This is a genomic window from Mesorhizobium sp. CU3 (assembly GCF_006442965.1).
Lineage (GTDB): Bacteria > Pseudomonadota > Alphaproteobacteria > Rhizobiales > Rhizobiaceae > Mesorhizobium.
The window spans coordinates 279,395-337,065 of record NZ_VFWX01000003.1 but is presented as its reverse complement, the minus strand read 5'-3'; the positions used below and the strand labels follow the sequence as shown (position 1 = coordinate 337,065).

Here is a 57,671-nt window from a genome sequence, read left to right as displayed (position 1 = left end):
GCACGCCCTGCCAGCGCGTCCATAGGCCGGCAAAGAAGAACAGCGGCCGGTTTTCGCCGCGGGCAAACCAGAAGTTTCGTTGGATGCCTGTTTCTGGATCCTTATCGTTCGGCGTCGGCGACGGTTCGGCAAAGCTAGTGACTGGCACGACGCACCGGTTTTCGACGCCGACATATTGCTGCCAATGCCCATATTGCGGGTTGCGAATGTTGGTCGTGCCATAGTCGGCCTTGCCTTTCACGCGCTCGGCCGGCGTCGGCATGCCCCACAACAGCCTTGCAAGCTCACGCTGCCCGTCCGGCGCGTTGCGAACCACGACGCCCGGCATGTTCGGGTAGACATCAAGCGACGGCTCCAAATTACCGGAGATGTCACGCATCGCGCGCGTCAGATGGCGGATCGCCTCCTGGCTGGTGGTGATGTTGTAGAGGTTGCACATTTCAGTGCTGCTGTGCTTTCACCCGCGAAGCTTCGGTCAGATCGATCTCGGCCTGGTCGCGGATGGCCTCGGCAAGGGACAGTTGCAATTGCAAGTCTTCTGGGTAGACGGCCATCACCCAGTAGGTCATCAACTCCGCAATCGCCTTCTTCTGGCCAATGTCGGACAGGCCGCGTAACTGCTTTCCCATCTTGTGTGAGGCGCTATGGATAGCCGGCAGTTCGCGCCTGATGGCGTCGAAAATCTCAGGCTGCTCGGCTTCGGTGGCGCGCATCGGTTTCATCTCTCTGTCTCCGTTTTGCCAACAGTGAACAAAATAAGAACGAACGAGTCAAGCGCCCCTTGACCGAACAGGAATATGTTCCTCATTTTAGCATATGCCGGAACAACCCGAGAAGTGGCCGCGTGGTGCCGCCTGGACGCTTACGCACGCTCATGATGCGGGGCAGGTGGCAGGCATTCGCTGCGGCAAGTGCAACCTTCAGCGCTTCTACAAGCCGCTCGAACTCCGTGAGGTCATCGGCAACGTCACGATCGACGAGGTTCGGGAGAAAGTTCGCTGCCAGCAGTGCGGCAGCCGCGAGTGGATGGACGCTGAGCTATTTCATCCGACCGGAGAGCAGGCGCATACGATACGATACCGGCGCCTAGTGCAGATCCGCTGGGAGAAACGCGTCATTTGGCGAGACGAGTAGGCCAGCCCAAAATGACCAGAATGGCGGGTGCCGCTGTTGTTCGAGATCGATTTTCCCCATCAGTCTTCTTGGAAATCCAGCAATTTTTGAAATTCTTCGAAATGTCGAGGAAAGTTGCGAGCTAGGTAACGAACCAGCCGCGCGTTGTTCATTAGTCGGTCAAAGTACTTCGTGGCTGCGATCAGTCGAAGGACCCTAGCGCCGTGACAATTGACAGCGTCCAGATACCGTCGGCTGATTTGCGCAAGTCCGGTTTCCATTTCAACCAGTTGCGAGTTATCGATGCCGGCGTATCTCTTTCTTTGGGCATGGCGATTGGCGAGCTGCGATCGTGAGGTCAGGGCAACCAAGACTTTCGCGTTTTCAAATTGCACAGCATCCATCGCAATCATGAGTTGTGCGATTTCGACCTGTCTGACCGGGGCGACCTCCCGCAACAATCCAAGGATTCCCGGGGGGACGCCAAAATCCTTCAAGAGATCGAGAGCTTCGACGCAAATACCGAATACAAGTTGTTGCTCGGCATGTACTTCGAGGGCGGTCGGTCGCTCGTGCGCATCATCGACCGGACGACGGTCGGCTGACCGTTCTCTCGTCAAGGTCGACGGTATCGTTGCGAAACCTTCGGTGTGTAGCATGGTGCGAAAAGCAGGGTCGAACAGGACCTGGTGAAGTGCATCGGCAACGCTGTCCAGGCAGCTTTGCACTGCGTTCGCCCCTTCGACGAAACGCCTCATCGTTTCCTGCTGGCGCCTGTAAGTCCGCAACAGCCCAGGCCCTCGAAGAAGGTTTAGCGGCCCGTGCAAATCCTCCGTCAGGTGAGCGACATGCCTGTTGCTTCTAAGCGCCTGAGGAAGGTCGGCCGGCCTCATGCGCTTGTCAGAACCGGCTCTCGCCTAGCCATATCCAACAAAGGATCGAGCGAAGCGAAAAGGAAGGTATTCAAGCGCGCGCCGTTGTCAGCCTTCAACATGGGAAGAGCCCGGTGCGCTTCATGAGCCGATGCGATCAGGTAGTCTCGTACCGTGACATGATCGGTCTCCATCCTGATTAAAACAGACACATCAGGTCCGATGAGACGTCGTTGCCGGTATCGCCAGCGCGGGTATCCGGAAGGCATCATTCGACAGCGTGAAATACCTATCGCGACACTGAATTCTTCGTTGATGAACAGAAGCTTACTCTTTGAATCGTACCGAGCCGAGCCGCCCACCCGGTCGATTTCAACGATGAGATGTTCAATAATCTGCTGCCGGCGCTGATTGAGCAGTTTTCCGATATTAAAATCCCGAAGATTTTGCGTGCTGTCATAGCCGACGAGCTTATAGGCAGCCTTGATGCTTCCAAACCGATGCATGTAATTGCTGGCCGATCGACATCCGGGAGCCGCAGTGATGATCGCTCCGGACAACTTTCCTCGCTCTTCGAGAAGTTTGGAGAGATCGGCCAATAGCTTCTCGTCGGTGATCGGGCATGCGCGCGCTCGTCTGATCTGTTGCGCTCGATCAAACAGCGCACGACTGACCAGCGGCTCGAATACATTGTCGGCGCGGACAAAAGCGCTCGCGGGATTTTTAACAGGACGGTGCTGAAGCCTCGTGGAAACTCGGTTCCAGACGTTGTTGCCTATATATTTCTCGCTGGTCAGGATGGTGCGAACTGCCTCGGAGGTCCATGGCCGATCGAAGTCGGTAAGCAGGCCGCGCCAGTTTAAAGCAGAAGCAATTTCACGCTCTGTTTTCCCCTTTTTCACATACTGGTTGAATATCCGCCGGACGACTTTGATCTCGTCTGTCGGCCCGGGAACCAGGATGATGCGGTCGCTGGCAAGACTTTTGCGCTCATTGCGATGAAGGATCAATTTGGGTTTTCCGGATGCGTCGACAAGCAGGCGCCTGAAACCATAACCGGCATTGCCGCCGCCGCGGAAACCTAATCTCACCACGCGGCTTTGTCCGGCGAAGACCCTATTCGACAGCATCCGGCTCAACTCTGCGGCCATGCTGCGCTTGATTGCTTTCAGCACGTCGGACCCGATGCTGCCGTCGTTCACGAACAGCTCGGCGCAGAACTCGATCCGCACCCCGGCCGTTTGGCATCGATACTCGTAGGAGGCGCTTTCATCGGTGTTCTGGAAGCGCCCCCAGCGGCTCACGTCATAGACGACAACAGTTTCAAAATCGGCTCGCCGGCTTTCGACATCTTCCAACAGTCGCTGCAAGCCCGGGCGCCCCCCAAGGCTGAGGCCGCTTCGCCCGGGATCTTCATAGGTTGCCACGATGTCGTAACCCATGACTTCCGCATAGTCACGAATCGCGTCTCTTTGATTGTCGATGGAGTAGATTTGCCTCTCCGTCGACATGCGCAGGTATTGGGCAGCGCGAGCCCTTCGCCTTTCAAAATCGGGGGGTGTCGTTGCTCTGTCCATCGCCGCGCGCCATGGTGCTTAAGCCGAGCAATTGAAACCCGTACCGCCTGCAATTTGGTTAGGGAAACCTGTCCAGTTTGTTTCGAATGTGAGCCGCTGGCCGGGTGCCTCTTTCCGCTTTGGAAAGCATGCTCTTCAACGACCGCGAAACCGTGATTCACTTCGTGAGCCGGCGCGCCGCCGTTTAGCCGCAATGCAACAGCACTTGGGCGAAATCGCCCCTGTTTTCAATCTGTTGTCAGTTTCCGGGGCTTCAGAGGAGTTCTCGTGATGATCATCAAGAAGGCCATCCTGGCGGTGCTTATGACCGCCGCCCTTGCCGGCTGCGAGACGCAGACCGAAGGCCAGCAGCGGGCCACCACCGGCGCGCTGATCGGCGGCGCCGGCGGCGCGCTGGTCGGCCAGGCGATCGGTGGCAACACCAAGAGCACCGTCATCGGCGCCGCAAGCGGCGCGCTGCTCGGCGCCGTCGTCGGGTCGGCCACCACCCCGCAGCCTCGCGGCCAGCAGCTCTGCCGCTACCGGGACCGCTACAACGGCAGCATCTACACCGCGCCCTGCGACGACCGGTATTACAACGGCAATTATTGACCAGATAGGCGGCAGGCCGGAAGGGATGCTGTCCTTTCCGGCCCAGCCGGGCAAGAATTGAGCGCGTCATCTTTTCCGCGCGTCGCCGTGCTATATCTTCCTACGCGGCGGGCAGGAGGAGGTCGAGAATGACAAGCTTTGCCGGCGCGCCCAAAAGCAGCAAGCAAAGGGTGAAGCGGCTGATCGGTTACGACAACCGCAACTGGCTGCGCATCCGCCAGATCCGAAGCTTTCACAACGTTCCTCGAAGCGGCCAACCGCAAGTCGCGCGACGTGATCGAGATCTCGCCTGGCAGAAACCGCTACTGGCGGGCGATGTGCCCGCACTACCGGTCGGTCGACTTTCCGGAGTTCGACATCTGCCGGGACCGCACCGACGAGCAATATTCGATCGTGATTGCCGACCAGGTGCTGGAACATGTCCAGCGCCCGCAGGCGGCGGTCGCCAACATCCGCGCCATGACCAAGCCCGGCGGCTGGGCGATGGTGGCGACGCCCTTCCTGTTCAGGGTGCACGCCCGCCCGCACGACTACAACCGCTGGACGCCCGCGGGGCTGAAGCAGCTGATGGTCGATGGCGGTTTTGGCGCGGACGACGTGCGGGCCCCAGCACGGCACTGCGCTTCACGGTTATGCCCAGACTCTTGCCGGCGACCGTCACTGTATCCTCATAAACGCGCAGGACTTCGCCGGTCAGGTCGATCTTCTGGCCGCTGCTCGATATGGGCGCGCTGTCCCCGATCGAATGTGGTTGGCTCTATGAGGCGATCAGGACGCTCCTCCGATCGTCCGTCAGGCGTTTGCGCACGGTTACCGTGATCGCGACGGAATCGCCGACCTCAGTGCCCTGACCAATAGTCCAATCTCCCAAACTCCCGAAGGATGTGAGAGTCCACAGTCATTAGAATGCTCGAATGCTCTAACTTATCCGGGGTGCAATTGCCTTGCGACCGCCTCCGTACCCGCCGCACATTTCTGACTTGAGCTGGGAGGGTACGGGGTCCTGGTTGACGGGGGCCGTGCAGCTCTCATCACCGCTGCACGCATTGGGATCTAATGAAAGCTATCTGCTGCCACGAGTGCTGCGCCGCCTGCTGTGACGATCGTCACCGCCGCCCGCTCACGCCAGACCGCAGGGGTTAGACGCCTTATTCCGCATCACCAGCGGCCGGGTCAATTGAAGGTATACTTGAAAACGGAGTGAGAAAATTCATCCGTGACTCGGACCCAATAGCGATCATTGTGCCGGACTTTGACGGCTCTACCTTTTCCCTTCTCGGCAGCTTCCCAGGGTGAATTTGCGTTCGCGACATGATGAGATACGACCAAATCGTGGGACATAGCCTTAACCCTATATGGGTTCATGCAATCGCCTTCTCGATCGCGGATTGTGGTTCCCAATGCGGAGCTTAAGGACATGGACGCCCAGCATTACACTGACAACACTGAGCGGCTGGGCAACGGTTGCGCTTCAGGAGAGCAAAAGCTTCAGCCGCGCCAGCCTTGAGCGGGCAAGTCTCCGCGCAGAGTTCTGAAAAGTGTCAAGGCCGGCCTCGACCAGAAACCCCAACGTCATCAGATCCACAAGTAGAGCGTCCCCCGTTTCGACGGCGGCGCGCGAACAACCAGTTACCTCACGTAACAGATCGCGCGCCTCGCTCGCCGCGTCCGCGCCACCTACCTCGATTAAAGCTTCCAGCCGGTTGATGCACTCCAACTGCGACTCCCCCAGCAACAAGTAAGGAATACGCCCACGCTTCAGGAGGAACAGCTACAAATGTTAGTTGGCGTAAGGAGCAGCCAGGAACTCGCCGAGTGGATCAAGCGTCTCCGACCTGACTACCGCTGGCATGCGCAGCAATCGCTGGACGCCTTGCCAGCTTATCCCCAGGACCTGACCTGTCTCAAATCGGGATATGGGCACGGCGCAGAATTTGCAAGTGGCTGCGACGTAGCTGGGGCGGGCCGCACCATGCCCCTCCTATGCCCTACAGGGGGCGCCCACCGCTGCCGTGAATGGGGCGGTGGGCAACCTGACCTGCGGTATAGCCTGGCGGGCACCGGCCGACGCGAGCATAGGTCTTTTCAGGCACTCGATGAGCCGGCAAAAAGACGGACCGCATGGTACGCCCTAGTGAGTACGGTCTGATAGGCGAATCTAATCGTCTCCAAGATAGGCCTTTACCTCTACGCTCCCGGTATCCTTGGGCTGCCACCCGATTGACCACAGGCCGCTGTCGTCGAACATTTCCAAGATTCGCAGCAGATCGTCGTCGTTAGGATATTGCTTCTTCAAGAGATCGTTGACCGCTGCCACGCTGCCTTTGCGATAGGCCTGAATATAGATGTCGTTGCTCATTGCCTGCTCCCCGTTAGCCCGAAAGCCAGATAATGTCCCGAGCCAGGCGAAGGCTCGAGACACAACGCAGAAGTGACGGGCCGAGGCGAGGGGTTGAGGTCTCGTATCTCGGCCCTGACCATCGCCCAACCGGGGTAGGGAAAGGCGCGGCTTCGGGAAATCTAGAAGCGCCTCGGCCAGCCCATCAATTTGGACTGAATGCCCATCACCGTTGGGCCTTCAGATCTGACTGGCGCCCAGCAATGCTACGCTTGGTTTTGAAAAATGGCCGGCGCCATTTGGAGGTTGCCTGAATGTCAGCGCCGGCCAAGAGACAGGTGTGCGGCACAAGCCATAACTGAGTCTTTACGCAAGGTCACCGTTCGCGCGGCGATATGTCATTTCTTATTGCTGGCTGCTCGCGGCCCGGCAACATAGGAGTCGGCGTTCACCATTGCTTTTTGTGGGGAGCTACCCAGGGGTCCGATTGGAGATCACCACGGAAGACAGGGCCGTGGACATGATCGAAGAAGCCTATGACCTCGTTATCCGGGTCAAGCCGGAGGCGGATGCCGCCCTTATTGGGTGGGCGTTCCTCCGGGATCGGCTGGTGGTGGTGGCCAGTCCGCACCTGACACCCCAAGCCCAAGGGAAGTCTCGTTCCTGCGATCGTTCGAGGCTCGTTGAATGAGTCCGAAGCCTGGCAAGTCACGACCCTGTCTGGCAAGTCGACGATTACCGTCAAGCCAGTGCTCAGTCTGGCGTCGTTCGTCATGGTCCGGGATGCGGTCCGCATGGGCTCGGCGCCGCGCGCCTGCCTTTGTCATTTGCCAGCGGCGATTTAGCGGCCGGAACGCTGGTGCATTGGGGGGATGTGTCAGGGCCTGATACGGCGCTCTGGGCCCTTTATCCCTCGAGGCGTTTGCTCAGCCCCCGCATGTCAACGTTCCTCGGCTACTTGAAGGAAGCCTTTCCGCGGGGGACGGCTGATGAACTGGCAGCTTTTGTTGCGGACTGAATAGTTTGGCCATCCTTCCTATGGAGCCATCGTTGCAGCGAGCAAAACGGACAATAAAAAGCGGAGCGAGTGAGAAGGTGTCGGGCCATCAAAAAGGCAGCCGTCCGGGAGCGTGCCCCCAGGCGGCATTTGGTCAGTTTTGATCTCTATGCGTTTGCTCTGCGACTGCGCTTTCGCAGTTTTGGGAAGCACCACGGTCAGCGGCCGGCTCTGAAGCGAGCATCGACGTTGTCCTTCTCATCTTCAATCCGGCGCGCGAAAGCGGTCTTAATGGCTCCGAGAACTGCCGGTCCTCGTCTTCGGATGCAGAACGCTTTTCGCCCCGCAGCGTTAACAAACGGTCCTCGACCAAGATCTCGATGTCCTTTCCGTCCACGCCGACCACTTCGGCCGTGACCACGATCTGCCACTCGTTGCTGGAATTCTCGACGCTCGGCCATGTTCCCAGCGAAGGCGCCCTGCCAAAGGACGGGCGGCGCCGATCGAAACCGCGGAAAACGTCGTCGAACAGCCAGTTAAGTTCGCGACGCAGCGACAGCAAAGGGCCTCGCCCGGAGTGACGGAACAAGCTCGGGACGCAAGGACGCTCTTCCAGCGCCCAAGGGGTAAGATGACGTACACTCAACGTGGTTCTCCTTTCAACGGTCCATCTTGTTCTTCTCAGCCAATCTCGCCGGGCTCGATTGGGCGCTCGGCGAGCCCGCTCTCGTTCTTGACGTTAGCCGAGCTGTTTCTCGACCGTGGATCCGCTGGCCTTGGTCTGGACCCGGGCCCGCTTTGGGCTGAGCCGATCTCTATCCGGCGCGGCTTCATCTCCTCGGGAAGTTCGCGCCGAAGTGATGCTGAGTTCATCCTGGGTGAACCCCGCCACCGCCATGATGATGCGATTGGCATCCTCGCCGGTCCTGGCGGTGTCGTAAGGCGGCCAATTGTCGACGCCTGGCGTGCGGCTCGCGTTCTTGAGAAGATCGAAGACGCGATCGAAGCCTATGCGCGAGCGATAAGAGCGGTCAAAAGTCGAAGGCGGCTCTCATGGCCATACCTTCCTTGCTGGCGTCAAACTACTCGGCTTCTCGATCTACTGGCAATCGACGAGGATGAACTGTGGACGACTGCTGCGCCGGAATCGGCCGCCCATATGCTGACGACGAAGCGGTCAATGTGGCCAACGTGGTAAGCGGCCTCCACCAGCCTGCGTTGGCCGGCCGGGAGATTGTCACGTGGCGGCGCAAAAAATTTTCCAACGCCCTCTTGAACGAATTTTGGCCTGTTCCCAAATCGACTTGCGTCGAGGCTTTGGCTCGACAGAACCGAGCGTCGCGGCGACGCTGCGACGCTTCTTGTAACCCATGTTGCTTTTCGGAGGATATGGCTATGAGAAGCCCTGAATACGCTCCCCTTTTCCGGTCAACCGTCGGTTTTGACCGCTTGTTCGACATGCTGGAGAATAGCGTGCGGACGGACTGGCCGCCCTACAACATCGAGAAGAAGAGTGAGAACGAGTATCGCATCTCGATGGCAATCGCCGGGTTCGGTCCCGAGGAGGTCGAGCTCACCCAGCACGGCGCCGAACTGATCGTTACCGGGCAGAAGGCGCCGGAACAGGACGGAACGCAGATCCTTCACCGCGGGCTCGCGAATCGCAGCTTCAAGCAGGTGTTTCGCTTGGCGGACCATGTGAAGGTCGCGAATGCCATGTTGGAAAACGGCCTCCTCACGGTCGACTTGGCACGTGAGATCCCAGAAGAACTCAAGCCGCGGCGCATCACAATCACTTCGGCGTCGAACTCGCCCCGGATCGACGGCGAAGGGAACTCTGAGCCTATAAGCTTGGATACACAACCGCAAAGCAAAGCAGCTTGATCCACCCATATGACCAGTGCGATCGGCCTCCCGGCCCTGCCGGGAGGCCACCTATTTGCGAGAATGGAGAGGACCGAGTTCACTTCCTAGCTACCAAACGACGCCAGGCGCTTCGATGACCGTCAAGTCTCACCACCCTGTTGAAGTCCTGGCGGGTCCGGACGTGACGGCGTAGGATAGGCGTGGCCTGTCAGTTTCCTGGGTATCAGACCACCACACGGTGCTGCGCCTGCCCACATTGGTCCACCTTCCTGCGGCGGTGTTGCCAAAGCCAAGACAATCTGCACGGCCCCGGACCGCTCGATGCCGGCGACGATACGACGAAGGCGGTGTCGTTCAAGCGTCGGCGGTAGGTCTCTTCAGGAACGTGATGCGCCGCGGCCGTGGACCCGACGACGATGACCCGCGGCACAGTCCCCCATTGCGATGTTCGGCCGCGCGGGCGGGGGAGGTGCGACAGTTGTCTACGCGGAATCTATGCTGGCTTAACGATCCGCAAGATTGAAAGGCGCGCGCGCCTGGCGAGACGCCAGCGGATTTCTTGACGGGACGGTGGCCGGCTTGGCCGAGCCAGTGTTGCTGGGCGAAAAATGCAGTCTGCGTTAATCGTCAGACCGGTAGCACTGGCTGAATTGCGAATCTGCATTGCACGTTAAAAATCAACCAGCTACGGCGGAACCTGTATCATTTGATGTGAGTTATGACGTGTGACAGGGCACTTGGACAGCCATGGTCCGGAGCTCAAGGATCTGCTTTGGGTTGGAACAGCCCGTATGGGGCCTTATGGGGATGGACGAAGTTAGGCGGCTGAATCTGCTTCGGCAGTATGATCTACTGGACGCCTCCCGTGAGCAGGTATTCGATCACGTCGTGGCGGTCGCGGCACGTGTCGTCGCCGCCCCAATCTCCCTTGTCACGTTCGTCGGAGAGGATCGAGTGTGGATCAAAGCACGCCATGGTGTTCCTGATACGGAAGTTGGCAGGGTCCCTGGATTTTGTGTCTCGGCAGTGGAGCAGGATGATCCGTGGCTGGTCGAGGACGCCTTGGCGGATGCTCGATGTCGCGGCCATCCGTGGGTGACCGGTCACTTTCAGGCCCGTTCCTACGTGGGAATACCTCTCAAGGTTCCAGAGGGCATCTGCGTGGGCACGTTATGCGCTATCGATAGAATTCCAAGGCGGTTGAACGATGCGGACCTTCTGACGCTGAAAGAGTTGAGCGCGTTAGTCGTTGACAAAATTGTTGCTCGCACTGCTTCACGAGTAGCCTACCAAGAAAGGGAATTGGCGTGGGATGCCGCAGGTAAGCTGGCCAGTCGGAGCCGCTTGCTGAGCGCAATGGTCGAGGCGTCTCAGGATGCAATCATTACAACTGACCTACAGGGCAGAGTGACGTCATGGAATCCTGCGGCGGGGCGTCTGTATGGCTTCACCGAGGCTGAGATGCTCGGAGAAACTATACACCGTGTTATCCCGGAGGAGCGACGAGCCGAAGAGCAGTTCGTACTCGGCTCGATCCTCGAGGGCAGGAAAGTGGAACGCTACGAGACCATCAGGCAGCACAAAAGCCGACGCCTGCTACCTGTATCGCTGACCGTTTCTCCTATCCTGGACGATCAGGGGGCGATCGTCGGTGCTTCAAAAATCGTTCGTGACATCACAGGCGAAAGGAATAGTCAGGCTCAGATCAGGTCGCTTCTGCGGGAAGTCAACCACCGCGTCAAAAATCAGTACGCCGTGATTCTTTCGATGGTGCGCCTGACGAGCAGGACGACTAGCACGAAGCAAGAGTTTGAAAGCCGGGTGGGAGACCGTATCATGGCTCTCTCCCGATCCCACGATCTCCTCGTTGATGCCGATTGGCGCGGTTCAACAATTGCCGAGGTGATTGCCGCCCAAATCGAGCCATTTGAGAATAAGGGACGCGTTTCGTCGAGCGGGCCTTCTATCATGATCTCACCTAATGCTGCCTTGTATCTTGGCATGGCCCTTCATGAGCTGTCGGCCACTTCCGCTGAGCGCGGAGCGCTGACAGATGCATATGCCGATGGCGCGATTAGCGTTAGCTGGTCGATCGAGCCGCGGTCTGAAGGGAGCTGGCTTCGCCTCGTTTGGGACGAACACCCCTCAACCCTAGACCGAGTTGCCGAAGGCGGATTCAGCCGCGCAATGCTTCGCCGTATTGTGCCCGATGCCATGAGCGGTATGGGCTACATCCAACAAGCGGCGGGGCGGCGCGTCTGGACACTGGAGGCACCCCTAAGCGGCATTACTGGGGGGCAATGATCAAAAAATGCCCTGCTTAGGCGTTTTAGATCGCAATCGCGTTTTTGTGAGGCCTTCAGGCGGCCCTTGCCGTTGGTAATGAAGTCTTCCAACGGTTGGTGGCACATCCCCAGAGGCCTGTCCTTGATAGCAGAGGGCCATTGCGTGGCGCAGTGGTTCCGAACTGAGCGACCGGCTGGATTACGACGAGGATTGAGGAGTGCATACCGATGTGGCCCAACATCAGATGTGCGGGGGCTTCGATTTCCATCCGCATCGCGCAAGGCGCCGGCAGCTTTGGATGCGCCGGAGCGCCTCATCGGCAGCGGCCCCCCACCGGGCGAGGCCCACATGCTGCCGTGCCGGCCTGCCTCGACGCTCGTGACGGGTGGCGCAGCACACGACATGCGCAAAAAAGCTTCCCTAGGCTGCAACGTGGGCCGGGTTGATGCCGCCGGCTGTGCCGGCTCCGCGTAAGTCATGCGACGAATCGGCGATCGGTGCACTGGGGCCCGAGATGGACTTCAGTGGACAGCAATGACGCCGTCGACAAGGCGCCATTGCGAGGGTTGGATGAGGCGATGGTGAGCGATCCGCACAGAGTGAAGAGCGCCCTCCAATTCGCGCTCCCAGTAGCCGAGAAAGCCTATCAACTCCGGAAAGTGGGGCGCCAGGTCGTATTCCTGCCAGACATAGAGCTGAAGCAGGCTCGGGTGGTCGGGAAGATGGTAATGGATTTCGGCCGTGGTCAGGCCGTAGCCCCCCATCTGCAGGCGGAATTCCCTGCTAACCGCAGTGACCATATGCTTCTCCTTGGCTTGCGAAATCAAGCGTCCAGGCGGTCAGACGCATGGTTGGATGCGCTCTCTGTTGGAATCGGCCGGTGAGCGTCGTCCAGCCCGCGAAGAGCATCCATAATCTCATCGAAGGAGATCGACTGCTCGGCTCCTGGGGGTCGGCGCAGCGCCGGAACGGATTCCACCGCGCAGGCATCTGACGCCCAGGACGAGAGGATCGCGCGCTTCTCCTGAAAATCGAGCGTATCATCTTTGAGGACGTCATCTGGACGTTTGAAATGTCTCGCTGGCGACAACAAACGATCGAGCGCAAGGTCTGATGTTTCGGGAATAAGAGAAGGGATGATCGGCCTGGGATTTTGTCGGTCCATCGTGGTCCTCCGTCCTTCCAAAAAGCTCCTTTGTGCGGGCTCCAAATTCACGCTCTCGCCGCTGGCGAGGCTCCGGATAATCTTGTTCGTTCGTCTGGAAAATTCAAGCGGGAAATGCGCGGCTGCGTACCAATTAGCCGTATGTTTTCATGACGCTAGCACTCCATCAGCGCGAATACAAAAAAATCTGCCGGGCCACTTGAAACCGAAAAATCGCAAAACTAAGTCGATGTCCGCGCGATGCCCGCGAGGGGTCTAGCGCCCCACATTGGGCCGATATTGCCGGTCCGGTGTGGAGGAACCTCAACAATCTGTTTGTCCAGAAGGAGAACGATATGGCGTTCCGTCCATTGCATGACCGACTGCTGGTCCGCCGCATCGAGGTCGCTGAAAAAACGGCCGGCGGCATCATCATCCCCGACACCGCCAAGGAGAAGCCGCAAGAGGGCGAGATCATCGCTGTCGGGCCCGGCGCCCGCGACGAGAGCGGCAAGCTCATGCCCCTCGACGTCAAGGTCGGCGACCGCATCCTGTTCGGCAAGTGGTCGGGCACCGAGATCAAGCTGAACGGCGAGGATCTCCTCATCATGAAGGAAAGCGACGTGATGGGTGTGATCGAGAATGCCGCGACGTTGAAGAAAGCTGCCTGATCGAGGCGTCGATCGAACCCTCATCCAGTCAATGAAAACTGCCTATTGAAGGAGTGATCCAATGGCTGCAAAAGAAGTCAAATTTCATTCAGATGCCCGTGAGCGCATGCTGCGCGGCGTCAACATCCTAGCCGACGCGGTGAAAGTGACGCTCGGCCCCAAGGGCCGCAACGTCGTCATCGACAAGTCGTTCGGCGCCCCGCGCATCACCAAGGACGGTGTCACCGTCGCCAAGGAGATCGAGCTCGAGGACAAGTTCGAGAACATGGGCGCCCAGATGGTGCGCGAAGTCGCGTCCAAGACCAACGACCTTGCCGGTGACGGCACGACCACCGCGACCGTTCTCGCCCAGGCGATCGTTCGCGAAGGCGCCAAGGCTGTGGCCTCGGGCATCAATCCGATGGACCTTAAGCGCGGCATCGACAAGGCGGTGGATGCGATCGTTGCCGAACTCAAGACCAACGCTCGCAAGATCACGAGAAACGACGAGATCGCCCAGGTCGGCACCATCTCGGCCAATGGCGATGCCGAAATCGGCCGCTTCCTGGCCGAGGCGATGGAAAAGGTCGGCAATGAAGGCGTCATCACCGTCGAGGAAGCCAAGACCGCCGAGACCGAGCTGGAAGTCGTCGAAGGCATGCAGTTCGATCGCGGCTACCTGTCGCCCTACTTCGTCACCAACCAGGACAAGATGCGCGTCGAACTCGACGAGCCCTACGTGCTGATCCATGAGAAGAAGCTCGGCAATCTGCAGGCGCTGCTTCCCGTGCTCGAGGCCGTGGTCCAGTCCGGCAAGCCGCTGGTGATCATCGCGGAGGATGTCGAAGGCGAAGCTCTGGCGACCCTGGTCGTCAACAAGTTGCGCGGTGGGCTGAAGGTCGCCGCCGTCAAGGCTCCAGGCTTCGGTGATCGCCGCAAGGCCATGCTGGAGGACATCGCCATCCTGACCGGGGGCACGGCCATCAGCGAGGATCTCGGCATCAAGCTGGAGAATGTCACGCTTCAGATGCTTGGCCGCGCCAAGAAGGTCGCGATCGAGAAGGAGAACACCACGATCGTCGACGGCGCCGGCAGGAAGGATGAGATCCAGGGCCGCGTCGCGCAGATCAAGGCGCAGATCGAGGAGACGACCTCCGATTACGATCGCGAGAAGCTGCAGGAGCGGCTGGCCAAGCTCGCCGGGGGCGTCGCGGTGATCCGCGTCGGTGGTGCGACGGAAGTCGAGGTCAAGGAGAAGAAGGATCGGGTCGACGATGCGCTGCACGCGACGCGCGCCGCGGTCGAGGAGGGCATCCTTCCCGGCGGCGGTGTTGCCTTGCTGAGGGCGGCGAAGGCCCTCGACGCGGTAGCTGTCGACAACCCTGACCAAAGATACGGCGTCGACATCGTCCGCCGCGCGATCGAGGCTCCGGCCCGCCAGATCGCCGAGAATGCCGGATCTGAAGGCTCGATCATTGTCGGCAAACTGCGCGAGAAGACCGACTTCGCCTTTGGCTGGAACGCCCAGACCGGCGAATATGGCGACCTCTACAAGCAGGGTGTGATCGACCCCGCCAAGGTGGTGCGCACCGCGCTGCAGGATGCGGCTTCGGTCGCAGGACTGCTTGTCACCACCGAGGCGATGGTGGCCGAAAAGCCGAAGAAGGAAACAGGCCCGTCCATGCCGGCTGGCGCCGGCATGGACTTCTGAGACGCCAATGGACGCCCGCTCCCGGCAACGGGAGCGGGCCTTGCAAAACGAACAGGGGTGATCCTCATGAACATGACGAGCGAAGAGGGGACGGTTCCTTCGCCCACGCATACCGCGAAGGAATTTCTCGCCTACGAAACCGAATGCCGCGCCGCCCTGAAGCCGCTGCTGACCGACTTGCTGGAAAAGGCCGAGTCCGCGGGCTGGAACCGGAGGACGGTAGCTTCGACGCTGATGTTCTTGGCGGCGCAGCATGTGTCTGCGGCGTCGGAAACCCCGTAGGCGATGACCATGAAACGGGTCGGCGATATCGGCCTTGGCTATCCGGGTTGATAACGAAGACAAGTATGTGATCGGCTATTTGATCGATCACATCCAGCATCCAGACATCGCAAACGGGAGCGTTCGAGCGCAAATGGCGCTGGCTGCTCGGGGCTCGCGGCTGATCCTTGATGAACCCTTCGGTGGACGCCGCGGCCCGGGAAACGCGTCGCCGCGAATTCAGCTAGCGTCCACCATCCGGTCTTCAGTGCCGATCTTCGGCCCCGTCATCCATGATGGCGCCAATGGCACATCGTCAATGACTTCCACCCGGCGTGCCCACGTCGCAAAGGTCTTGTGCGCCGCCTCGACCGACTTGCGGCCGTCATACGCGGAGCAGCACGTTTCGCACGCTGCTGCGTGCAGAAGACCACGCCGTTCGACGGGCCATTCCTCCAGGAACTCGATGGCATCCATAACGCACTCGATCTTTCGAAGAACGTAACCCTCGTCCCTCACGAAAATCGGCTGCTTGAACGTTCCACTTTCCATAGCAACCTCCCTTCTGACCGCTAAACAGCAAATGTCTCGCTTGCGGCCGAGCGCCTGATCCAGATTGGCCGGCGCCTTCGGCACGGAGGAAAATATTGGAGGCGTCCATTTCCATTTCAAGAGAGCAAGCGAGCCAAGCTGCCGGCCCTTCGCGGTTGTCGTCGGCGCCTATTTCAACGATGTCCCGGCCTCTCCCACGGACTTCACAACAGGCCGACTGTCTGGCCAGGCCGAAGAGCATGCGGGAATGCCACGTCCTGCGCCCGGCATGTCACTTAAGTGCCTTTCCATGGAGCAGAGGCGACGAAAATAACGGCGATATCGCCCCAGTGAAGCCAACCTTGCCGCATGGCTGCATGGCATGTAACCGCGGATGGCCGGCTTTGCGTAGGAGCTATGGTTCAATTTGGCGTTGCCACGAGCAGTGAAAATGCCTGCAGGTGGGTCTTGACGGCGAAAATGGGCTCCCACATATATTTTCGCGGTCGCCTCAATTTGAAGCGACCATTCCTCAACTGTCTGAAATCGTTCGAAGAATTGGAGGTTAAGATGAGCGATAGGACATTCGACAGCCCCGTGTTCGTGAGAGTCGCGGAAGGCCTCGTTCAAGAAATATCATGTCTGGAGGATGCATTCGATTTTCTGGACAAATGGCCTCGCAACCGGCGCGGCGTGATCTATGAAACTGCCAAGCGAGCCTGCCGTCGAGCCTTCGATGGGCACATTCCGTCGACGATCGCACGTGACGCGCTCGAAGGGTTCGCCCGTTCCGCAAAGATACTCGAGGATGTCTCTACAACGGTGCCCTGGATGGTCGGCGCAAAGGCCGGTCACACCGGCGGAGTGGCCGCCTGATCGCTAGGAGAGGAGGAAAACGATGCTTTCCCAACCTTTCGAAAAGCCAGTCCGCGTATGGGTCGGACTTGGCTTCCCTCGGCAGTTGAACTCCGTGGTGGATGCCTACCAGTTCGTCACGGACTGGTGCGGGAACAGTCCCGAACAGAAGGCTGCGATCCGCGCCTGCAAAGCTGCATTGGCCGGTGAGATCGACCCCGAGACTGCCCGGGGCATTTTCGTTCAGTTCGCCAAGAGGAAAGACATTCTGGTCGAAGACGGAATGATGCCGATGCCGACATCTGCCGGGTGGCCATCTCATCTTTGATCTGTAAGCGTCCCATGGGCGGCGGTCATGTACTGCCGCCCAGTGAGGCAGGGTGGACCCTGGCGTATGTACGCGGGCACTGTCCCTTTGATCTCTATTAAGTTTCTCAATGCGGCCATTATCAAGATGGAACACGCCATTCTGACCGCCATGATTAAGGTCCGGACCGTCTAGGAGGCATCGGTTCTGGACGGCAGCTTCGCGCTCAATGCCGGCGTAGAGATGCGCTTAGCTCTGGCCCAACAGAAGACATTGCGGGCGACCAAATCAGACGTTTCAACTGCGCCGAGCCGGGTGTCTCGGTTTGAACTTAGAAGCGCTCGCGTGACGCTTGTCCCTGGCTCAATGCCTCTATGCGATCGTCGGCTTCAGCAGACGCCATCTCAATCAAATATGTCAGGAGTTTCTCGTCGGCGGCGTCGGTACGACGCGCGAGCTCACGGAGCATGGAGCGCGCGAAACTTAGATTTTCCAGCTTGCTTGGGATGTCCATAGCGAAGCAACCCAGAGGGTGAGTATACGCAAATACAATTTGCCTGCTGGTCGCAAGATTCGCAATGCGACCAAAGTCCCTATCACGCCGTTCAAGTGCTGTTTAAAGAGTCCACGCTTGCTGGGCTTCGGCGCGCAAGGGCTTCCATCTCCTCGCAAACATCTTCCATCGAACAGGGAGGTTGGGCGCGCCCGCGGCTTTGCGGCTTTCCGCACTGCTTCACAAAAAGGGGACGGTCGACGAGAGCAACTAGGAATCGTCTTCTTCAGAAGGACCAGCGTTGATTTGCCATCTGGCCTTCGCCGTGCTGGCGGCAATTTCTTTCCATCTCTTTCGGGCTTTGTTTTCTCACCCCGCGCCTTGCCGCATTTACCGGCTATGGCGGAGCGAGCGCGCTTCGTTCTTCCTGCACGTCGTCGGTTTGCTCGCCTGTCGCATGCGCATGATGCGGCCGGTGTTACCGATCAGATCGCCGGCCCGCTTTTGGCCTGTGGGTCAAATGGGCCTTGTCCGAAAAGTTCCGCATATTCATCTATGGCGAGAAACGCCCTGTGGACCTTTTCAGGGTCCAAGCGCTCGTCAACAACCAGATAGTGGAAATCCCTGAACAGACCAACAAGGCTGTGCGCCCCGCGCATGTGACGCTTGGCAACGATGCGATGACCTGCGGCACTCGCGTAGCCGATGACCCAGTCAACCTGGCCCTCGCCAATCATGCGGCCAATGGCGACATGGCCGCGCGCTGGCGTTTCGTCGTCCAAGCCGCTCCAAGCGATCAAGGCCTCGTTCGCCTTCATGAACTTCCCTGTGCCTTGCGGTAAGCGTAGGGCTTCAACGGTCGGGGTTCGAACTCGATCCCGCTGCGGCAAAATTTCTGAGGTATCGGCTCTCAACCGGGCAGATATTCGCGGCTCCAGCTCTCGCTGATTGCTCCTCCAGATAGCAGGACTTCGATCTGTGTCTCGCAGTAGCCAAGCGAAGTCAGCACGACGCGCGTCGAAGCGCCATATTTCTCTGCCGGCGGCAAGGCGTAGACCTTTCCGACCGCCGGGCGGATCGCGTACGGATCAAGCTGCGTCACGACATGTCCGCTCGGGTGATTGGAATAGACCGAGAACGAATAGCTGCCATTGGCTGTCCCCGGAGCGGTGTCCGCCAGGCGTGAATTTCCTGATCTTATGGTTTCGATGTTTTCGCAGATAGCTGCTCCTACATCGGCAGCCCTGAGACGGGCAAGCCATGTCTCGGCAGCGTCCTTTATGAACGCGCCGGTCAGGTAGTGTACACGGTCTTCCTTTGGCGCTTGAGCGATGCCCTCAAGCCCCTCCACTTCAGCCAGGCGCGGGATGTCCGCCTCCGAAGCACTCAGCAGAAGGCTTCCGCCGGCTGCTGAATTGTAGACATGGGTGAGGGCGTCATTGCCCTTGACCTGGGGCCCGGCAGCTTCGTTGAATGGCTGGCGACCGCGGTAGTCGTAACAGAACGGCATCTGCGCGAGACCGCTCAGTGCGGAAAGCGAGGTCCGCGCTCGCCCGACGCGCCCGGTGCTGGACTTCTGATAGAGGGCCGCCCCGATGGCGAGCGCTGCGCCGAACCCGCACATCACGTCGATGGTGCCGACATGGGCGTGTTCCTCAGGCGTTTCCATCGAGCCGCCAAATCGCAGCATGATGCCAGTGGCCGCCTGCACCAGGTCGTCATAACCGAGATAGTCGGTTCGTGGTCCACGGCGCACGCCGCCGAAGCAATCGAGCTGGCAAAAGATCGCGTCCGGATTGAGTGCCTTGAGACCGTCGACGTCGAGCCCCTTGTCCCTGACTTGCCGCTCGGTCGCATTCCAGACGATGACGTCGACTGACTTGATCAGCGCTTCGAAGACAGCGCGGCCGTCGGGCGAACCAATATCGGCAAGCACCGAGCGCTTTCCGCGCATGTGGGTCATTCCGAAAATGACTGTGTTCCAGCAATCATAAAGCGGCCGCGCCGGGTCGATCTTGATGACTTCCGCTCCGAAGCGGGCGAGATAGGAAGCCGAATGCGGGCCGGCAATGACATTGCAGAGATCGAGGACCCGCAGACCGTCTAGCCATCCTGCCTGTGCGCCGGCGGACGGAGCTGAACGCGGTTTTGCTGGAAACGCGGGCAACGCCGCGATCGCCTCGTCGAAGCCGACCCAACGCCGCGGCGTCGGGCTCAGCATGACCTCGCCGCTCTCTTCGAGCCAGGCCATCGGGCCAGGCTGGATCATGCGTCCGTAAACGGGATCGTCCACCTCGATCATCAGGCCGGCGCATTCGGCGTGATCGTCACTGATCCATTCTTGCAGCCAACGCTGCGGCGCGCCGGGAAACTGCCCTTTGCCAAAGATGCGCTCCCATTCCTTGGCGGTTCGGGTCAGGAAAACCGCCTTCATGCGTGCCGCGATCTTGTCGGCCCAGTATTTCGGCAACGGGTAGACGCCAAGCGAGACATCGGAAGTCCATTCACTGACCGGCAGGTAAGTGTCGAATTCTTCCCTCAATCCTTCCGCTACGAGTTCGTCATAGAGACCGAGGGTCTGCAGGCAGCGCTTGGCGTGATTTTTATGGCTCGGACAAACCACATAGAACTTGCGTCCATCCTTGCATTCGTAGCTGCGGTAGAACGGGTCGAGCAGTTCCTGCAAGGCCTCATAGGAGAGGTCCATCGGCAAGCCTTCGGCACGTCTGCGCTCGATCTCGCTTTCCCGCTGGGTCTTGTAGCGGAGCGGATAGCCATCGATCTTGATCGAGTTGTAGGCAAGTCCTTCCATGACCGCGCAGGCGAGCGGCACCTCGATCTGGTCGCCGGTTCCAGTTCGTTCGCGCGCCTGAAGCGCCAATACGATCGCTGACGCGGCGAGCATCGTGCCATAGGCGGAGGCCAGCGGAAGGGGCGAGAAGGAAGGATTGACGCCCATCAAGACACGGTTGAGCCCCATATCTGTGAAGACACCCGAGGACGCGGCGATGACGGATTCGAAAGCCCGCCACTCGCGACGCAGCTGATCGTTTGAAGCAAAGCCGGGGATCGAGACGGTGATCAGCTCTGGCCGCGCCTGGCGTAGGGCAGCGAAATCGACGCCAAGGCGGCTGAGTACGCCTGGACGAAAATTCTCTACAACGATGTCAGCTCGCTCGATCAGGGAGCGCGCTTGCGCTTGTCCTTCTGTCGTCTTCAAATCGATGGAGACGATGAGCTTGTTTCGGTTGAGCGTGGCGTTGGCGGGGCTGTCCCACAGAGGGCCCGATGGCGGATCGACATGCACGACCGTGGCGCCGAGATCGCCAAGGATCATCGCCACGGCCGGTCCGGCGATGTACTGGCCGAAGTCGACGACCTTGATGCCGCGAAGCGGAAGGGTCGAACGTTGCATCTGTTTCGCTTCGTCGATTGCTTGGGATAGGCCGGAAGTCGTTGTCATGCGTTCCCCTGCGCCTCCCGAAGGATCAGGCGCGCCGCCTTTTCGGCGATCATCAGGGTCGGGGCATTGGTGTTTCCGCTGGTAATGCTCGGCATGATGCCGGCGTCTACGACGCGTAGACATTGTATGCCCCTGACGCGCAACCGGCTGTCGACTACGGCCATCGCGTCGCCGTCATGCCCCATTTTGGTCGTGCCGACCGGATGGAAAATGGTGTTGGCGATATCGCCCGCAAGTTTTGCGAGCTCCGCGTCGCTCTGGAACCCGACGCCTGGCTTCCATTCGACGGGTTTGTATTTTGCAAGCGCAGGCTGCGCCATGACGGTGCGAATCTGCCGGATGCTTTGGGCGGCGATCGCGCGGTCTTCCGCCGTGCTGAGATAGTTCGGTGCGATCGCTGGCGCGTCACCGCCGCTTTTCGAGCGGATCCGCACGCTGCCACGGCTGGTCGGATTAAGATTGCAGACGCTTGCGGTGATTGCTGGCGCCGTGTGCAGAGGTTCGCCAAACGCGTCCAGGCTGAGCGGCTGCACATGATATTCCAAGTTCGCGTGCGGCTGGTCCTTGTCGGAGCGTGTGAAGGCGCCGAGTTGTGACGGTGACATGCTCATGGGCCCACTGCGGCGCAATGCATACTCAAGACCGATCATTGCCTTGCCGAAAAGGCTATTGGCCAGCGTGTTGAGGGTCTTTGCGCCACTGACCTTGAACACAGCCCGTATCTGCAGATGGTCTTGCAGGTTTTCGCCAACGCCCGGCAGGTCCTGCTCCACGGCGATTCCGTGCCGCTGCAGCAGCCCCGCCGGACCGATGCCTGACAATTGCAGGATCTGCGGCGAGCCGATAGCTCCGGCCGACAGGATGACCTCGGCATTGGCTCGCACAGTCATCTGCTTGCCGGCGCGCTTCAGGGTAACGCCGGCACAGCGCTTTCGCCCTTGCGGTCCGGGCTCGATAAGCAGCGTTTCAACCTGGGCTTCGGTCCAGATAGCGAGATTGGCCCGGTTGCGTACCGGACGCAGAAACGCCTTGGACGTATTCCACCGCCAGCCAGATTTCTGATTGACCTCGAAATACCCCACGCCTTCATTGTCGCCGCTGTTGAAATCGGTTGATCGTGGAATACCCGCCTCGACTGCCGCCTCCGCGAAGGCCTCCAGGATCTCCCAACGCAGGCGCTGCTTCTCTATGCGCCACTCCCCACCACGTCCGTGCATGTCGGAAAAGCGGCTGTTGCCACCCGTTCGTGGATCGGCGCCCGCATCGAGACGGTAGTGATCTTCATGAGCCTTGAAGTCCGGCAGGACATTCGCCCATGACCAGGCGTCGTCGCCGGTCTGCGCCGCCCAATTGGCATAGTCGCGGGCTTGACCGCGCATATAGATCATGCCGTTGATCGAGGAGCAGCCTCCGAGCGTCTTGCCGCGCGGGTAGCGCAAGGACCGTCCGTTCAATCCGGCCTCGGGCTCGGTGTTGTAGAGCCAATCCGTCCGCGGATTTCCAATACAGTAGAGATAGCCCACCGGGATGTGGATCCAGGGATAGTTGTCCCTCTTGCCAGCCTCCAGCAGAAGGACGCGCTTCGAGGGATCGCGGCTCAACCGGTTGGCGAGCAAGCAACCGGCAGAACCGGCACCGACGACCACATAGTCGAACGTATGATTGGTTTGCGAAGAAGGCCGAGAAGTCATCTACGAGCGGCCTCGATCTGGCAGCGACCGGATCGCATTTGTGGCGAAGCTTTATAAGGCCAGTTCGCTTGGAGCTTCACTGTCGCACTCCTCCTTGAGTCCGAACAACTGATAATCCCCCACCACGGCTAAAATCCAATGACAAATGGCCCCCATCATTATAAGCTGGATTAATATGCATCTACCGCTCGACTTGAGGACATTGAAGGCTTTTGTCACCGTTGCCCGCGAGGGAAACGTAACCCGTGCGGCCGACCAACTGCATCTCACGCAGCCGGCAATCAGTTTGCAGCTGAAACGATTGGCGCAGGACACCGGCGTCACACTTTTCCGCCGCACCGCAACCGGCTTGGAACTCACCCGGGACGGCGCCCTGCTTGCGGGGAAGGCAGAGCAGGTGCTCGCCTCGCTTTTGGATTTCAGCCAGACCGCCGGACACCTGACCACGCAGCTTCGCGGCAAACTGAGGATCGGCACAATCATCGACCCGGAATTCACCCGGCTGGGCGCCTTTCTTAAGGCACTGGTCGAGAGCGGGCCTGGAATTGAAACGGAGCTTCGCCACGGCATGAGCGGCGAGGTGCCAGAGATGCTGAAACGGGACGAGTTGGATGCCGGGTTCTTCCTTGGCGACATCAAGGATTTTGACGCCGGCGCCGGCCTCGCGGCTGGAGTTCAGGACCCGCTCTTTCATGTCAAGGATCTGGCGCGGCTGACCTACCGTGTTGTCGGGCCGCCGTCGCTTGGGGGAGTAATCCGTGGCCAGGATTGGGCCAGCCTTGCTACTTTGCCCTGGATCGGCACCCCTCATGCGTCAGTCCACAACCGGCTGCTGTCTCGACTGTTTGCCGAACTCGGCGTGAGGCAAAATGTGGTCGCATCTGTTGATCAGGAAGCCTCGATGCTTGCGATGGTGCGAACCGGCGTCGGCCTCAGCCTCTGCCGCGAATCCATTGCCCTGCATGAACAACAGGCCAATGGCCTCGTCATCGCCGATGTCAAAGTTGAAACAACGCTCAGTTTTGTTTGCCTGAGCGCGCGCACTCTCGATCCGAGCATCGCCCATGCCCTCGAGGCCATTCATCGGGTGTGGGGATAGCCGGCAACATAGTCAAGAAGCTGCTGCTGCGGACGCCTCTGCCGAGAGATTCAGTCGGTGTCCGATTTGGGGAGAGGCAGCGACAAGGCCAAGGGCGGCCTGAACGTCCTTTTCAAGGTCTCCGTAGCCTTGAGCTGCCATTCTGTTTCCGTTCCCCATGCCGGCAAAACAGACCAAATCGTCGAATTCAGCAAAATATCAGCAACCGTTCAGGACAAAGAGCCCGCGCCCAGTCAATTCTTGGGCCTGCAGCCTGGAGATGCGCTCTCACACGTCCTGGAGGTATCATGCATATCAAGGCAGAAGGGCCGTTTCCACCCGCTGAACTGGCACGAGAAGAGCTGCTTCGCTTCCTTTCCACGGGCTTCCCCGGCTCGGTTTTGGGCGAAAGCAATGAGATGCTTGCCTACCTCGAGACGACTGTGTCCAATGACAAGCCATCCGCCCCGGTCGCGTCACGTGGAAGGCTGTGGTTGCGACTTCCCTGCCTCTTTTCCACCTGGAAACCGTTTCCAGCTTGATTTTTAGCTCCAATGTCGCTCGGATGATCGCCGCGCAATCAGGCGCGTCGACGGGGCAGGGGCTTGGCGCTACAGATCGGAAGCGCAACTCTCGATCTCGACCGGGGTACGCTCCGGCGCAACGGCGAGATCGTGCCGATACGCCCCAAAACCTTGGAGTTGCTGACGTACCTGGCGCGAAATCCGGGTCGTGTGCTGAGCAAGGAAGAATTGCTTGAAGCCGTTTGGCGGGGGATCGTCGTTACAGAAGATTCGCTTACTCAGTCGATCCGCGACGCTCGCAAATCGATCGGCGATGAGGCTCAGGTTCTGATCCGAACGGTGCCACGTCGTGGCTATCTGCTCCAAGTGCCGCGGGTTGAGGCGCTGCAGCCGCCAACCCCGGCTGCCTTGCGCGCGGAGCCAATGGTGGCTGTACTGCCGTTTCGTGTCGAATCCGCCGATACGGCGGGTAAGGCACTTTTCGACGGTGCGGTTGAAGAGATCACGAACGCGCTCTCCTGTTTCAAGACAATCGCGGTGTTGGCGCGGCATTCCGCCTTCGCGCTGGCGCAACATTCGGGGGAAGAGCTTCGCGCCACCGCTCAGCGTCTTGGGATCGACTACATCGCCGAGGGCAGCGTCGAAAGCACGCAAGCCGAGTACGCGGCCCGCATAGAACTGTTCGAGACGAGTTCCGGGCGTCGAGCCTGGGGGCAGAGCTTTAGTTTCACCAAGGGCGATATCTTCAGCTTCCAGATGCTGGTGGCACAACGAATCTCAATGGCACTGCTCGCCAACATCGAAAGCGCCGTCATCCGGCGGGGCGCGGTGGCCGCACCAATGGCTAATATCGAAGCGTACCTTCACTTTCTACGCGGCAGAGAGTTGTTGCGCAGCTATGGCGAGGGCGTGAACTATGCCGCACGCGACCATTTCCTCAGAGCAATTGAGCTCGACCCTCTTTCTGGGCTCGCGCACGCCTATCTCGCCCTTGCGGATGTGATCATCGCTGGTTACGGAGATGCTCCGCGCGAGGTACTTGATCAGGCACGAGACCGTTCGCTGCATGCCATCGCGTTAAGCCCCGACGAGGCGCGGTGTCACCGTATTTTGGCGCTGACACTCCTTTATCGCGGGCGAGACCAATACGACTCCGCAGAGGAGCATTTCGCCCGCGCCCTCGACCTCAACCCGTATGATGCCGACACCCTTGCCCAGACTGGTTATTTCCGGGCTTTGCGCGGCGACGCCAAGGCGGGACTGGATTTGCTAGACAAGGCCATTCAGCTCAACCCCATCCATCCGAGTTGGTACTATCACGACCGCGGGGAAGCTCTGCTGATTGCCGGGCGCTACCGGGAAGCTGCCGCGTCTTTCGCACGTCTTCCACGAAAGAGCGCCTGGCAATGGGCCCGATTGGCCACATGCCATGCGGCGATGGGTGAGGGCGAGAAAGCGCTCGCCTGCGTCAAGGAGGGCCACGCGCTGTTGCCGGATCTCACGATAGCGCAGATCGTCGCTGAAAGCCGGATGGAGCGTGCGGAAGATCGAGACGTATTGCGCAGCGGACTTGTACTTGCCGGTTGGGATTCGGCGATATGCGCGCCTCGCTGACCATTGCGGCGCCGCGGATCAACAGCGGCCTATGCTTCCTGGTCATCGCGTGGAATTACCGCGCCTGCGCTTCGCAGACATTGTTCATGGCGGCCCGGGCGACCGTTGGCATATGAATGGTTCAGGTCCGGGAGAGATCCAGGAAAGATGAACAAGATTGGGCATGGATTCGAGCCGCCACGGTCAGCGGAAGGGAGTTGGTCGCCCGGCAGGTCGGGGCAGGGCTTCGAGCAACCTGTCCGGTTCTGCGCGAGCTTGTTTCGGGTGCTTGGCTGGCTCGACGCAGAGCGACTGCCGGGTGAGGGATCCGCAGGGTCGCGGCCAAACAGCGAGCTTGGTAATCCTGTTCCGCCACGCGATGCTCACGGATTTTTGGGAAGACGCGCGGCCCCCCGCGAGCGAGAGCTCCGCCCGGCCCGCATCTTCAACGCATTTCGAAACGCCGCTGCCCCCATCTCGCACCCGTGGCGCGAAGGGCCGTTGGAACTGATGACGACCCGGGCCTGAACGATTGTTAGCCCGAATTTCGCAGCCAATTCAGGCGGGGTGTAAGTGTCGTGCCATGTGTTGATTGGCTTGGTCAAAAAGGCGTCCTCTTCGCGAACCCGTGACGCGTGAAACGCAGTCACCTCGAAGAGGTTTCAAATGATCTTGAAATTCACCGCCTTTTTTGGCTCTGATAGGTCGCTCCGACCGCAACCTCGGAGCTCGGACCGGTCTGCAAAATCCTGTGTCACCATGATAAGCGGACCGGCCCGACTCGTTTGAAGTAAACAGGCGAGCGCGGGCCATCCGACATTGGCCAAGCGACGGGAGCAGGTCGCTCGCCAAGTACTGAGCGTTTCCGTGCGGGCATCGAAGATGAGAACCACTTGAGGGCCGCGCTTGAACGGGCACGAGAATCGCAGCCGGACACAGGTCAGCCCGGGAAGGCCGCAAGCCTTAGCCCATTTGGTACCCTCAATCAGCGCGCCCCGCGCTGCGCTGGGCACGAATACGCGATTTACTGACGACCTAGCCAGGAGGAAGGTAGCAAAAGCCAGGCCTCACAGGCGAGAGTAGGGTGGCGGGCGCTGGCTCTAGCTGTGATATACCTCGGACGAAGCAGCCTGGAAGCTGCATAAGACGCAACAGCAAGCTCTGCGTGGGTACGTCCTGGTGAGTACCGGGGGAATAATCCGCTAATCATCTCCAAGGCAGGCCTCAACCTCGACGCTTCCGTTATGCTTGGGCTGCCACCAGACCAGAGGCGCCGATCGAACGAAGCACCCTGCACATGCGATCGTCGTTCCGGCGGGCTTGGAATTAGCTGCGTCTCCCAGCCGGCTTCCTTACCGGCTTTCCTGCCGCCTTCCGCCCAAGCCCGCTCGCCTTCGCCAATTGCGACCGCGTCGCGGCATAGTTTGGCGCAACCATTGGATAGTCGCGTGCCAAGCCCCACTTCCCACGGTACTCTTCAGGCGTCAGGCCATAGTGCACATCCAAATGTCGCCGCAGCGATTTGAACTTCTTCCCATCCTCGAGACAAATAATGTAGTCGGGGAACACCGACCGCCTGGGGTTGACCGCGGGTTCCAACTTCGGCGTTTCGGGCTCGGCCGGCTTTCTGATGCCCGCAAGGGAAGAATGAATGGAGGCGATTAGGTCCGGGAGCCCGGCTGGGGGTAGGGGGTTGTTGCCTACGTAAGCGGAGACGATGTCTGCGGTTAGGCTGATTATCTTGGCGTGTTCGTGTGTCTCTTCCGGCAATTTCCGCACTCCCGTTTTCAACATACAATGTTCGTAGTGGGGGGAGGTGTTGAACGCAAGTGTCGTGGGGCCTAAGTTGCGCAGAGAAGGTGCACGTCTCGTTCACCGACCGTTCAAAATACAAGCAATCTCTAATTGATCTTTGTCACGAAGGATCGGACAAGCCTTGCTCGTTCGACAGGACTATCTTGGCTTCGGCTTAGGAACTTGCCCACTCGCGGCTTATTGTTGCCCGAATCCTTGTGCGGCGGCACAGTGCGGGCGCCCCACTCCCGACGGCTGAACTTGCCCGGCGGATGTACGGCGGCCCCTCCGCCAAGCGTGCGTGAGATATAGCGATATATGTGAGCTGAACTTGCGTAGAATTATCCTCGGGGCCGACTGCTGGAAGCGTGTGCTCTTGCGAGTGACGTTCACCTGCTCTGACGACCGGAACTGTCTAGCCTCCTTGCGGCAAGATACATCACCGCCGAAGAGGCACGGGTCCTATCCCACCCGGCCGTCTCGGCCTGATCTAGCAGACTGTCGATGTGAGCACCAATGCATCCATGCTCCACTCAGGCTTGAAGTTTGTACGGCGCCCTTCGCCGGGGGCTGTCGGTCCCGCATCCCGCCTGACGGCGGCGCTATGCTGATGCTCCTACGGCCGCCCTGTTGAACCGGTCTCAGGGCCACGAACCTGCTCCAGCACCGAACTGACTTGTTCCCGCTGAAGGACATTTCGGTGCTTGCGCCTTGTACGCCGTTTTCTCATTTGGTCGGGAGAGCGGGGGCTCTCCCGACGAAGAGTCAGAGGGAGGCGGCTTTTTTCGCGACGGGTTGAAAGCGGAAGGAGAGGCCTTCGGCGCCCGTCGCGGAGAACCGCGATGTCTGTCCGGACCAATCGAACCCATGCCGCCGCCGACCGGTCGAACCTCTACGACGAGATCACCGGCAAGATGATTGCCGAGCTGGAGGCGGGTCGTTTTCCATGGGTCCAGCCATGGGGGACTTCAGCGGCAAAAGCGTCGCTTTCCCTGCCAAAAAATGCCAGCACGCGCCGCGCATACAGCGGAATCAACGTGCTCATCCTCTGGGGTGCCGTGGTCGAAAACGGGTTCTCAGCACAGAGTTGGATAACCTATCGACAGGCTTTCGCGCTCGGCGGGAATGTCCGCAGAGGCGAGCATGGAACAACGGTCGTCTATGCCGATCGTTTTGTTCCGGGTCACGAGAAGAAGCGCGCTCGCGAGACGGGCGAGGACGCTCAAGCCATCCCATTTCTCAAGCGCTTCACCGTTTTCAACATCGAGCAATGTGAAGGGCTACCCGACGAAGTCGCAGCTCCGGCTCCGCTGGCGGTGGCAAGCCCGATCGAACCGCGGGTCGAGGCGCTGATCAAGGCCACCGGTATCGATTTCCGTATTGGCGGCGACAAGGCGTTCTATGTGCCTGCCCACGATTATATACAGGTGCCTCGTCCTCAAGCTTACTTCGAGCCGATCAATTGGCACCGGACAGCCTTGCATGAGCTCGGGCATGCCACCGGTCACAGTTCACGCCTGGATCGCAAATTCTCGGGCTCTACCGGCTCCAGAAAGTATGCGTTCGAAGAACTTGTGGCAGAGATCAACGCGGCCTTCTGCTGCGCGGCCATGGGCATCGTGCCCACGGTTCGGCATGCGGACTACATCGGCTCATGGCTGGAGGTTCTGCGCGAGGACAATCGTGCCATCGTTCGTGCCGCCAGCCAGGCCAGCAGGGCGGCGGATTGGCTTCTTGGCCACCTGCCGGATGAGGTCGAAGCATCCATCGAGTTGAGCGCGGGCAACGATAGAAGGGCTGCATAACCTTCGTTGGCCGGAACAGCACAAGCGCCGCCCGTCGAACACGGACCGGCTGCCTTGAATTCGCAGGGCGCATTAGAATTTGCGCATGGCGCCCTGCCGATGGGTGAGGCGTCAAGCGCCAGCCGCTCTTCCGCGATCGCCTTTTATCGATTCATGTTGAGACAGCCTCACGGCCGCGGGCTTTTCCAGGTTGCGCGCGATGCCGGCTCGGTTGGCGATCAACGGCGTTGCGGATCGTGCTGGCAGGAGAGGGAGAGGGGTTGGAGGGGGTTCGTGACGGGTTCAAGGCCGAGAGAGAGGCTCTCGGCGCCCGTCGCGGAGAAACCCAGATGGCCAACGCCGTTCAGAAGATCACCCTGTCGCCGTCGCGCGACATTCCTTTCAACAAGCTGGTGCTTGCGCAAACCAATGTCAGACGGATCAAAGCCGGCGTGTCGATCGAAGACCTGGCTGCCTCTATCGCCCGGCGCGGTCTCATCCAGAGCATCCATGTTCGTCCCGTGTTGGATGCCGATGGCGGCGAGACCGGCATGTTCGAGGTCCCCGCCGGAGGACGCCGCTATCGCGCGCTCGAGATGCTTGTGAACCAGAAACGTCTCGCCAAGACCGCGTCCGTTCCCTGTGTCGTCGGCAACCCCTTGGGACCGATCCTCGCGCAGGAAATTTCCCTCGCCGAGAACATCGAACACGCTCCGCTTCATCCTCTCGACCAATATCGCGCGTTCAAGGAAATGCTCGACGAAGGCATGTCCGAGGAGGAGATCGCAGCCGCGTTCTTCATCTCGACCAGCGCAGTGAAACAGCGCCTCAAGCTCACCGCGGTTTCGCCTGCGCTTCTTGAGATTTACGCCGATGACGGCATGACGATCGCCCAACTGGAGGCATTCTCAGTCAGCAACGATCACACCCGGCAGGAACAGGTATGGGAGGCGATCAAGAACAACTGGTCGAAAGAGCCATACCAGATCCGCCGCATGCTGACCGAGAACACGGTGCGCGCCTCCGACAAGCGGGCCGTGTTCGTCGATCTGGAGCGCTATGAGGCGGCAGGCGGTGAAGTGCTGCGCGATCTGTTCCAATCGGATGATGGCGGGTGGCTGCAGGACGTTGCGCTGCTTGAACGGCTGGTCACCGAGAAGCTGCAGACGATCGCTGACGAAATTGCCAACGAAGGCTGGAAGTGGATCGAAGTCGCGGTGAGCTTCCCTTATGGCGCGACAAACGGCCTGCGCGAGCTTGAGGGCACGAAGATAGACCTCACCAGCGACGAGCAGGTAACGCTCGATGCGCTGCGCGAAGAGTTCGACAAGCTTCAGGCGCAGTACGAGGAGGCGGACGAGTTGCCCGATGAGGTCGATCAGCGGTTTGGCGAGATCGAAACCGCGATCAAGTCGCTTGAGGCGCGTCCCGTTCGCTTCGATCCCGCCGAAATCGCGCGAGCGGGCGTCTTCGTCAGCATCGATACAGACGGAACGCTTCTCGTCGAACGCGGCTACGTCAAGCCGGAGGACGAAGCGCCCATGACGCCCGAGGGTGGCAACCATCCCGGCGTCGACGGGTCCGATGTCGACGCGGCGGCTTCGGTTCAGCGGGCCGTCATCACCATCGGTGGCCAGCCGGCGGACCCCGAGGAGGAAGAGGAGGATGGCAACAAGCCATTGCCGGATCGCCTGATCATGGAGTTGACCGCGGATCGCACACTGGCTTTGCGCGACAAGCTCGCGAACGATCCGGCAACTGCCTTTCTGGCTGTGCTTCACAAATTCGTTCGTGACGCCTTCTCTCGCTACAGCGCGCAAGGCGTGGCGATGGAAGTCTTTGTCCGCGGCACGGTCTTTCCGGTCCAGTCCGAAGGGCTTCGGGACACGACATATGCACGCTCGATCAAGGCCCGCCACGAGGCCTGGGAAAAGCGTCTTCCAAGTGATGTCGTCGGCCTATGGGACGCACTTTCCGCACTGACGGGTATCGAGCAGGCGGAGCTCTTCGCCCATTGCGCATCCTTCGGCGTGAACGCCCTTTACGAAAGGGCCGATCGCTATGGTAACGGCGCCATCTCAACGCACGGCGTCCAGCAGCGCCTTACGGATGCCGATCACCTTGCCCGGGCAGTTGGGCTCGACATGATTGACGCCGGATGGCGACCCACCGTCCGCAACTATCTCGGGCGTGTCACCAAGGCGCGTATCCTCGAAGCCGTTCGCGAGGGTGCGGGCGAGGCCGCCTCCCAGCTCATCGATCATCTCAAGAAGGGCGACATGGCGAAGGAGGCCGAACGCCTGCTCGCAGATAGTGGCTGGTTGCCCGAGCCTCTGCGGCTTGTCGACATTGATGTCGAAGCGGTCGACACCAAAGCTGGCGACGAAGAGGAGGTTCTGCCCGAGTTCCTGGCAGGTGGCGGCGACGTCGCATTGGTCGACCAGCAAGAAAAACAGCTGGACGCCGCCGAATAGGCCGTTCTCCTTCAGCACCGCCGCCCGGCTCTCCCAAGAGGGCCGGGCGTTTTTACTTGGGTGAGAGCGAGTGTCCGGACGGGTCGGGTTGAGCCCGTGCGGTCAGAGAGAGCGCCGATGGGCTTTCCCGGTTCCGCTCTCCAGAGGATCTCCGATGAACTTCCTGTCTCCGACATCAGCCAGCAACCCGGTCCCTCCCGACGCTGCGCCCGTCGATCGAGCCGCATCAGTCTACGCGGCGGCCCTGCGTCTGCTTCCCCACCTCGAATGCGGCCGGCCCGTCGATGCCGCCGTCCTGCGGGCTGCAATGGAAGCCGCATTCGGGGCGTCCGACACGACCGGCGCCTGGGACTGGAAGACGGCCTATGACGCCTGCGAGGCTGCGACCGTCCTGTTCCTGCGCAAATACGGCAGGTCGCTTCTGCGCAAAACCGGTTCCATGGCGTCCGCGTTGCCGTTTTTCAGCCGGATTGCGAACCTTCTGCCCACACATACCCGCCGCTCCGAGGAAACTCAGGCGCTGCAGCAATTCTCGACGCCTATCCCGCTGGGTCTGGCAGCCGTCTCGGCGGCCGCCATAACGGCGTCCGACCGAGTGCTCGAACCCTCCGCCGGTACCGGGCTGCTTGCCATCCTCGCCGAAATCGCAGGCGGTTCGCTTGTCTTGAACGAGCTTGCGGAGATGCGGGCCGGGGTGCTGTCCAATCTCTTTCCGGCCCTTACGGTCACGCGGTTCGACGCGGCCCAGATCGACGATCATCTCGATCCCGCCAGCCTGCCCACCGTCGTGCTGATGAACCCGCCCTTCTCGGTCCTCGCCAATGTGCATGGCCGCGTTGCGGATGCTGCCTATCGCCATGTCGGCACTCGCCCGGCTTGTCGACGGGGGCCGGCTGGTCACCATCACCGGTGCGAGTCTCGGGCCGGACATGCCGGCCTGGCGCGATGCGTTTGCACGACTCCAGGAGCATGCCCGCGTCGTTTTCACCGCCACTATCAATGGCGCCGTCTACGCCAGGCATGGCACGACGATCGAGACCCGGCTGACCGTCATCGACAAGACGTCGGCTGGCGATAATTCTTTCATTCCGGCCTCGCCCGGCTTTGCGCCCGATGTCGCTACGCTGCTCCAATGGGTCGAGGAACACGTGCCGGCCCGGCGGCCGGTCGCCGAGGCGGTCCGCGTGGTTCCCGCGATTGTCGCGCCCCGCACTGTCCGCGGTTATCTCGCCCGCCCTGTCGCGGGCCCAGGTCACCGGCTGTCCGAGCCGGTCGGCGTTGAACTGTCGTATGAGACGGCCGACTGGACGCCGGACGAAGGAGCACGGCTGACCGACGCGATCTATGAACAATATGGACTGCAGACGATCCGTATTCCCGGCTCACAGGCGCACCCGACCAGGTTGGTTCAGTCCGCGGCGATGGCGTCGGTCGCACCGCCCAAGCCCACTTACCGTCCGACCCTGCCACGCAATATCCTGACTTCGCTCTCCGACGCCCAGCTCGAAACAGTGATTCTGGCCGGCGAGGCCCATCGCGGGTTTCTCGCCGGATCGTGGTCAGTCGACCCCACGCTCGATCTTGTTAAAGCAGCACCTGATGATGCGCCGGCAGCCGTGCGCTTCCGGCGCGGCTTCTTCATCGGCGACGGAACCGGCGTCGGCAAGGGCCGGCAATCGGCGAGCATCGTGCTCGACAACTGGCTGCAAGGCCGGCGGAAGGCTGTTTGGATATCGAAATCCGACAAGCTGCTTGAAGACGCACAGCGCGACTGGGCCGCACTTGGCATGGAGCGTCTGCTGGTCACGCCGCTATCGCGTTTCCCACAAGGGCGCACCATCACGCTTCCCGAAGGCATCCTTTTTACAACCTATGCCACGCTGCGCTCCGACGACCGCGGCGAGAAGGTTTCGCGCGTCAGGCAGATCGTCGAATGGTTGGGGTCGGACTTCGACGGAGTGCTCATATTCGACGAGGCGCACGCCATGCAGAATGCCGGCGGCGGCAAGGGAGAGCGTGGCGATGTCGCGCCCTCGCAGCAGGGCCGCGCCGGCTTGCGCCTGCAACATGCCTTGCCCGGCGCCCGTGTGGTGTATGTCTCCGCCACCGGAGCGACCACCGTCGCCAATCTGGCCTACGCCCAGAGGCTTGGTCTCTGGGGCGGCGAGGACTTCCCTTTCTCGACCCGCGCGGAGTTCGTCGAGGCGATCGAGGCGGGTGGCGTGGCGGCAATGGAGGTGCTCGCCCGGGATCTTCGAGCGCTTGGCCTCTACACGGCACGCTCGCTGTCCTTCGACGGCGTCGAATATGAACTGGTCGAGCATGAACTGACGCCTGAGCAACGGCGGATCTACGATGCCTACGCCGGCGCCTTCACCGTTATTCACAACCATCTCGACGCGGCCATGCAGGCCGCCAACATTACCGGCGACAGCGGCACGTTGAACCGCCAGGCCAAGTCGGCCGCGCGCTCGGCTTTCGAAAGCGCCAAGCAGCGCTTCTTCGGTCACCTGCTGACGTCGATGAAGACGCCGACGCTGATCCGCTCGATCGAGCAGGATCTCCAGTCCGGGCATTCGGCGGTGATTCAGATCGTCTCCACCGGCGAGGCGCTGATGGAACGCAGGCTGGCCGAGGTGCCGGCACAGGAATGGAACGATGTCCGCGTCGACATCACGCCGCGCGAATATGTGCTCGATTACCTCGAGCATTCTTTTCCAGTTCAACTCTACGAACCCTTCACGGATTCGGAAGGGAACCTGTCGTCGAGGCCGGTGTTTCGCGACGGCCAACCCGTTGAAAGCCGCGAGGCGGTCGCGCGCCGCACGGCCCTGATCGAGAAGCTGGCCAGCTTGCCACCGGTTCCTGGTGCGCTCGACCAGATCGTCCAGCGCTTCGGCACCGACATGGTGGCGGAGGTGACGGGCCGCTCTCGACGCATCGTCAGAAAGGGTGATCGCCTGATGGTCGAGGGCCGCGCAGCATCGGCCAATCTCGCCGAGACGCAGGCCTTCATGGATGACGTCAAGCGCATCCTGGTGTTCAGCGATGCCGGCGGGACAGGCCGCAGCTACCACGCGGAGCTTTCGGCGCGGAACACGCGCCTGCGCGTCCACTATCTTCTCGAGCCTGGCTGGAAGGCCGATACCGCCATCCAGGGTCTCGGCCGCACGCATCGGACCAACCAGGCCCAGCCGCCGCTTTTCCGGCCGATCGCCACCAACGTGAAAGCGGAGAAACGCTTCCTCTCCACGATTGCCCGACGTCTCGACACGCTGGGCGCCATCACACGGGGCCAGCGCCAAACCGGCGGGCAGGGCCTGTTTAGGCCAGAGGACAATCTGGAATCGCATTATGCGCACGATGCGCTGCGCCAGCTCTATCTGCTGATCGTGCGTGGCAAGGTGGAGGACTGCTCGCTCGAGCTATTCGAGCAGACCACGGGGCTGACGCTGACCGACGAGAATGGCATCAAGGACGAGCTGCCGCCGATCACCACGTTCCTCAATCGCCTGCTGGCGCTCACCGTCGAACTGCAGGACATCCTGTTCACGGCTTTCGAGCAGCTGCTCACAGCCAAGGTGGAAGGCGCCATCGCAGCTGGGGTCTATGATCTTGGGCTCGAAACGCTGCGGGCGGAGAGCTTCGTCGTCACCGATCGGCGGGCGATCTACACCCATCCAGGCACTGGCGCCGAAACGCAGCTACTCACCATCAAGCAGCGCCAGCGCAACCGACCCATGCCCGTAGAGGACGCTGTCGCCCAGCTCGTCGACCAGCGGGCCATCCTTTTGGTCAACGAACGCTCAGGCCGCGCCGCCATCCAGGTTCCCGCGCCATCGTTCATGCTCGATGATGGCGAAATCGAGCGGCGGGTCCGGCTGATCCGACCGATGGAACAGCACCATGCCTCCCTGCGCATGATGGAGGACAGTCATTGGCAGCAGGCTGAGCGCGAGACCTTCACCACTGCCTGGAGCGCCGAAGTCGCGGGTGTCACTGCATTCTCGGACTCGACCATCCACATCGTCGCCGGGCTGCTCCTGCCGATCTGGAAACGGCTTCCAAACGAGTCGAGCCGGGTCTATCGGCTCCAGACCGACGAGGGCGAGCGTATCATCGGCCGCCGGGTTTCGGCCACATGGGCCGCCGGTGCGCTCGCAACCGGCGTCAGCACGCTGACGACACAAGACGCCTTCAACGCCCTTGTGGATGGACGAACGATGCTCGACCTTACCGAGGGACTTCATCTGCGCCGCGTCCGCGTCATGGGCGCCAATCGCATCGAGCTGTCGGGCTTCACCGATACGATGCGCGAGCGGCTGACGGCCTACGGGCTTTTCCACGAGATCATATCCTGGAGGCTGCGCATGTTCGTGCCGACGGACGCGAGCGGGCCCACGGTCCTCGCCAAGGTCATCGAGCGTCATCCGATCGAGCGCATCAGCGAGAGGGAGCCCAGCTGATGCCGTCTCGCGATGCGTCCGAACTGGCAAGCCGTCTCGCCCAAGGGGCGGAGGCGGTTTGCCGCCGCTACCTTTCCAATGGTCGCCGCGAGGGCCGCTACTGGCTGGTTGGCGATGCCCGCAATGCGCCGGGGCGCTCGATGTTTGTCCGTCTCAAGGGATCGGATTCCGGCAGGGGCGCCGCCGGGAAGTGGACTGACGCCGCCACCGGCGAGCATGGCGATCTGCTGGATGTCATCCGCGAATCGCTTGGCCTGGCCGACTTCAAGGACGTGTCCGACGAGGCGCGCCGCTTTCTGTCCATGCCCCAGCCGACGAGCGAACCGCACGAGCGCAGGATCCAGGCCGTTCCCGCGGCCGGCGGCTCCGCCGAAGCGGCGCGGCGGCTGGTCTCCATGTCGCGTCCGATACCAGGAACGCTTGTGGAGACGTATCTGCGCGCGCGTGCGATTACAGCCATGCACGAGACCGGGTGCCTTCGGTGTCATCCGCGCTGCTATTACCGTCCGGAGCACGGCCCGACCGAAACATGGCCGGCAATGATCGCGACGGTCACCGATCTGAAAGGCAAGCTCACCGGCGCCCACCGCACCTGGCTCGATCCTGGCGGATTCAGCGAGGCCCATCTCGGCCGCGCTCCGATCGACACACCGAGACGGGCCATGGGCGAACTGCTTGGACACGCAGTCCGCTTCGGCGGCTGCTGCGATGTCATGGCCGCCGGCGAAGGCATCGAGACCATGCTGTCGCAACGCACTGTCCTGCCCGCCATGCCGGCACTCGCGGCCCTGTCGGCGGCGCATCTGTCCGCAATCCTGTTCCCTGACACCTTACGGCGGCTCTACATCGCCCGTGACAATGATCCGGCAGGCGAGGGCGCAGTGGCAACCCTTATTGAACGCACCAACGCGGCCGGTATCGAGGCTATGGTTCTGACGCCGCGGCTAGGAGATTTCAACGAGGATCTGCGTCTGCTCGGCGCCGATGCCCTGAGGGGGATCCTGCGGGTCCAGATCGCGGCGCAAGATGTCGAACGCTTCATGACGCTGGCGGCCTGACCGGAAAGGGGAAGGGAGTGGCATGCTGGCGATGCGTCGCTCGATGCGCAGGGGGACCTTTGCTGGGACGAGGGCCGGCCCACGGCCTTCCAGAGGGCGATCGGGCGCCGGCCGGTCCGGACAGGCAATGGCTGCGCCCGGCTATTTTCCGGTGGCCCTTGCCACCCCACGCGGCGGGCCGCGCGGGACCCCGTCTTCTGGCCTTTCCATCGCGAGGCAAAATAGCCTGGCTTCGCCATCCTCCACTGCCGTTGCGGCCCTTCGCTGACGCTTCGGATGCAAGTCCGGATCGTCCATCGCCTTCGTCGCCATGAAGGCCGCGATGGGCGCGGCTGATCCCACGAAGGCAAGCCACCATGAGCTCCGAGCACGATACCGATTATGAGCCGCAGCCCGCATCATCACCCATGGACCACGTCCTTCAGGAGCTTCAGCTCTACGGCTACCGTCCCTTCGACGACGAACCAGATCCGCGCCCGCTTCCCGAGGGCCGTGTCGTGGCAGCCAGCATCGCCGACATCTTCGACGCTCTCGTGGTGGCGATGGCCGACACACGCCTTGAACCCGACCTCGAGGAGCTGCTGTGGGGTACGGTCAATCTGTTCCATCGCGCGACCAAGCGGATCGAACGCGAGCTCGATGAAAACGAACTCGGCCAGCAGCGACTGCAGCGCGAGCAGGACGGATCCGAGGTCAAGTCGGTCGAGCTCGAGCGCCTCATCGCCCAAGGTCAGACGCTGCTCGAACGCCGCAACGCCTTCGAATTGATGCGCGACCAGGCCGCCGAGCATTACGAGCGTCACACCCACTCGATCTGGCGCCCGCGTTCGGGATCCGTCGTCAACCATCGCAACCTGACCGCGGCAATGATCGACAGCCGGGATTTCGTTGCCGCGAGGAAGCATGCAGACGCTCAGGTGCTGCTGCCGCCCGGACCGAAAGTCGCCTTCACCGGAGGGCTCGATTTCAACGATCATCGGCTGATCTGGGCCAAACTCGACCAGGTCCATAGCAAGCATCCGGACATGGTCCTGCTCCACGGCGGATCACCAAAAGGTGCCGAGTTGATAGCGGCCAAATGGGCTCACAGCCGCAAGGTGCCACAGATTGCCTTCAAACCCGACTGGACCAGGCATGCCAAGGCCGCGCCCTTCAAGCGCAACGACGCCATGCTCGACAGCTTGCCGATTGGCGTCATTCATTTTCCCGGCTCCGGCATTCAGGACAACCTCGCCGACAAGGCTCGCAGGCTCGGCATTCCGGTGATGAAGTTCGGCGCCGCGTGAAGGAGCCACCAGCCCAATCGTCTCAAGGCATTTGGTTCTGAGTTCCGTCGCTGTCGGCGCGTTCGGACGACTGCTCCTGCCGATCTGGCGTCGATGAACGCGAGGCGGCAGACCACGAGATCTCATCTCGTCCTGAGAATGGAGACCAGGGAACCGATCGCCGCGTTTGTCGGCGCAATTCCTTGGTCCGGTACGAGGGCCTGGTGCCATCAACCCGTAAAGGGTCGGACTACGCAAGCGTGCCGCCGTTTTCGGCCTTGCCTCCACGGTGATTGCGGCCCTCGGCCGGACACATCGGGCGCCTGTCACGCGGGGATCGCTCCCCGCTTCCAGAACAGGAGCCGGAAAAATGTCCCTCATGGAAGCCAACGCCTTCGCCTTCAGCCTCGCCACCAGCCTGATGGTCAGCATCGTCATCTTCCGCGCCGGCGACGGAACACTCACGGTGGTGCGCGCCGACGAATATGACGGAGAAGCTTCCGAGATCGTCCGGGAAATCGATCCGCACGAGCGAAGCCACATTAGAGATACGCGCGGAACCAAGAGAAATTAGCCGAGTTGTCAGCAAAAGGACGCTGGTCGCCATGCCGCAATGTCCACCCAAAAACGATAGACTTGCCGCGCTCCTGCGAAGGCAGTTTTCCAACAAGATGATGCGTCGATACTTGCGAAGTCTGCCTCTGTTCAAAATTGAAGGTTGGCTTCCTGATCAGCTGCGCGAACTCATGGAGCGATTGAAAAAAAAGCCGCACAAGCGGCGTCACTAACCTGCCGAGATGGTGGCCCCAAGCTCCCGCTGCAAGCCTTGCTTCCGTCGCTGCCAGGCAATATCAGCGACCAGGCGTGTTGCGTCGAACTGGTCCGGGTCGCGCCCGGGCATCGCGTTCGGCGTGTCCACGACGTGGTTCCCTCGGTGTCCTCGCCCTTCATAGGACGCGTACGCGGCTGTCTTGGTCGCGCCGCGTCGGTGTGCTGCGCGTTTTGCAGACATTTCGCGGGTCGTCGCCAAATGGCGGGCACTGTGCATCTTCGTTGGCGTTGGGAATCACTATCGCGGCCCGGAACGAGGTGAAGAAATGTATCGTGCCCTGCAAAGATGGGCGCGAGTTTAGCCCCGCCGCTTGAGGCGGGCTTCGTAGCGGTGAAGACCCTTTGATTGCGAGATCATACGACACTGACTTCCTCAGCGAACTGCTCTTACCAACCGGATTGTCCAACGCGATAAGCCGACGCGCAGCTTATTTTCCTAGTCTCTGCGCACTGGCATTGAGCTTTTCGCGGTCGTTGCCGATCCGCTGGTGTATAACCGATGATACCATGCTTGCGGGCGATTGACCTCGAAGCCTTCGCCGCCCGCAACCTGCCGGCGTCTCCTTGTTGCATGGCACAAATCGCAGCTTTGCGCCTATAGCTGACAAGGGTGACAATCGTCGCCCCAAGAACGGACGAACATCGGGGCGACGAATATCCTACTTTGCGATCCTGTTATGCACCGGGAGCCGCTGGACCCAACTCTGGCTCGCGCAGCCGATCCACGAGGCCACGCGGACCCGGTCGCGGGGGCTTCAGGCTCTCGGCATGTCCGTCCGCATGAACAAGCAAATCGCCATGGATGAACCCGTCATCGAAATGGCCCTGAACCGTGAGGGTTTCACCAGCCGCAACCAGCTTGGCGTTGTCGCCACGTGGGCCGGTTTCAACCAATGCGCGGCCGGTGCCGTCCTCGATAACGAACTTGTTGCCGAATACCTCCGCAACCTTGCCTTTTACCGCGACCGTGCTGTATGGCGCGAGTGAGCCGATCGACGTTGGCTGCAGCAAGACAACATCTGCTCGCGGGACAGCCAAAAGCGTCGCTCCAGCGCCCGCCACAAGGCCAAATGCGATAAGGCCGGCGCCGAAAACACTCGTCAGGTAAGGCCGACGTTTTTCAGCAACCACTTCGGGGGCCGTTTCGTTCTCGGGGGTATTTTTCATGGTCCTGTCCTTCTGGTTGGGATGGAACCGCTTTTAGGCCAGGGCCTGAAACCCACCCTGAACCGCGCCGTTCAGGTCCAGTTAAGGTGGCAAGCCTACCAGCCGGATAGGAGAATGAGGCTCGGATGAAAGTGCTGCTTGTCGAGGACGACCGGTCGATCGCGACGCAACTCGCCGACGCGCTGCGCCAGGAAAACTTCGTCGTCGACATTGCCCGTAATGGCGAGGACGGCCAGCATCTCGGCGAAACGGGCGCTTACGACATTGCCGTTCTTGACCTCGGGCTGCCGAAAGTCGACGGCAGCGTCGTCCTGAAAGCGTGGCGCGATGCCGGGCGGGCTCTGCCTGTTCTGATCCTGACCGCCCGTGACGGTTGGTCGGAGAAAGTTGAAGGCTTCAAGGCCGGCGCGGACGACTATCTTACCAAGCCCTTTCGCACCGAGGAACTGATTATGCGCATGCGCGCTTTGGTCCGCCGCGCAGCAGGACATGCCCGTACGCGCGTCGTCTGCGGCCCGATCGCCTTCGATGCGCAATTGGGCACGTTTGAACTGGATGGCTTGCCGTTGAAGTTGACGGGGCTGGAGTGGCGCGTCCTGTCCAGCCTCATCATGCGCAAGGAGATCGTGGTAGGACGGATGGATCTCCTCGATCGCGTTTACGACGGTGATGCCGAAGTTGACTCCAATTCGCTCGAGGTGATCATCGCCAGGCTGCGGCGCAAGATCGGTCATGACCTTATCGAGACGGTTCGCGGGCTCGGTTACCGGTTGACCGCGAGTGCGTCACGGCAATGATGCCGCGTTCGCTCGCCGGAAGGTTGCGTTTGGCGGCCATCGTGGGGATGGTGGCCGCGCTCGTCATTGCCGGCATTGCCATCGCAATCATCCTCGAACGGTTTGTCATCGGGCAAATCGATCAGCGCCTCGATGCGCAGATCGCGGCCCTTTCGAGCGCCCTGACGAGAGATGGCACAGGGCGCCTTGCAGTAGGCCCGGCATTGAGCGGCCCTCCATTTGATCGCGCGGGTTCAGGTTGGACCTGGCAGATTGTGGGGCAGGGCGGGCGACTTGCGTCGCCATCCATGCGCGACAATGTCCCGATCCCACCCCCGAAGCCGACGGGCCCGCTTCACCAACTTTCTGGCCTCTCCGAATGGCTGGGAGCAATCCGGTCGTTCGGCCGACCACGTCCGGCAGATGGCCCGACTGCGGGGGGTGAGTATCTGCATTGGCGCATCCTTGACGTCCCATTTGGGAATGGGACTTTGACCATCGCAGCCACGGCGCCATACACGGCGATCTATGCTCCGTTGCGTGAAGCCCTGTTTCCCCTTGCAGCAGCACTGGCCGTCCTTGGAATTCTGCTGGTTGGCGCCATGCTGGCCCAGGTTCGGCTCGGCCTACGGCCGCTTGCCCGGCTACGCGCGGACCTTGCCGATGTACGAGCAGGAACGCGCACCACCGTTCCAAAGGATCAGCCAATCGAGGTCATCCCTCTGGTTGAAGAGGTCAATAGTCTCCTGACCGAAAATGCGGAAGGGCTGGCCCGCGCCCGACGCCACGTCGCCAACCTTGCTCATGGTCTCAAGACGCCGTTGGCCTCACTCAGTCTCGGCTTGGAAAGCTCCATGGAAGAGGGGTCGGCGTCGATGCGCGCCCAGCTCGAGCTCATGGAGCGGCTTATCCGTCACCACCTTGCGCGCGCTCGAGTGGCTGCACTGGCCGGTCCGGCGCGAACCTCTACAAACGTTTCCGAGAGGCTTGGCGATATCACGAACATGATGGCGACCATCTATCGTGACCGGCACCTCAGCTATGAGGTCCAGGTCCTGAACGATGTCGCCGTGGCTGTCGAAGCCCAGGATTTCGACGAGATTTTTGGCAACGTCCTCGACAATGCCAGCAAGTGGGCCGGGTCGCGCGTTGCGTTGGGCGTCAGTACAGATCAACGACAGGTGATCATCGAGATCGACGACGACGGTCCCGGCCTGGACGCTGCCGCGATCCCAGAGGTCCTGCGCCCGGGAAAGCGGATTGACGAGGCCGCACCTGGATATGGCTTCGGCCTGCCGATCGCGTCGGAACTGACGCAGCTTTATGGCGGCGATCTTGTGCTTCTGACAGCTGCCAAGCTCGGTGGCTTGCGGGTCAGGATCAGCCTCCCCAGGCGGCTCTGATTTGAACAAAGCAAACGAGAAGCAATGTACGCAAATACCGCGATTTGGACGATCAGTGGCTTGACTACGGCAGGCGTCATCCTACGCCCTCTCGCATGGCCGGAATGGGTCTGGGCAGTGGCGGGGGCACTTGTTTTGCTCGCGGCTCAGCTGATCACACCCGGCACAGCCTGGACCGGAATAGAGCAGGGCGCCGACGTATATCTCTTTCTGGCCGGCATGATGCTGCTTTCCGAAGTAGCGCGCGTCGAGGGGTTGTTCGATTGGCTTGCTGCCTGGGCAACCCAACAGGCAAAGGGTTCGGCAAGGCGTCTGTTCCTTCTGACCTATATCGTTGGAACGGTCGTCACGATCTTTCTGTCCAACGATGCAACGGCCGTGGTCCTGACGCCGGCTGTCGCGGCTGCCGTTCGTACGGCGAAGGTGAAGGACCCCATTCCCTTTCTACTCATTTGCGCCTTCATCGCGAACGCGGCATCGTTTGTTCTTCCGATCTCCAACCCGGCCAATCTTGTTATCTACGGCAAGGCCATGCCGCCGCTGCTGGACTGGCTGCCGCGCTATCTTCTTCCTTCGATCGTGTCGATTGTCGCGACCTACTTTTTGCTGGCCTGGTCGCAGCGGAAGCGCATCGACCAACAGGTCACTTCGGATATTTCTACTCCTCCTTTGAAGGCGTCCGCAAAGCTCGCAGCAGTTGGCATCGCATTGACGGCGTTAGCGTTGATGGGTGCTTCGGCATTGGACATGCAACTCGGAGCACCGACAGCGATTGCCGCCACGGCCACAACCCTGCTCATCCTGGCCGTCGAACGCAAAAGCCCCTGGCCGATCGTGAAGGACATCTCATGGGGTGTGCTGCCCTTGGTCGCCGGCCTCTTCATTCTGGTCGAAGCCCTGAAGCAGACTGGGCTTCTCGGATGGGTTGCTGACCTCCTTCACCAACTGGCAAGCCAATCGGTTTCCGCAACCGCGTGGGGCGCCGCCATCGCCGTCGCGGTCGGCAGCAACCTCGCCAACAACCTGCCCGTTGGGCTGGTTGCCGGAACGGCCGTGCAGACGGCTGGTGTGTCCGATCATATCGCAAAGGCGGTTCTGGTCGGCGTTGACATCGGGCCCAACCTGTCGATCACCGGCTCTCTGGCGACCATTCTCTGGCTGACGGCCTTGCGCCGCGAGGGCCACGACATCAGCGGCGCAATGTTCCTGAAAATCGGAGCGGTCGTCATGCTTCCCACACTTCTGTTGGCACTCGCTGCGGCCGAATTCTCCGGCTGACAGCCAAGCGCGGCCGCTTCGGGAACTTTCATCGCGACACATGAGTTCATAGGCACTTCTTTGAGGATCAGCTAAAATGTCCACGCGTCGGGTCGCTCTTGGGTTTGCGGCGCTTGCGCTATGCGCTGGCGCAGGTATCTGGGCATTCCAATCTGGAATGGGGTCGAGTTCAAAGGCGGCGACGCAATCGGTGACGCCCGAGCCAACGCCAGTGACCGTGGTCGCCGCAAGGAAAGGGGTCGTGCCACGGATCATCGCAGGCATCGGCGTCGTTGCCGCTACGCAATCCGTGACGGTCCGGCCAAGGATCGACGGCGAGGTGACGGAAATCGACTTCGCCGAGGGCGACATCGTCAAGGCGGACGATGTTCTGGCGAAACTCGATCCACGGGCGCTCCAGGCCACGCTTGATGGCGCCACCGCTAAAAAGGCCCAGGATCAGGCTCTCCTTGCCGCGGCACAAAGCGATCTCGAGCGCTACGCCGCCTTGGCCGACAAAAAGGTCGTCTCCTCGCAGGACTTCGAATCGAAGAAGGCGACGGCGGCACAGCTGGAGGCGACTGTCGTGGCCGACAACGCCGCCATAGCAAGCGCTCACACGGAACTCAGCTACGCGACGATCAGAGCGCCGATTGGCGGCAGGACAGGCTTCAAGTCGGTAAGCATTGGCAGCGTTGTCAGCGCGAACTCGCAGGATGGCCTGGTGACCATCAGCCAGCTTGATCCAATCAGCGTCGTCTTTGTCGCGCCCGGTGACCGTTTCGGCGAAATCCAGCAAGCGATGAAAGACGGCGTCGCCGATGTCGAAGCTATCGCGACCGATGGCAGCCGGGTGCTCGCCAGGGGCAAGCTGGACCTCATGGACAACATCGTGAACGCCTCGAACGGCTCCATCCGTCTGCGCGCCACCTTCGACAACAAATCCGGCGCCTTGTGGCCTGGCCTGCCAGTGGCAACAAGGCTGACGGTGGCAAAGGTGAATGGGATCGTTGTGCCCGACAAGGCCCTGGCGCGCGGCAGCGATGGCCTCTCGGCGTATGTGATCGACGGCAGCCAAAAGGCGGCCAGGCACGCGGTTAGCGTCTCCGTGACGACGGATGGAATGGCCATCGTGACGAAGGGCTTGTCTGACAATGACAGCATCGTCTTCGACGGGCTTGGCCAGATTGCGGATGGTTCCACCGTCCATGTTCTCGGTCCTGGCAACACCTCAGCGCCTGCCGATCAGGCCGTTGCCGCCAACGGTTCGGCCGAGGGCCATTAGGGATGAGCGCCAGTTCTGCAACGAATACCGCGGCAAAGGATCCAACAGATAACCCGAAGGAATCCAGGCTGGCGGGTGTCTCGGCCTATTTCATCCGTCATCCGGTCGCGACCACTTTGATGATGGTCGGCTTTCTGTTCCTCGGCGGCGCGGCCTATCCATTGCTTCCGGTGTCGGCGCTGCCCGAGATCGCCTTTCCAACCATCCAGGTGGCGGCCAACCTGCCAGGGGCCGCGCCGGAAACCATGGCATCCTCCGTTGCCCAGCCACTGGAGACGCAGCTTTCCAAGGTTAGCGGTGTCACGGAAATGACGTCATCAAGTTCACTGGGATCGACGGAAATCACCGTCCAGTTCGATCTCAGTCGCGACATCGACCAAGCCGCCAGCGATGTCCAGGCGGCGATCACCGCCGCGAGCGGACAATTGCCAAAGGATCTGCCGGCGCCGCCCACCTTCAGGAAGGTGAACCCAGCCGATGCTCCGATCCTGCAATTGTCGGCCACTTCCGACACCTTGCCTCTCATCGAAGTCGACGAACTGGTCGAGACACGCATTGCCCAACGCATCAGCCAGATGCAGGGTGTGGCGCAGGTCAACATCGGCGGGCGGCAGAAGCCGGCGATCCGCATCTCGGTCGACCCCGGGCGCATCGGTGCGGCCGGCGTGACTTTGGAAGACGTCCGGTCTGCCATCTCCGGCCTCAGCGTGAGCAGCCCCAAGGGCAATATCGACGATCCGACGCGGACGTTTCCGATCTACGACAACGACCAGATCACCGATGCGGCCGGCTGGAGCGATGCCGTCGTTGCTTATCGCGATGGAGGGCCGATCCGCATCAGGGATATCGGTCAGGCGGTGCTGGGTCCAGAAGACATCAAGATGGCGCATTGGACCAATGGTGAGCGCGGCATCGCCGTCGATGTGTTTCGCCAGCCGGGCGCAAATGTCATCGAGGTCGTCAATCGGGTGAAGGAAGCCTTGCCGGCGCTGCAAGCGTCATTACCGCAGTCCATCAAACTCGCTTTGGTGACAGACCGGACTACAACCATCCGCGCTTCGGTCCGAGACGTTCAGTTCACGCTGCTGGTCACCATCGCATTGGTCGTGATGGTCATCTTCATCTTCCTGCGCAACCTGCGTGCGACCCTCATACCCACGGTTACCTTGCCTCTGGCGCTCCTTGGCGCCGCGGCGCCGATGTATCTGCTTGGGTTCAGCATCGACAATCTTTCGCTGATGGCGCTTGTCGTCGCCGTCGGCTTCGTGGTCGACGACGCGATCGTGATGCTCGAAAACATCACCCGCCATATCGAAGATGGGGAGGCGCCCATGGCGGCTGCCTTGCGCGGTTCACGCGAAATCGGCTTCACGATCATCTCGATAAGCCTGTCGCTCGTTGCCGTGTTGATCCCGATCCTCTTGATGGGCGGTATCGTCGGCCGCTTGTTCCGTGAATTTGCAATGACGTTGACGCTGGCAATTGTCATATCGACGGTTGTGTCGCTGACGCTGACGCCGATGATGGCGGCCAGGCTTATCAAGCCTGCAGCGGCTACGAAGCACGGCAAGCTTTACCTTTGGAGTGAGCGCGCCTTTTCGGGCCTCCAGAATGCCTATGAGCGCTCGTTAGATAGCGTTTTGCGGCATCAGTGGCTGACGCTTGGCGTCTTCTTTGCGACCCTCGCAACCACCGCTTGGCTGTTCATCATCATTCCAAAAGGGTTCTTCCCTGATCAGGACACCGGGTTCATCGGCGGCCTTTCCCAGGCATCTCCGGAAGTCTCCTACGCCAAGATGGTCGAGTTGCAGGAGCGACTGAGCAAGGTCGTTCTCAAAGATCCGGCCGTATACAGTGTCTTTATGGATATCGGCGGCGGCAATGGCGGCAACGCGCTGAACCAGGGACATGTCAACATCACCCTGAAGCCCAGGTCGGAAAGAACGGTCTCCGCGCAACAGGTCATCTCCCGGCTCAAGCCGGAGCTTGCCAAGGTCGAGGGCATTCAGCTTTTCATGCAGGCAGCGCAGGACATCAATATCGGCGCGCGGCCCGCGCGAACGCAGTACCAATTCACGCTCGAGGATAGCGATGTCGAGGAACTGGGTCACTGGGCTCCGAAAGTCGTCGATGCGCTCAAGGCTCTGCCGCAGGTAACCGACGTCGCCAGCGACCAGCAAAAGGTTGCGCCGACGCTTTCACTCAAAATCGATCGCGCAGCGGCATCGCTCTTCGGCGTTGCGCCTCAAACGATTGACGACACTCTTTACGATGCCTTTGGTCAGCGGCAGGTCTCACAGTTCACGACACAAACCGATACCTTCCATGTCGTTCTGGAGGTTCTGCCCAGGCTCCAGCATGACCTTCAGACGCTGGACAGGCTCTCCGTGAAGGCGGCGGATGGCACTTTGATACCGCTTAGCAATATTGCCCACTGGACGACCGACAGCGTCGCTCCGGTATCGATCAACCACCAAGGCCAATTCCCGGCCACTACGATTTCGTTCAACCTCGCACAAGGGGCTTCGCTCGGAACAGCGACGGTCGCAGTCACGGATGCGTTCAAAAATCTGCAGCCCCCAACATCACTTGCAGGCTCCTTTGCCGGGAGCGCTCAAGCCTTTCAGGAATCGCTCTCGACCGTGCCACTGCTGATCGCCGCCTCACTGGTGGTGGTCTATCTGATCCTGGGCACCCTCTACGAGAGCTTCGTCCATCCCCTCACAATCTTGTCCACGCTGCCATCTGCCGCGCTTGGAGCGCTCGGAGCTCTGATGCTGGCAGGTTTGGACTTCAGCCTGGTCGCCATGATCGGCGTCATACTGCTTATCGGCATCGTCAAGAAGAACGGGATCATGCTGGTGGATTTCGCGATCACAGCCGAAGCAAAAGGCGCGTCCAGTGTCGATGCAATCCGGGAGGCAGCTGTCCTCAGGTTCAGGCCGATTCTTATGACAACGACAGCCGCGATCCTCGGCGGAATACCGCTCATGCTTGGACATGGCGCCGGAGCTGAAATCCGCCAGCCGCTCGGCTACGCGATCGTCGGTGGATTGATTGTGAGCCAACTGCTCACGCTGTTCACGACGCCGGTTATCTACTTGACGCTGGACCGAGTTCGGAAACCAGCAATCGTCGCATCTAAGGCCCCAACGGCGTAGATGACGCCGCAGCCTAGCGCCCTCCGCTTCCCATTTTGCGGCCGTCTTCCTGGAAGTGGAACCAATTGTTGCGAAGGAGGTTCTCTTGCGAAGTGAATATCTCACGCTAAGAAGGGAGCCGTTTATGGGAAGCACATCGGACAAGGTTAAGGGTAAAGCCAACGAGATCGTTGGAAAGGCCCGCCAGGTTCTCGGAAAGACCGCGGACAACCACGAGGAGCAGGCCAAGGGCAAAGTGCAGGAAACAAAAGGTAAAGGGCAGGTCGCAAGGGGCAAAGTCAAGGACGCCGTGAAGAACCTCGTCGACAAGGCCTGACTGTCGGATATTCGACTAGCATTGAGCCCGCGGCGACGCGGGCTTTTGCTTTGGGATTAGCAAAATGTGGGTCTAATCATCGGCGGCATCGGTTGGCTGCGCGCTGCTCTAGGGAAGCGCACAGGCTCAAACGTCCGACGTGCCGGCCATCACGGTATGCAAAACGATAGGGCAGTTGGCGCTGCAAGAGAAATCCGCGGACATCAGCAATCTCGTGATCGACATGAAAAGCGTCGCGGTCGGCAAAGCTGATACCAGAATGGAAGATGTGCCGGGGGGACAGTCATCCTCGGCGAGGCCTACATCGCACCAATGGCAAAACCGGAACGCCTGATCGCTTCGTCTGCCGGCCCCGCGAGAAAGGCAAGGTTTCGCTGACCCTCCTCACCACCCAGTGATCGAAAAGCATTTCCCAGATCTGCGCGTTGTACGGCTGGCCTCGCTACGAGGTCGCCGTTCCCATGGCAACCTGAACACCCTTGTCCCAGCACACCTCATCCGAGATGCCTGCTCTCGAACTGCGCATTGACCTTCGCCGTCGCGGACGTTCGTCCGCCGCCTCATCATTCGTCAATGACGGAATCCAAGGATTTCACTTGCCGCAGCGGCCACCTATCAAATCCCTGAGAAGGGAAGAACGAGATGAAGCCGGATACATCGCAGTGGCGTGACCCACAGGCATATGCCTTCGTCAAAGGCGCCGCCGCCGATGAGATTGCCTGGGAATTCCTGCGACGCAACCCGCAGTATCAACTAGACTTTGCCGCCTCCCGATCGGCTAAGGCGATGCGCGCTTTGCGAAAGCGCTGGGGTTTACAGTTTCGCCGCCAGGCCTGACCTATCCGCTGTCGAGCAGGCGATCTATTGGGCGCCTCAGACCGACCCTTGGATCGTTAATCTCGTGGCGGTTCCGCCGGATCTGCAAGCAAGAAAGGGCAGGGCCTTCGAGGTCGCACTGGTCTCAGGTCGGCAAGACGAGGTTGGCCTTCATATGCGCTCTTCGCCGGGCGGGACGCAACTGGCGCTTCGCGGAGCCACCAAACAAGGCGAACCGCTCGCCGCCATCATACCCCTCGACGATATGGCGCAGGACCGGCTTGAAGCTATCGAGCGCTTCATCCGTTCAATCCATAGACAGCACCTTCCGGATGCTCGCTTGACCGCGGCCCAGCGCCGGCGCCTGGGCCACATGCTGCGATGCCTCGATGGCAGGGAGCAGCAGGCATCCCACTTCGAAGTCGCAACCGTCTTGTTCGGCCGTCGGCTGGTCAGCGCCGCCGACTGGCACGACTCGGCTTTCCGCTACCAGACGCATCGCCTCGTGCGCGATGGTGTGAAGATGGTCGAGCGTGGCTATCGCCAATTGCTGCGCGCGAGGCGACGGCATTCCTGAGGACGTTGGGTGCCCGCCTTGTGGGCCGCCTCTTGATAGCGCGCCGCTGAGGCCAGAAGCCGCCGTCAAGTCTCGACCGCTATGGCAGCTATCCAATTCGCGAGGCCCATGAGCTGACAGTCGGCCTATCTGCCAAATAGGACACCCGAGATTTGCCATCGTGCGCGCTTGGGCCAGAGCAAAGGTGCAGCCCAGTCAGGCCATGGTAGACACTCACTGCCGACGAAACGATCTCCTATCATCTCTTCGGGCGCAGATGGCGCCATCGCCTCGCTTCATCATTTTACAGAGCGCACCAAGAGCCTCTCGAGCGGCTGATCTGGCCGAAGGACGGCTAAAGCCTCGACCGCCTATGCCGCAATGGCGCGTCGCGCGTTTCTTCCCCTGGGCATAGCCCATTCCTCGCGCAACCAAGAAACGCGCGCCTGCGCCATCCTGCGCTCTGCTGCGGTCGCAAGCGATGCGGCGGCGGTCGCCTCCGGCCTCTCGATCGCCATCGAGGTCGCATGGTGCGGGCTCGAAAACGAAGAGAACGGAGACTGAAAATGGCTACCATCGGCACTTTCAAGAAGACCAATGCGAACGAGTTCACCGGCGAGATCGTCACCCTCAGCGTCCAGGCCAAGGGCGTGCGCATCGTCCCCGACACCCGGGCCAGCGGCGAGAATGCCCCAAGCCACCGCGTGGTGGTCGGCAAGGCCGAGATCGGCGCCGCCTGGTCAAAGCGCTCCACCGAGGGTCGCGATTATCTCGGCCTCAAACTGGACGATCCGAGCTTCACCGCTCCGATCTACGCTAACCTCTTCGCCGACGAGGAAGGCGAGGGCCACAGCCTCATCTGGTCCCGCCCCAGCCGCCGCAACGGCGAGTGAACTGAAGAACGCCTCGCCCGGTCCCGGGCGAGGCGCTTTTCATGTCAATCCCGATGCCTGCAGCCACCGTGGCCGTATGGAAAAAGAGAGGGGCCAGCCCCACAGTTCGCAGATCGGCTGCGCCTGGAGAGCGCGGTTTTGATATCCGGGAAGGCAACGCCATCAGCAATGATGACTGGAGCCGAAACGGGCTGACAGCGGGCGACCTTGTCCACAGCCGAGTTGGGCGAGGTTCACCGCGAGCTAGGTGCGGTCTATGACACCCGCAATGTCACTCAGGAAACGACGTGGGCTCGACCAGCTGAAGCGTAAGCAGGGCCGTCCATAACCTGCTTGAAGAGGGTGGATGCCCGCCTCCTGGCGAATTGGCGGGCATCCTGGACTGGCGATGAAGGGACGCGCTCGCCCAGCGCTGCGCAATGCCGCGCCATGGGTTGCGTGATATGGACCAATGCGCGTGGACATCGGACTTCAGCCACCTCTTTGGTCAGCAGGCACCACATATGTGAAGGTTCCCAAGCGCTGCAGTGTGCTATGAGGGGCTCTCGGTCCTGGCGGGTCCGAGGCCCACAACTCGCCCGCTGGCCCCGGCCGGCGGGCTTTTTGTTATCTAGTGCGTAGCGACAATTCGTTTGGAGCGCTAAATGCCGGTCCCACAACGAGCGAACGAAGTCGCCCCTTCGGCTCTTCACAGGTCTCGATGCTCGGCCGCGTATTTGACGAGCTGAACAGTGAACAGCAATCCCTCAAGCGACAGGAAACTACCTGGCAGGTGTAGGGCGAAGCTGAGTTGTTCTCGGCCTCACAAATACCGCTTGCCCGGTGATGCACGAGCCTGCGATCAGTCCGTTTTGGCGCCGATCCGCAAAGCAAGATCCTGAAGCGCCTTCATGTCAGGCGCGTAGTTGGCAGCATGCGCCGGATATCGCTCGATCTGGCGACGATAGAAATCCGACCACTTCGGCAAATCAGCGATCGGGAATGTTCCTCGCCAGATGCCTTTCTCAAGCGTGAACGTACCCGCATCCGAATCGTAAGTCGCTTTCGCTGTCATGCGGCCTTCTACGTCGATAGACCGTCGATAGCACCTGTTGTCGGCTGCGTCAGTTTGCATCTGGGCGCCCGCTTGGTGCAGCGCTCGCCACCGCGCCGGGCGCTCCAGGGAATGCTTTGCCATCGTCAATCGCCTAGGCGACGTGAGCCGGGCCTCGGTTCGTGCCTCGTCCCGGATGGTCGGGAGCGTTCCGTCGTCGTGCCATAAGCGGAACGCATATTTGAAACCCGCCTCTCACCTGTAACGTCCTCCCCCGAACCGTGGCTTTGGCTGCTGGTTCCAAAGGTTTGTCGAAGTCCATCACAGAGGGAGATTCGACCGGTGGTCAGCCATAACCTCCACTCTATGGATGGCCGTTCGCTTCGCTCCGTTCGGAGCCGACCCTGCACGATCAACGAGTTGTTCCGCATGACGGCTAAGCCTGGGTCAAATTGGTTGCCTTTCGGGACGGCATCTCGAATGGGTCCGCTTGGCGCAGAAGCCGGTCGGCAGGCCAGAAATCGTCAAATGTGTCGGGCAATCTGATAGAGCAGGCGTAGTTCTGCTGCCGACGAGGCGGCAACCGGGAGCCAGCCCGCGCGGTGCGAAAAACTGTCCCTCAATTGCGCACCTGATCACCGTCCTCCTCATCCTCCATCCTTGCCGTCGATCGCCGTTCAATCGCAGCGACTGGAAGGAGACACCCATGAACGAAGACGCCGCGCCATTGCCGCCGCGCTACCTGCGCACTTCGGAAGCTGCGCATTTCCTCAGTCTCTCGGCGCGCACGCTGGAAAAGCACCGCACCTATGGGACCGGTCCCGCCTATCGCAAACTCGGCGGTCGCGTCGTCTACGCCGTCGACGATCTCCAGGCCTGGGTCGAACGTGGCGCCATGACCTCGACATCCGACCCGCATGGCTCGGTGCTGCCCGCCAAGCCTCAAGCGGCGCGCCTGATCGCCTATGCCGGACGCGAGAGGCGCTGAGCCTGATCTCCCTATGTCTGGACGCACGCGCCAACCGTCGGAACGCGGACAGCTTGCTCTGTTCCAAGCGCTGCCTGGTGTCGTCGCGCCACGCGATGCGCAGGACCTCATGGCCTATCCTTTCTTCTCCCTCGCCAAATCCAGGCGCATCGCGCCGATCGACTTTCGCGCCGGCGATGTAGCTATCCGCGTCGAAGCAATGCCCGATCACGGCATGGCGACGATCTGGGATGCCGATTTCCTGATCTGGGCCGCAAGCCAGATCGTCAACGCGCGGGACGCGGGATTGCGCACGTCGCGTTTGATGGCCGCGACGCCGTACGAAATGCTGACCTTCGTCGGCCGCGGTGTCTCGAAGCGAGACTATCTGCGCCTCAAGGCAGCCCTTGACCGCCTGCAGTCGACAAGCGTCGTCACGTCCATTCGCCAGCCTGCGGAAGGCCGGCGCCATCGCTTCTCGTGGATCAATGAATGGCAGGAGCGCTTCGATCGAAATGGTCGCCCTCTCGGGGTCGAGCTCATCTTGCCTGACTGGTTCTACAGCGCCGTCATGGACGACACGCTGATCCTGACAATAGACCGTGCGTATTTCGCACTGACGGGCGGGCTGGATCGATGGCTCTATCGGTTGGTGCGCAAGCATGGCGGACGCCAGCGTGCCGGCTGGCGTTTCGACATCCGGCACCTGCATCAGAAGTCCGGCAGCCTCTCGCCGCTCAAGCGCTTCGCTTTCGAGCTGCGTGACATCGTGCGCCGCCAACCTCTGCCGGGATATCTGCTGTTCACGGAAGTCGAGGCCAGCGGCCGTGTGCTCCTGGCTTTCGAACCGGCGCCCGCGCCGGTTGACAGGATCGTGCCATCAGGAACCCGAACTATCGTGCCATCGGGAACCGCATCCTCGTGCTTTCGGGAACCGCGATCGGCCTTAAGGGGCGGACCCGAAATCGAAAATCGCGCTCCTAACTTGGAGTCTAACTCTCAATCTAACCTTCTTACGGTCGAGCCGCGGACTGGCGTTGGCCGGCGCGAGGGAGACAGCACATGACGTCGTCTCTCCAATCGCCGCGTGGCGACCTCACGACGGTCGAGCTGATCTGGATCGAGAAGCGGATCGAGCATCGCATCCGCTTCGGACGCGCCGTCCATGAGACGATCATCGACAAGCGGCGCCGCGTCGTCGCATTTGCGCCGGGCAGTGTCTTTGCGTTCGTGCGCTGGGCGGCGAATGATTTTGGCACTGTCGTTTCGCGCATCGACATCGTGCGCGCGGTCTTGCCCGCCGAACCTTACCAGACACTGCCTTACATCCGGCCAGGCGGCGTGATCCTGCTCAGGATCACGGGCTGGGACAAAGTCGAGCGGGTTCTCCAGCTGATCGATGCGATCGAGGCGACCGGCCTCGATCCGGTCGAGGCAGCACCGGACTATTGGCGTCAGACCCACAACCGTCTGGTCGCCGGGGGAACGCCGCCCGCTTACTCGATTGAGCAGCACCAGGGGTTTCTGCTGCGCAAGCGAGCGAGCTCATGAGCCGCGCCGCTTGGATAGCCGCAGCACTCACGGCCGTCGTCGCGACGGTCGCTCCGGCTGTCGTGAACATGCCGCCGTTGCTGCTATGGAACGCGTCGGCCAGCGCGCCGCTTGGGCTCTATGCGATCGGGAAAATGGCCGCGCCTACGGCTGGCGCGCTCGCAGTCATCGAGCCGCCAGAGACGGTCGCTCTCCTGGCCGCCGAGCGGGGCTACCTTCCTCTCGGTGCGCCGATGCTGAAGCACATCGAGGGGCTTCCTGGAAGCCAGGTCTGCCGCACCGGCCGCGTCATTACGGTAGATGGGCTCGCCGTTGGCACAGCATTGGAGCGCGACCGCAAGGGACGTGCGCTGCCCGATTGGGATGGCTGCCGCATCATCGCCGCCGGCGAAATCTTCGTCATGAACCGGAAGGTCGCGGACAGCTTCGACGGCCGCTATTTCGGCCCGTTTCCGGCGAGCGCGATCATCGGACGCGCGCTGCCGCTGTGGACCGACGAGCGGGGCGATGGCCGCTTCGCCTGGCTCGCTCCGGTGAACTGAAATTCAGCCAACCAACAACAGGAAGGAGATAGTCCATGGCCGAGATCGGTGTGTTCCACAAAACTGAATCGGGTTACTCCGGGCGCATGCGAACGTTGCTCGTGGATGCCGAGCTGGTGCTCGTGCCGATCAAGACGTCGGACGGCAACGCGCCGGATTTTCGCATTCACATCGGCGACGGCAGCGGTCCCGAGGTCGGCGCGGCCTGGAAGGAAACCGGACAGACGGCTGGCGACTATCTGTCGTGCCGTTTCGAGGATCCGCTGTTTGGCCGGCGATTTCGCGCCGGTCTGTTCCAAGCCGATGACGGCTCTTGGTCGCTGCGCTGGATCCGGCCGAAATCGCGGCCGGAGCAGGCTCGATGATCGGGCCATCGGGACCGGCATGTGCGAATGAAATCCATCCCGTCCGCTGGCGGCTTGGTCGACGTGAGGCACTTTTCTTTCTCGGTGGCATGCTGATCTTCTGTCACGCAATGACGGGGGCCTTCGCACAATCCGCGCCGGACTTTGGCAGATCCGCGGATGATCCCTATGCCGCGCCTATCGCCGAGGCGTCGCACCGCTTCCGCGTTCCGCAGCACTGGATACGGGCAGTCATGCACCTCGAGAGCGCCCGCGATCCGCGCGCCAAGTCGCGAAAGGGCGCTTTGGGTTTGATGCAGATCATGCCCGGAACCTGGGCTGAGCTGCGCCTTCGCCACCAGCTCGGCCGCGATCCCTATGATCCGCGCGACAACATCCTTGCCGGCACGGCCTATCTTCGGGAGCTGTACGATCGATACGGTTCACCGGGATTTCTGGCCGCCTACAATGCCGGACCAGCGCGTTACGAAGCGTCATTGAAGGGCCGTGCGCTGCCGGCCGAGACCCGGGCCTATGTTGCGATGCTCCGCCCTTTCTGGGGCGGCGCCGATGCACCCGGTGCGCTTGCCGCCGGTCATGTCAACGCCGTCACCTGGAGGGTCGCATCGCTGTTCGTCGTGCGCTCCGGATCCCTGGGCACCTTCGGTCTTTCGTCCGGCCAAGACGCTTCCGCCGAGGTCTCGTCGTCACCGTTGGTGCGCAAACTTTTCGCGGCCGGTTCGCAGCCGCGCCAGCTGTTCGTTGGGTCCGACGTCAGGACATCGCAGTGATGACGGAAGTCTCGGTCAGATCGCGCGCTGGCGTCTCATTTGACGTTGCAGCTGGTGAGGCGCGGAGCGTACAGGGCAGCAACCGAGAGATGGCAAGATACAAGGCGCACATTGTGCGGCGGTCGGTTGGTTGTATTTGCTGGGTTTTTTGCCGCTTTCCGCACATTACGGCGCTTGGGCGCAATGTGCTGGCGATGGACAGATCATTGTATTCGTTGAGTTTATGGCAATGTGTGGGCGCGGACCATGTCCGATGAGCGCGAGTTCCGCGTCCGTCCCGGCCGCATTCGCTCGACGCGGGCCCAATCGTCGCGGCCCTTCGTCGCCCAGGCTCTTGCCGCGGCGCAAAGGGCCGGTGGCGGCGCGTCGCGGCCGGGAGGGATCGGCTCGGGCAAGCGCTCGCAGTTCGGACGCGGGAGGGCGGCGAGCATTCAGGCCAACCGCTTCCTTGCTGGCCGCTCACGCTTCGTTGTCGTCAAGACCCGCGTGGTTCGCCATTCGAAGCGTGGCGCGCCGCTCGCGACCCACCTCAACTATCTGCGGCGCGAGGGCGTCACGCGCGACGACGCGAAGGCCCGCATGTTCGGACCGGAAGCCGGCGAAGCCTCGACCACGGACTTCGTCGCGCGCTGCGAGGGCGACCGGCATCACTTCCGCTTCATCGTCTCGCCCGAGGATGCCGTCGAGATGGCTGACCTGAAATCCTTCACCCGTGATCTCATGGGTCGCATGCAAAAGGATCTCGGCACGGCGCTCGATTGGATCGCTGTCGATCATTGGAACACCGGCAATCCCCATGTCCATGTGATCCTGCGCGGTCGCGCGGACGACGGCCAGGACCTGGTGATCTCGCGCGACTATATCAGCCGTGGCATGCGCAATCGCGCCAGCGACCTCGTCACCCGGGAACTCGGCCAGCGGTCCGATCTCGAAATCGGCCGGCACGTCGAGCGTCAGATCGCGGCCGAGCGGTGGACCGGGCTCGACCGCCAGTTGCTTAGGGACGCGCGCGACAACGGCGTCATCGATCTCGCGCCGCATGCCGATCGCCAGCTTGACGAATTCATGGCGCATAAGGTCGGGCGGCTGCGCAGGCTGGAAACGCTTGGCCTTGCCGAGCAGCTCGGTCCTGGCCAATGGATTGTCAGCGACAGGGCTGAGGCAACGCTGCGCCAGATGGGTGAGCGCGGCGATATCATC

48 protein-coding genes and 4 pseudogenes (2 of these 52 running past the window's edge) are annotated in these 57,671 nt (G+C 61.1%); 37 read left to right on the top strand and 15 right to left on the bottom strand.

The window, feature by feature from the left end; genetic code table 11:
* Both FJ988_RS07755 and FJ988_RS07750 read right to left on the bottom strand, forming a co-directional pair.
* Positions 1-439: the 5' portion of an SOS response-associated peptidase gene (locus FJ988_RS07755; protein ID WP_140816143.1), read on the bottom strand. The gene continues 266 nt to the left of window position 1, outside the view; only the first 439 of its 705 coding nucleotides appear in the window; it begins with the start codon at positions 437-439; the stop codon falls past the left edge of the window.
* Position 440: 1 nt separating this feature from the next.
* Positions 441-722: a hypothetical protein gene (locus FJ988_RS07750; RefSeq protein ID WP_140816142.1), complete on the bottom strand. Its 282-nt coding sequence runs from the start codon at positions 720-722 to the stop codon at positions 441-443.
* A 166-nt stretch (positions 723-888) separates the two neighbouring features.
* Between FJ988_RS07750 and FJ988_RS07745 the strand changes: the two genes are divergently transcribed.
* The gene (locus tag FJ988_RS07745) at positions 889-1,134 is read left to right on the top strand and encodes a hypothetical protein (RefSeq protein ID WP_140816141.1); all 246 of its coding nucleotides are present in this window, start codon (positions 889-891) and stop codon (positions 1,132-1,134) included.
* A gap of 59 nt (positions 1,135-1,193) precedes the next feature.
* Here the strand turns inward: FJ988_RS07745 and FJ988_RS07740 are convergent, their stop codons facing one another.
* Positions 1,194-1,871: a plasmid partitioning protein RepB C-terminal domain-containing protein gene (locus FJ988_RS07740; RefSeq protein ID WP_246688462.1), complete on the bottom strand. Its 678-nt coding sequence runs from the start codon at positions 1,869-1,871 to the stop codon at positions 1,194-1,196.
* 131 nt (positions 1,872-2,002) lie between these two features.
* Positions 2,003-3,562, bottom strand: a complete 1,560-nt coding sequence (locus FJ988_RS07735) for a recombinase family protein (protein ID WP_140816139.1) — start codon at positions 3,560-3,562, stop codon at positions 2,003-2,005.
* 270 nt (positions 3,563-3,832) lie between these two features.
* Between FJ988_RS07735 and FJ988_RS07730 the strand changes: the two genes are divergently transcribed.
* The gene (locus FJ988_RS07730; protein WP_140816138.1) at positions 3,833-4,153 is read left to right on the top strand and encodes a YMGG-like glycine zipper-containing protein; all 321 of its coding nucleotides are present in this window, start codon (positions 3,833-3,835) and stop codon (positions 4,151-4,153) included.
* Between the two features lie 128 nt (positions 4,154-4,281).
* A pseudogene (locus tag FJ988_RS07725) lies at positions 4,282-4,756 on the top strand (class I SAM-dependent methyltransferase); the annotation flags it as partial.
* A gap of 1,555 nt (positions 4,757-6,311) precedes the next feature.
* Here the strand turns inward: FJ988_RS07725 and FJ988_RS07715 are convergent.
* On the bottom strand, positions 6,312-6,512 hold the full coding sequence (locus FJ988_RS07715; protein ID WP_140816137.1) for a hypothetical protein: 201 nt from the start codon (positions 6,510-6,512) through the stop codon (positions 6,312-6,314).
* 439 nt (positions 6,513-6,951) lie between these two features.
* Between FJ988_RS07715 and FJ988_RS07710 the strand changes: the two are divergent.
* A pseudogene (locus FJ988_RS07710) lies at positions 6,952-7,509 on the top strand (LysR substrate-binding domain-containing protein); the annotation flags it as partial.
* A 135-nt stretch (positions 7,510-7,644) separates the two neighbouring features.
* Here FJ988_RS07710 and FJ988_RS07705 read toward each other — a convergent pair.
* Positions 7,645-8,134: pseudogene (locus FJ988_RS07705) on the bottom strand (Hsp20/alpha crystallin family protein); the annotation flags it as partial.
* A gap of 749 nt (positions 8,135-8,883) precedes the next feature.
* Between FJ988_RS07705 and FJ988_RS07695 the strand changes: the two are divergent.
* Positions 8,884-9,372: an Hsp20 family protein gene (locus tag FJ988_RS07695; protein WP_140816136.1), complete on the top strand. Its 489-nt coding sequence runs from the start codon at positions 8,884-8,886 to the stop codon at positions 9,370-9,372.
* 729 nt (positions 9,373-10,101) lie between these two features.
* On the top strand, positions 10,102-11,658 hold the full coding sequence (locus FJ988_RS07690) for a PAS domain S-box protein (RefSeq protein ID WP_140816135.1): 1,557 nt from the start codon (positions 10,102-10,104) through the stop codon (positions 11,656-11,658).
* Positions 11,659-12,161: 503 nt separating this feature from the next.
* Here the strand turns inward: FJ988_RS07690 and FJ988_RS07685 are convergent.
* Entirely contained in the window at positions 12,162-12,440 is a 279-nt protein-coding gene (locus tag FJ988_RS07685; protein ID WP_140816134.1) for an usg protein, read from the bottom strand.
* Positions 12,441-12,463: 23 nt separating this feature from the next.
* Positions 12,464-12,805, bottom strand: coding sequence for a hypothetical protein (locus tag FJ988_RS07680; RefSeq protein ID WP_140816133.1), 342 nt, complete (start codon positions 12,803-12,805; stop codon positions 12,464-12,466).
* Between the two features lie 335 nt (positions 12,806-13,140).
* Between FJ988_RS07680 and FJ988_RS07675 the strand changes: the two genes are divergently transcribed.
* From FJ988_RS07675 to FJ988_RS07665, 3 genes are all read left to right on the top strand, one after another.
* Positions 13,141-13,455: a co-chaperone GroES gene (locus FJ988_RS07675; protein WP_140816132.1), complete on the top strand. Its 315-nt coding sequence runs from the start codon at positions 13,141-13,143 to the stop codon at positions 13,453-13,455.
* A 61-nt stretch (positions 13,456-13,516) separates the two neighbouring features.
* Positions 13,517-15,145 carry a chaperonin GroEL gene (groL, locus tag FJ988_RS07670; protein ID WP_140816131.1) on the top strand — a complete coding sequence of 543 codons (1,629 nt, stop codon included), beginning with the start codon at positions 13,517-13,519 and terminating at the stop codon, positions 15,143-15,145.
* A 66-nt stretch (positions 15,146-15,211) separates the two neighbouring features.
* Positions 15,212-15,427 carry a hypothetical protein gene (locus FJ988_RS07665; RefSeq protein ID WP_140816130.1) on the top strand — a complete coding sequence of 72 codons (216 nt, stop codon included), beginning with the start codon at positions 15,212-15,214 and terminating at the stop codon, positions 15,425-15,427.
* A gap of 219 nt (positions 15,428-15,646) precedes the next feature.
* Here FJ988_RS07665 and FJ988_RS07660 read toward each other — a convergent pair whose 3' ends face one another.
* Positions 15,647-15,958: a DUF982 domain-containing protein gene (locus FJ988_RS07660; RefSeq protein WP_140816129.1), complete on the bottom strand. Its 312-nt coding sequence runs from the start codon at positions 15,956-15,958 to the stop codon at positions 15,647-15,649.
* Positions 15,959-16,507: 549 nt separating this feature from the next.
* On the opposite strand from FJ988_RS07660, the gene FJ988_RS07655 reads away from it, so the two are divergent.
* The gene (locus FJ988_RS07655) at positions 16,508-16,813 is read left to right on the top strand and encodes a DUF982 domain-containing protein (protein ID WP_140816128.1); all 306 of its coding nucleotides are present in this window, start codon (positions 16,508-16,510) and stop codon (positions 16,811-16,813) included.
* 22 nt (positions 16,814-16,835) lie between these two features.
* Positions 16,836-17,120, top strand: coding sequence for a DUF982 domain-containing protein (locus FJ988_RS07650; RefSeq protein WP_140816127.1), 285 nt, complete (start codon positions 16,836-16,838; stop codon positions 17,118-17,120).
* Between the two features lie 957 nt (positions 17,121-18,077).
* Here FJ988_RS07650 and FJ988_RS07640 read toward each other — a convergent pair.
* From FJ988_RS07640 to FJ988_RS07630, 3 genes are all read right to left on the bottom strand, one after another.
* The gene (locus tag FJ988_RS07640; RefSeq protein ID WP_140816125.1) at positions 18,078-18,410 is read right to left on the bottom strand and encodes a hypothetical protein; all 333 of its coding nucleotides are present in this window, start codon (positions 18,408-18,410) and stop codon (positions 18,078-18,080) included.
* Positions 18,411-18,502: 92 nt separating this feature from the next.
* Entirely contained in the window at positions 18,503-21,055 is a 2,553-nt protein-coding gene (locus FJ988_RS07635) for a CoA transferase (protein WP_407067698.1), read from the bottom strand.
* On the bottom strand, positions 21,052-22,746 hold the full coding sequence (locus FJ988_RS07630; RefSeq protein ID WP_140816124.1) for a GMC family oxidoreductase: 1,695 nt from the start codon (positions 22,744-22,746) through the stop codon (positions 21,052-21,054). The genes FJ988_RS07635 and FJ988_RS07630 overlap by 4 nt, the downstream gene beginning before the upstream one ends.
* Before the next feature lie 145 nt (positions 22,747-22,891).
* On the opposite strand from FJ988_RS07630, the gene FJ988_RS07625 reads away from it, so the two are divergent.
* From FJ988_RS07625 to FJ988_RS07615, 3 genes are all read left to right on the top strand, one after another.
* Positions 22,892-23,845: a LysR family transcriptional regulator gene (locus FJ988_RS07625; RefSeq protein ID WP_246688461.1), complete on the top strand. Its 954-nt coding sequence runs from the start codon at positions 22,892-22,894 to the stop codon at positions 23,843-23,845.
* A gap of 287 nt (positions 23,846-24,132) precedes the next feature.
* Complete coding sequence (locus FJ988_RS07620) at positions 24,133-24,366, top strand: hypothetical protein (protein ID WP_140816123.1); 234 nt, start codon at positions 24,133-24,135, stop codon at positions 24,364-24,366.
* A 63-nt stretch (positions 24,367-24,429) separates the two neighbouring features.
* Entirely contained in the window at positions 24,430-25,962 is a 1,533-nt protein-coding gene (locus FJ988_RS07615) for a winged helix-turn-helix domain-containing protein (protein ID WP_140816122.1), read from the top strand.
* 1,305 nt (positions 25,963-27,267) lie between these two features.
* Here FJ988_RS07615 and FJ988_RS07610 read toward each other — a convergent pair.
* On the bottom strand, positions 27,268-27,735 hold the full coding sequence (locus tag FJ988_RS07610; protein WP_140816121.1) for a MucR family transcriptional regulator: 468 nt from the start codon (positions 27,733-27,735) through the stop codon (positions 27,268-27,270).
* Between the two features lie 842 nt (positions 27,736-28,577).
* Here FJ988_RS07610 and FJ988_RS07605 point away from each other — a divergent pair.
* The 6 genes and pseudogenes from FJ988_RS07605 (at position 28,578) to FJ988_RS07580 (ending at position 39,356) form a co-directional block, all read left to right on the top strand.
* Entirely contained in the window at positions 28,578-29,540 is a 963-nt protein-coding gene (locus FJ988_RS07605; RefSeq protein WP_140816120.1) for an ArdC family protein, read from the top strand.
* Between the two features lie 329 nt (positions 29,541-29,869).
* Positions 29,870-31,993 carry a ParB/RepB/Spo0J family partition protein gene (locus FJ988_RS07600; RefSeq protein WP_140816119.1) on the top strand — a complete coding sequence of 708 codons (2,124 nt, stop codon included), beginning with the start codon at positions 29,870-29,872 and terminating at the stop codon, positions 31,991-31,993.
* A gap of 154 nt (positions 31,994-32,147) precedes the next feature.
* Positions 32,148-36,459, top strand: a pseudogene (locus tag FJ988_RS07595) (strawberry notch-like NTP hydrolase domain-containing protein).
* Positions 36,459-37,517, top strand: coding sequence for a toprim domain-containing protein (locus tag FJ988_RS07590; RefSeq protein ID WP_140816118.1), 1,059 nt, complete (start codon positions 36,459-36,461; stop codon positions 37,515-37,517). The pseudogene FJ988_RS07595 and the gene FJ988_RS07590 overlap by 1 nt, the downstream one beginning before the upstream one ends.
* 356 nt (positions 37,518-37,873) lie before the next feature.
* A complete protein-coding gene (locus FJ988_RS07585) occupies positions 37,874-38,803 on the top strand; it encodes a DUF2493 domain-containing protein (RefSeq protein ID WP_140816117.1) in 930 nt (309 codons plus the stop codon).
* Positions 38,804-39,152: 349 nt separating this feature from the next.
* Positions 39,153-39,356 (top strand): hypothetical protein, encoded by a 204-nt coding sequence (locus FJ988_RS07580; protein WP_140816116.1) that lies wholly within the window; start codon positions 39,153-39,155, stop codon positions 39,354-39,356.
* Between the two features lie 932 nt (positions 39,357-40,288).
* On the opposite strand, the gene FJ988_RS07570 is transcribed toward FJ988_RS07580, so the two are convergent.
* The gene (locus FJ988_RS07570; protein ID WP_140816114.1) at positions 40,289-40,780 is read right to left on the bottom strand and encodes a hypothetical protein; all 492 of its coding nucleotides are present in this window, start codon (positions 40,778-40,780) and stop codon (positions 40,289-40,291) included.
* A gap of 125 nt (positions 40,781-40,905) precedes the next feature.
* On the opposite strand from FJ988_RS07570, the gene FJ988_RS07565 reads away from it, so the two are divergent.
* From FJ988_RS07565 to FJ988_RS07520, 10 genes are all read left to right on the top strand, one after another.
* Entirely contained in the window at positions 40,906-41,577 is a 672-nt protein-coding gene (locus FJ988_RS07565; protein ID WP_140816113.1) for a response regulator transcription factor, read from the top strand.
* A gap of 29 nt (positions 41,578-41,606) precedes the next feature.
* On the top strand, positions 41,607-42,959 hold the full coding sequence (locus FJ988_RS07560) for a sensor histidine kinase (RefSeq protein ID WP_181183453.1): 1,353 nt from the start codon (positions 41,607-41,609) through the stop codon (positions 42,957-42,959).
* 24 nt (positions 42,960-42,983) lie between these two features.
* On the top strand, positions 42,984-44,237 hold the full coding sequence (locus FJ988_RS07555) for an arsenic transporter (RefSeq protein ID WP_140816111.1): 1,254 nt from the start codon (positions 42,984-42,986) through the stop codon (positions 44,235-44,237).
* A 211-nt stretch (positions 44,238-44,448) separates the two neighbouring features.
* On the top strand, positions 44,449-45,501 hold the full coding sequence (locus tag FJ988_RS07550; protein ID WP_181183452.1) for an efflux RND transporter periplasmic adaptor subunit: 1,053 nt from the start codon (positions 44,449-44,451) through the stop codon (positions 45,499-45,501).
* Positions 45,502-45,620: 119 nt separating this feature from the next.
* Entirely contained in the window at positions 45,621-48,662 is a 3,042-nt protein-coding gene (locus FJ988_RS07545) for an efflux RND transporter permease subunit (protein WP_246688467.1), read from the top strand.
* A gap of 124 nt (positions 48,663-48,786) precedes the next feature.
* Positions 48,787-48,978, top strand: coding sequence for a CsbD family protein (locus tag FJ988_RS07540; protein WP_140816108.1), 192 nt, complete (start codon positions 48,787-48,789; stop codon positions 48,976-48,978).
* A gap of 642 nt (positions 48,979-49,620) precedes the next feature.
* The gene (locus FJ988_RS07530) at positions 49,621-49,815 is read left to right on the top strand and encodes a transcriptional regulator domain-containing protein (protein ID WP_140816107.1); all 195 of its coding nucleotides are present in this window, start codon (positions 49,621-49,623) and stop codon (positions 49,813-49,815) included.
* A 64-nt stretch (positions 49,816-49,879) separates the two neighbouring features.
* The gene (locus FJ988_RS07525; RefSeq protein WP_246688460.1) at positions 49,880-50,371 is read left to right on the top strand and encodes a DUF2285 domain-containing protein; all 492 of its coding nucleotides are present in this window, start codon (positions 49,880-49,882) and stop codon (positions 50,369-50,371) included.
* A gap of 360 nt (positions 50,372-50,731) precedes the next feature.
* Positions 50,732-50,914, top strand: a complete 183-nt coding sequence (locus FJ988_RS30770; RefSeq protein WP_181183451.1) for a hypothetical protein — start codon at positions 50,732-50,734, stop codon at positions 50,912-50,914.
* Between the two features lie 2 nt (positions 50,915-50,916).
* Positions 50,917-51,243, top strand: coding sequence for a DUF736 domain-containing protein (locus FJ988_RS07520; RefSeq protein WP_181183450.1), 327 nt, complete (start codon positions 50,917-50,919; stop codon positions 51,241-51,243).
* Between the two features lie 841 nt (positions 51,244-52,084).
* Here FJ988_RS07520 and FJ988_RS07515 read toward each other — a convergent pair.
* On the bottom strand, positions 52,085-52,420 hold the full coding sequence (locus FJ988_RS07515) for a hypothetical protein (protein WP_140816106.1): 336 nt from the start codon (positions 52,418-52,420) through the stop codon (positions 52,085-52,087).
* 562 nt (positions 52,421-52,982) lie between these two features.
* Here FJ988_RS07515 and FJ988_RS07510 point away from each other — a divergent pair.
* The 7 genes from FJ988_RS07510 to FJ988_RS07480 all read left to right on the top strand — a co-directional run.
* Positions 52,983-53,264 carry an AlpA family transcriptional regulator gene (locus tag FJ988_RS07510; protein ID WP_140816105.1) on the top strand — a complete coding sequence of 94 codons (282 nt, stop codon included), beginning with the start codon at positions 52,983-52,985 and terminating at the stop codon, positions 53,262-53,264.
* A gap of 13 nt (positions 53,265-53,277) precedes the next feature.
* A complete protein-coding gene (locus FJ988_RS07505; protein ID WP_140816104.1) occupies positions 53,278-54,309 on the top strand; it encodes a replication initiator protein A in 1,032 nt (343 codons plus the stop codon).
* Positions 54,306-54,794 carry a DUF2840 domain-containing protein gene (locus FJ988_RS07500; protein ID WP_140816103.1) on the top strand — a complete coding sequence of 163 codons (489 nt, stop codon included), beginning with the start codon at positions 54,306-54,308 and terminating at the stop codon, positions 54,792-54,794. Before FJ988_RS07505 ends, FJ988_RS07500 begins: the two co-directional genes overlap by 4 nt.
* Positions 54,791-55,336, top strand: a complete 546-nt coding sequence (locus FJ988_RS07495) for a S26 family signal peptidase (protein ID WP_140816102.1) — start codon at positions 54,791-54,793, stop codon at positions 55,334-55,336. The genes FJ988_RS07500 and FJ988_RS07495 overlap by 4 nt, the downstream gene beginning before the upstream one ends.
* Positions 55,337-55,371: 35 nt before the next feature.
* The gene (locus FJ988_RS07490; protein ID WP_140816101.1) at positions 55,372-55,701 is read left to right on the top strand and encodes a DUF736 family protein; all 330 of its coding nucleotides are present in this window, start codon (positions 55,372-55,374) and stop codon (positions 55,699-55,701) included.
* Positions 55,698-56,471 carry a lytic transglycosylase domain-containing protein gene (locus FJ988_RS07485; RefSeq protein WP_140816100.1) on the top strand — a complete coding sequence of 258 codons (774 nt, stop codon included), beginning with the start codon at positions 55,698-55,700 and terminating at the stop codon, positions 56,469-56,471. The genes FJ988_RS07490 and FJ988_RS07485 overlap by 4 nt, the downstream gene beginning before the upstream one ends.
* Positions 56,472-56,717: 246 nt before the next feature.
* Positions 56,718-57,671, top strand: partial view of a VirD2 family relaxase/mobilization nuclease gene (locus tag FJ988_RS07480; RefSeq protein ID WP_140816099.1) — the 5' portion only. 786 nt of this gene lie beyond the right edge of the window; only the first 954 of its 1,740 coding nucleotides appear in the window; the start codon lies at positions 56,718-56,720; the stop codon falls past the right edge of the window.

What these genes read in the sequence shown, in the direction of transcription:
- FJ988_RS07750 (WP_140816142.1), bottom strand. Translation starts at nt 722, where the DNA reads ATGAAACCGATGCGCGCCACCGAAGCCGAGCAGCCTGAGATTTTCGAC.
- FJ988_RS07740 (WP_246688462.1), bottom strand. Translation starts at nt 1,871, where the DNA reads ATGAGGCGTTTCGTCGAAGGGGCGAACGCAGTGCAAAGCTGCCTGGAC.
- FJ988_RS07735 (WP_140816139.1), bottom strand. Translation starts at nt 3,562, where the DNA reads ATGGACAGAGCAACGACACCCCCCGATTTTGAAAGGCGAAGGGCTCGC.
- FJ988_RS07730 (WP_140816138.1), top strand. Translation starts at nt 3,833, where the DNA reads ATGATCATCAAGAAGGCCATCCTGGCGGTGCTTATGACCGCCGCCCTT.
- FJ988_RS07715 (WP_140816137.1), bottom strand. Translation starts at nt 6,512, where the DNA reads ATGAGCAACGACATCTATATTCAGGCCTATCGCAAAGGCAGCGTGGCA.
- FJ988_RS07695 (WP_140816136.1), top strand. Translation starts at nt 8,884, where the DNA reads ATGAGAAGCCCTGAATACGCTCCCCTTTTCCGGTCAACCGTCGGTTTT.
- FJ988_RS07690 (WP_140816135.1), top strand. Translation starts at nt 10,102, where the DNA reads ATGGTCCGGAGCTCAAGGATCTGCTTTGGGTTGGAACAGCCCGTATGG.
- FJ988_RS07685 (WP_140816134.1), bottom strand. Translation starts at nt 12,440, where the DNA reads ATGGTCACTGCGGTTAGCAGGGAATTCCGCCTGCAGATGGGGGGCTAC.
- FJ988_RS07680 (WP_140816133.1), bottom strand. Translation starts at nt 12,805, where the DNA reads ATGGACCGACAAAATCCCAGGCCGATCATCCCTTCTCTTATTCCCGAA.
- FJ988_RS07675 (WP_140816132.1), top strand. Translation starts at nt 13,141, where the DNA reads ATGGCGTTCCGTCCATTGCATGACCGACTGCTGGTCCGCCGCATCGAG.
- groL (WP_140816131.1), top strand. Translation starts at nt 13,517, where the DNA reads ATGGCTGCAAAAGAAGTCAAATTTCATTCAGATGCCCGTGAGCGCATG.
- FJ988_RS07665 (WP_140816130.1), top strand. Translation starts at nt 15,212, where the DNA reads ATGAACATGACGAGCGAAGAGGGGACGGTTCCTTCGCCCACGCATACC.
- FJ988_RS07660 (WP_140816129.1), bottom strand. Translation starts at nt 15,958, where the DNA reads ATGGAAAGTGGAACGTTCAAGCAGCCGATTTTCGTGAGGGACGAGGGT.
- FJ988_RS07655 (WP_140816128.1), top strand. Translation starts at nt 16,508, where the DNA reads ATGAGCGATAGGACATTCGACAGCCCCGTGTTCGTGAGAGTCGCGGAA.
- FJ988_RS07650 (WP_140816127.1), top strand. Translation starts at nt 16,836, where the DNA reads ATGCTTTCCCAACCTTTCGAAAAGCCAGTCCGCGTATGGGTCGGACTT.
- FJ988_RS07640 (WP_140816125.1), bottom strand. Translation starts at nt 18,410, where the DNA reads ATGAAGGCGAACGAGGCCTTGATCGCTTGGAGCGGCTTGGACGACGAA.
- FJ988_RS07635 (WP_407067698.1), bottom strand. Translation starts at nt 21,055, where the DNA reads ATGACAACGACTTCCGGCCTATCCCAAGCAATCGACGAAGCGAAACAG.
- FJ988_RS07630 (WP_140816124.1), bottom strand. Translation starts at nt 22,746, where the DNA reads ATGACTTCTCGGCCTTCTTCGCAAACCAATCATACGTTCGACTATGTG.
- FJ988_RS07625 (WP_246688461.1), top strand. Translation starts at nt 22,892, where the DNA reads ATGGCCCCCATCATTATAAGCTGGATTAATATGCATCTACCGCTCGAC.
- FJ988_RS07620 (WP_140816123.1), top strand. Translation starts at nt 24,133, where the DNA reads ATGCATATCAAGGCAGAAGGGCCGTTTCCACCCGCTGAACTGGCACGA.
- FJ988_RS07610 (WP_140816121.1), bottom strand. Translation starts at nt 27,735, where the DNA reads ATGTTGAAAACGGGAGTGCGGAAATTGCCGGAAGAGACACACGAACAC.
- FJ988_RS07605 (WP_140816120.1), top strand. Translation starts at nt 28,578, where the DNA reads ATGTCTGTCCGGACCAATCGAACCCATGCCGCCGCCGACCGGTCGAAC.
- FJ988_RS07600 (WP_140816119.1), top strand. Translation starts at nt 29,870, where the DNA reads ATGGCCAACGCCGTTCAGAAGATCACCCTGTCGCCGTCGCGCGACATT.
- FJ988_RS07590 (WP_140816118.1), top strand. Translation starts at nt 36,459, where the DNA reads ATGCCGTCTCGCGATGCGTCCGAACTGGCAAGCCGTCTCGCCCAAGGG.
- FJ988_RS07585 (WP_140816117.1), top strand. Translation starts at nt 37,874, where the DNA reads ATGAGCTCCGAGCACGATACCGATTATGAGCCGCAGCCCGCATCATCA.
- FJ988_RS07580 (WP_140816116.1), top strand. Translation starts at nt 39,153, where the DNA reads ATGTCCCTCATGGAAGCCAACGCCTTCGCCTTCAGCCTCGCCACCAGC.
- FJ988_RS07570 (WP_140816114.1), bottom strand. Translation starts at nt 40,780, where the DNA reads ATGAAAAATACCCCCGAGAACGAAACGGCCCCCGAAGTGGTTGCTGAA.
- FJ988_RS07565 (WP_140816113.1), top strand. Translation starts at nt 40,906, where the DNA reads ATGAAAGTGCTGCTTGTCGAGGACGACCGGTCGATCGCGACGCAACTC.
- FJ988_RS07555 (WP_140816111.1), top strand. Translation starts at nt 42,984, where the DNA reads ATGTACGCAAATACCGCGATTTGGACGATCAGTGGCTTGACTACGGCA.
- FJ988_RS07545 (WP_246688467.1), top strand. Translation starts at nt 45,621, where the DNA reads ATGATGGTCGGCTTTCTGTTCCTCGGCGGCGCGGCCTATCCATTGCTT.
- FJ988_RS07540 (WP_140816108.1), top strand. Translation starts at nt 48,787, where the DNA reads ATGGGAAGCACATCGGACAAGGTTAAGGGTAAAGCCAACGAGATCGTT.
- FJ988_RS07530 (WP_140816107.1), top strand. Translation starts at nt 49,621, where the DNA reads ATGAAGCCGGATACATCGCAGTGGCGTGACCCACAGGCATATGCCTTC.
- FJ988_RS30770 (WP_181183451.1), top strand. Translation starts at nt 50,732, where the DNA reads ATGGCGCGTCGCGCGTTTCTTCCCCTGGGCATAGCCCATTCCTCGCGC.
- FJ988_RS07520 (WP_181183450.1), top strand. Translation starts at nt 50,917, where the DNA reads ATGGCTACCATCGGCACTTTCAAGAAGACCAATGCGAACGAGTTCACC.
- FJ988_RS07515 (WP_140816106.1), bottom strand. Translation starts at nt 52,420, where the DNA reads ATGGCAAAGCATTCCCTGGAGCGCCCGGCGCGGTGGCGAGCGCTGCAC.
- FJ988_RS07510 (WP_140816105.1), top strand. Translation starts at nt 52,983, where the DNA reads ATGAACGAAGACGCCGCGCCATTGCCGCCGCGCTACCTGCGCACTTCG.
- FJ988_RS07505 (WP_140816104.1), top strand. Translation starts at nt 53,278, where the DNA reads ATGTCTGGACGCACGCGCCAACCGTCGGAACGCGGACAGCTTGCTCTG.
- FJ988_RS07500 (WP_140816103.1), top strand. Translation starts at nt 54,306, where the DNA reads ATGACGTCGTCTCTCCAATCGCCGCGTGGCGACCTCACGACGGTCGAG.
- FJ988_RS07495 (WP_140816102.1), top strand. Translation starts at nt 54,791, where the DNA reads ATGAGCCGCGCCGCTTGGATAGCCGCAGCACTCACGGCCGTCGTCGCG.
- FJ988_RS07490 (WP_140816101.1), top strand. Translation starts at nt 55,372, where the DNA reads ATGGCCGAGATCGGTGTGTTCCACAAAACTGAATCGGGTTACTCCGGG.
- FJ988_RS07485 (WP_140816100.1), top strand. Translation starts at nt 55,698, where the DNA reads ATGATCGGGCCATCGGGACCGGCATGTGCGAATGAAATCCATCCCGTC.